Raw genomic sequence first — 57,001 nt, forward strand, 5'->3', positions numbered from 1 at the left:
ATCGCGGAACAGATGCAAATGCTGGGCGGTCGCTCCGGCATGGGCGGCGACGCCGGCGGTGGTGATGACAGCTACGGCGGTGGCGGCGGCTACGAAGCCCCGGCCTGAGGGTCGGCCGGGATTGTGGTTTTTTTCGCGAAAAGCTAACTAAGCTATTGATTACATGGAAAGAAATAGTAAATCGACACAATTCTCTATCCCCCGTGGATACAATAGCCTCCCATTGATGTTTTTTTATAAACGGATAGACTTCTATGTCGTGGGTCCTGTGGTCTATCCAATCTACATGTGCGCCGACAGCATTTTGAGCACTCCCGCTGTGCTACTTAATCAACTCCTGCCCTTGCGCCAAGCCGGCTGTCACTCCAATGATTGCTCTTGCAGGCGTAGACGCTGATAGATGGCTATCTTGTGCCCGGACAGAGGAGCACGCTCTACGTCCTCATGCCAGTCAATCATGGATACTTCTTCCGATGTCACATCGTTTGTCCAAAGAAGATCAGCCAGTTCAGTGGCATCAGAGTGCGATAAACGAAGGCCGCTTTCGCAGTCCGCAACTAATGCATCATCGACAAGATAGATTCTCGCTCTCACAAAAGTCCTTTTAAGAAAACGCCAAGTGATCCGCACCCAACTTTTGTTTCGAAGGTCCTTATCATATGATGGCATTATGGTAGTACAGCTCGGCCTCAACGGCTTTTCGTGTCTGGGCTATAAGGGTTTGCATTTCAGTCGTCGATCAGCGCCTGAATGATTGGGCACCATTCGTCCCGTTCCTCGTTGTCGCACCGAGCAACCATGCCTGTGAGAGCGATTTTCATCGCCTGCAGATCGGCCAATTTGGACTCCACCATGGCAAGCTTCCTGGCAGCCAGATCGCGCGTGCCGATGCAGGCCAGCGAACCTTCCAGTTTGAGCAAGCTCGTAATTTCATCGAGCGTGAAGCCAAGTAGCTGCGCGCGCTTGATGAACCGAATCCGACGGATGTCTTCTTCTCCATAGGTCCGGTAGCCTCCGTGCGGCCGCGCCGGTTCGTCGATTAGCCCGCTACGCTGGTAAAACCGGATTGTTTCCACGTTCACGCCGGCGGCGCTGGCCAAACGGCCGATGGTCATTTTCTCGATCATGCACTTGACTCCGTATCTATGTACGGAGTTTATCCTATTCTCGTGTAAAACCAATTGGAATCACTATGACGATCGGAACGAAAGGCACTCTGGCCGCTGGGGTATTGGCGGCGCTTGGCGCATCCGCATGCTGCGCCGGCCCGCTCGTCCTGCTGATGCTTGGCGTCGGCGGTGGTTGGGCGTCGCGCCTTATCGCATTTGAGCTGTACAGTCCTTATTTCACCGGCCTGACGCTGCTGCTTCTCGGCCTGGCCTTCTACAATCTCTATGTGCGTCGACGCGCTTGCGCGCCGGGTGACGCGTGCGCTGCAGATCGAGTCATCAGGAACCAACGCATCCTGTACTGGCTCGTTACGTTGCCAGTGATACTGCTGCTGGCATTTCCCTTGTATGCCCCGCTGTTCTATTGAAAGGATATTCTATGCGCATCCCCACCTTCATTTTCTCGCTGCTACTGGCTGGATCGGTTTTCGCCAGTTCGCCGAAAACCGTCACCCTCCATGTCCAGAATATGACTTGTCCGGCATGCCCGATCACCGTCAAAAAAGCGCTGGAGCAGGTTCCAGGTGTGAATGATGTGAAGATCGATTTCGAGCACAAGACCGCAACGGTGCATCTGGATGCGGACAAGGCCAATATCGCGCTGCTGACCAAGTCAACCACCGATGCGGGCTTCCCGTCCACGGTCGGGAAGTAACGCCATGGCCGAGGCAATTCTCACATCGACCCTGTCCTGCCCGCACTGCGGACTAAGCAAGCAGGAAGTCATGCCTACCGATGCGTGCCAGTTCTATTATGAATGTACGGGCTGCGCCATCGTGTTGAGGCCGAAGGCCGGCGACTGTTGCGTCTTCTGTTCATACGGCACAGTGAAATGTCCGCCAATCCAACTGCAGCGTGGGTGCTGCGGCTAACCAGCCGCTGAATGGACTGCTACTGATCGACATAAACACGCAAAAACAATTAATTTGACTCAAAAACGATTACAAAACGGTCATTTTCTCAAAAAACGATTATATAATTGTCATTCTGGCATTTCTCATAGGCGGATGCTCAGTGGGTCTGTCTTTGAGGTTGCTGGGGTGGCTGCGATCTTGTCGAGGTAGGCCCGCAAGTGCTCGTCGATTTGCTCCTGGGCCTGAACCTTGGCGTTGGCCTGCGCGAGCATGAACTCCAGCTCGCTGATCTGCGCCTTCAGCGGCGCCATACCGTTGTTGGCGTCCCTCAGCTGTTCAGCCAGCAATTCCGACTCGGCAATTTTTCTGGCAAGTCGGCGCTCGGTATCGAGGGTCGGCCGGGATTCCTGTAAAAATTCCCAAAATTTGATCTAAGTTTCTGTTTTTAAAGAATATTAATTCTGATTTTTGTTGCAATATCTCTTCATTTAGACTGGCGGCCGGCTGTCCAGACCAATCTCTACCTCTACTCTGAGGCGGGTGGTCGGTCCAGTGAATGCAGATAACCCCGCAATTCCTCACTGATGCCTTGGCTCGCTTCGGCTCTAGCGTTAGCTTGGACCAAGGACAATTCGAGTTCACGGAATCGGGTTTTCAGTCCCCCCATCTCCATGCCCAATTCTGCCACCTGTCCCAGCAATACCTCATTCTCAGTCACTTTGGCGGCAAGTTGTCGTTCCAGGTCTTTGGCGTGCTGCTGCCCCGCATGAAGCTGCTCGATCTTTTGATCTTGCCGGCGGCCGAGCGCTTGTTGCTCGTAAAGCGCCTGTTTGTAGTGTGACAGCTCGGCAACCAACTTAGCGCCTTCCTGGTTCAATCGAGTCGCTTCTTCCTGTTTGAGCACCACGGCTTGTTGCTGTTGCCGTAGCTCTGCTTGCAGTTGCTGTATCTGCTGTTCATGGCGCCGCTGGTCCTGATCGCGCTGTTCCTTGACTGACTGACGATAGTGCTCCAGGGAGTCGCGCGCATGGGCATGCTTTTCCTCCAGCGACCGCCGGTGCGCCTCATTTTCGACCAGGCGCTCTTGCAAATCGGCCACCTGCTGCTGCGTTGTGTGGCGCAAGATGGTCTCATTTTGCAGACTGGAACGAGTTTGGGTATGCGTCCGTATTTCCTCGATGCCGTCATCCCTGGCCTGGCGCAATTGCTGTTGTAGCGCCGCCAGTTCTTTCTCATAGTTGTTCACGGCCGCGGCATGGTCGCGCTCCTGCTCGGCGTTCCGAGACTCGATAGCCGAGGTCCGTTCGTCGGCTTCTTCATGCAGTCGCGCGGCCAGTCGAACCACAATATCATGCAAGGCATCGCTGATCGGCGCCTTGCGCCCGTCGCCAGAGCCTTCTTCCGTCTCCAGTTCTTTCAGATATTTGTGGATGGTGGTCTTGGACCCCGTGTTGCCTAAGGCAACGCGGACAGCGTCGACCGAGGGGTAGCGCCCTTGGGCCAGCAACGCATCGCGCGCTTTTTTGATATCAGATTGATACAGTCCGGCGTGGGCCATGGCGTCTCCACGAAATAAGATGATGGATTACATACCATGTAATTACATACCATTTTTCGAGAAATTCAAGCTCAAATTTTCCTTGAAATTGAAGCAGGATAATATATGGTTATCCTGTGTCAGATCTCTTTTCGTGCTATTTTGGCCGCGTTTGCTGTACATTTTCCGGTATAGCCGGACATAATTGGTGACAACGCTCGCAACGATTTACCCAGTCGACCTTACCCGCCCGCCTTTCTGCCTTGTCATGCCATGTCTGATATCGACCTCTTTCTGCAGGCTGCTACGCGCGAGAACACGCGAAAAAGCTATCAAAGCGCGCTCCGCGACTTTGAAGTGGAATGGGGTGGTTTTTTGCCGGCGACGCCGGATAGCGTGGCACGCTACCTGGCCGACCGTGCCGGCAAGCACGCTGTCAACACCCTGCGTCAGCGATTGGCCGCATTAGCCCAGTGGCATCTCGACCAGGGCTTTCCAGACCCAACCAAGGCACCGGTAGTACGCCAAGTCTTGCGCGGTATCCAGACGCTGCACCCCGCCCAGGAAAAGCGTGCAAAACCTTTCCAGATCGATCAACTCATGTTGGTCGATCACTGGTTGACTACCAACGCCGACGCCGCGCAATCCCAGGGAGAACTGGCCGCCGAGCTGCGGTACCGCCGCAACAAGGCATTGTTCCTGCTGGGTTTCTGGCGCGGGTTTCGCGGCGATGAGCTGACGCGCCTGCAGATCGAGCATGTCCACGTCACGCCAAGTGAAGGGATGACTTGCTTTTTGCCACGCACCAAAGGTGATCGCCAGCTCAAAGGCGGCAACTTCAAGGTGCCGTTGCTATCGCGCCTATGCCCTGTCACCGCTTATGAGGAATGGATTGTTGCAGCGAGATTGACGGCTGGACCGGTGTTTCGTGCCATTGATCGCTGGGCCAACATCAGCGCTAACGGCCTAAACATCGATAGCCTGGTGCCGCTCCTGCGTAACATCCTGCAGGAAGCTGGCGTGCATGCGCCTGAGTTGTACAGTGCCCACTCGCTGCGCCGCGGCTTTGCCAGTTGGGCAACTGCGAATGGGTGGGATCTGAGAACGCTGATGGAGCATGTGGGCTGGAAAAATGCCCAGTCCGCCATGCGCTACATCGATCGGGAAGATCCTTTTAACCAGCGCCGCATCGAACAAAACCTGTATCCTCTTTATAGCAAGTAATTAAACAGCTGCAGGTGGACCTTTAATTCTGACAAGATTGTAATCCTGGCGTTAGACGATTGTCATCTTTCCAAGGTAGACTGAAGACAGAGACCGATGGCGATCTTCACCATCCGCATAACGTGGACACAGCAGTTGAACTAGTGGAAAAGTGACATGCGATTATTAGTGGTTGAGGACGAGCAAAAGGCGGGCGAATATATTCAGAAAGGTCTGAGTGAGTCTGGTTTTGTTGTTGACTTGGCGAGAACTGGGCCCGACGGACTTCACGCTGCCACTACTGCCCATTACGACCTGATCGTGCTTGACGTCATGCTTCCGGGCTTAGACGGTTGGCAAATCATCGCTGAGTTGCGCAAAACGGTTGATACGCCGGTGCTATTTCTTACCGCACGGGATGGGCTCGATGACCGCATCAAAGGTCTGGAGCTTGGTGCGGATGATTACTTAGTTAAGCCATTCGCTTTCGTTGAGTTGCTTGTTCGTATTCGAACGTTGTTGCGCCGAGGGCCGATCAGAGAAGCTGATATTTTTCAGATTGCCGATCTGGAACTAGACATTCCCAAGCGAAGAGTCATACGGGCTGGGGTTCGGATTGATTTGACTGCGAAAGAATTTGCACTTTTGCATCTGCTATCCAAGCGGGTCGGACAAGTTTTGTCCCGGCCGTTAATTGCATCGCAAGTCTGGGACATGAATTTTGATAGCGACACGAACGTGGTGGATGTCGCGGTACGCCGTCTACGGGCAAAAATTGACGACCCCTTCGAAGTCAAACTGATCCATACGATTCGGAGTATGGGCTATGTATTAGAAGATAGACAATGAAGGCCAAGAACTGGTCTCTCACCACGCAGCTGGGGGCGCTCTTCGCCTGCATCTCGGTAATTGTATTTTCGGCCTTAGGCATCTATCTCTATCAAGCTCTCGCGGTGCAGCTCCAAGCACGGGATGATGCAGACCTTGTCGACCGTATTGTGTTCATCAGACATATGCTTGAGGAGACACCGAGTGTAGAGTCGATTCGTGTGGATCCGCACCGTTTTTTAGATGCTGTCGATTTGCATGGCGGCTTTTTGCTCGTTATGCAGGCACAAGACGGTGAAGAATTAACCCGCAATACCCGTGACCGTTCATTCATGCATGCCAGCGGGGCTGTGCCGGTAGAGACGATGCCAGAGCCATCTCACGTACGTGCTGCACTAGGGCATAGCGAACCCAACCTAAGAGTTATTGCTGCGCTGGGTACCGTTGGTTCGACAGGTTCCGTGGTGAAAATCACGCTCGCCAGAAGCGAAGAGAGCCGCGCAGCTGTTCTATCTGCATACAAGTTAAAAGTGCTTGCATCGGGCTTCTTTGGTGCGGTGCTAACAGCCCTACTGGGGTTTCTACTAGTACGTCGCGCGTTGCACAAAGTAAAGCTCATCGCGCAGCAAGCTCAGCAAGTCAGTGCGCACAATTTGGAAGTGCGCTTGCATGCAAAATCAGCACCGAAGGAAATCCAGATACTGGCTGATTCGTTCAATGAGGTGCTTGACCGCCTGCAAAATAGCTTTAATAACCTTTCCCAGTTTGCAGATGACTTGGCACACGATTTGCGTACGCCTCTCAACAATCTGATGGTTCAAACAGAAGTTGCCCTGTCTCAGCCCAGATCATCCGATGAATATCAAAACCTGCTTTCATCTAACTACGAGGAGTTTGGCCGTCTAGCTAGAATGGTGGAAAGCATATTATTTTTGGCGCGGGCTGACCATGACCAAGTTTCGCTAGCAACTGAGCAGCTTGATATGGATGTTGAGCTGACGCGAATCGCCGAGTATTTTGAAGGGCCGGCATCCGACGCAGGGATATCATTCATCGTCATCGCCTCAGGTAAAGTGCTTGCTGATGGGCACCTGCTTCGCCGCGCGGTGAGTAACCTTGTATCGAACGCTCTTCGGTACACGCCGAAGGGCGAAATTATCTTGCTCAAGGCGATAGAGGACGACGACGGGGCCGTAGTTTCTGTTTCCAATCCTGGCCCAGGCATCGCGCAGGAACACCTGTCGCGGTTGTTTGACCGGTTCTACCGTTCCGATAAATCGAGGGCCAGTACGTCAGCCTCCGCTGGATTGGGTCTTTCAATCGTCAAATCCATCATGGCGCTTCACCATGGCCGAGCCAGTGTCACGAGTGAGCTTGATGGAGTTACCCAATTCACGCTATTTTTTCCTGGCACGACAGCATCGAACGAAACAGTTAAGCGCTGAAAATGGATTTTTGAGGACAGAAATCTTGTGCTCAGCGGTTAACTAAGCAAGCTGCAGCTCCCAGTATCCGACATCAATCCACTGATCAAATTTACAGCCAACCCGCTTGAACATGGCCACCTTCTCAAATCCTAGGCGCTCGTGCAAAGCAACGCTAGATTCATTGGGCTGCGCAATGCCACCAATGACCACTTGCAGTTGGCGGTGCCGGAGCTCCTCGATCAGGGTACTGTAAAGCTGTCGGCCGATGCCCTGACCGACTCCATCGTGCGCCACGTACACCGTTGACTCGACCGAAAAACGATAGGCGCTCCGGGCACGCCAGGGCGTTGCGTAGGCGTAACCTAGTATTTGACCATCGCGTTCAAAGACGTACCACGGCAACTGCGCACCCACAGAAGCGATGCGCTGGGCCATCTCATCGATGGCGACCATCTGCTCTTCAAACGTGATGGTGGAGCTGCTGACGTAATGGTTGTATATCGTGGCGATCGCAGCAGCATCGGCGGTAGTGGCAAGTCGAATCATCAGCGGGATCCAAATAGACGTGAAATGGCAGGAAGGAGCACGGCCGCAAACTACGCACGGCACCCTAAAGTATCATTCTAGCAATAATCCATCCTATGTGGCTTCACGGCGCATTGCGTTGAGTAGGATCGCGCAGAAAAGCTGGTGAAGGCCCTGTGCCTCCCGAGCGGGCCCGCTCCCGTCCTGCGGCCTCTGCCCACCAGATCAACTGGGAAAAGGTGCGTTCGATATAGGAAACCCAACGCGTACTGTCGACTTCAGGTGCAAAGCTGCCATCGGCAGCAAAAACAGTATGTGCTGTCGGAATATGGATCATGGCCGACACCGGCAAACAGCCCAGCTCGGACAGAAAAGCGCGCATACCCACCGCCGCCCGCACACCACCCCACTGGCCCGCCGAATAAGTGACGATGGCGCTGGGCTTGAAGGCAAACAAAGAACTGCCAAAGTGGTTCAGTAAATGCATCAGTGCCGGACTCATTGAATGATTGTATTCAGAACTGACCATCACATACCCATCGGCGCTGGCAATCTCACTGGCCAGTTGCTCCAACGGCAAGGGCGCGCGCCCCTGCGCATAGGAAAAGTGTGGCTTGAACACGTCACCTAGCTCGTAATCGAGCGGATCGATGAGCACCACATTGTGGCCATCATGGCGGCACTGCGCCACGATGGCCTTGGCGACCCGTTCGCCCACGCGCGCAGGCAGGGGCGGTGTGCTGGTGCGAATAGAACCGAGAAACACCAGAATTTTCATCTTCATCTTACCCTTTCCAGCCAAAACCTCGGCTAGGTCATCGTGCAGTGAAAACCCGGCGAACGGGCCAACATGAAAACAGCCTATTTGCTTGGCGTCTCGTGATTCATGGCCGCTTCGGCGAGGGCGCGTACTTCGGCCGGCATGGATTCCTTGCGCTCGCTATAGCGGCTGGTCAGGTAATCCGAGCGATCGCGCACCACCAGGGTGAATTTATACAATTCCTCCATGACGTCGACCAGGCGGTCGTAATATGGCGACGGCTTCATGCGGTCGTTTTCGTCGAACTCCTGGTATGCCTTGGCAACGGACGACTGGTTCGGAATGGTCACCATGCGCATCCAGCGGCCCAGCACGCGCAAGCCGTTGACGGCGTTGAACGATTGCGAGCCGCCCGACACTTGCATCACCGCAAGGGTCCGCCCCTGCGTCGGACGCACGCTGCCCATTTCCAGCGGCAGCCAGTCAATTTGTGACTTGAACACACCTGTCACAGCGCCATGGCGTTCCGGACTGCACCAAACCTGGCCTTCCGACCAGAGCGACAGCTCGCGCAGCTCCTGCACCTTGGGATGGTCAGGGCTGACGCTGTCGACCATGGGCAAGCCATGCGGGTCGAAAACCCGCGTCTCGGCGCCAAAATTCTGCAGCAGCCGCTCCGCCTCCAGAGTCAGCAAGCGGCTGAACGAGCGTTCACGTAGCGAGCCGTACAGCAAGAGCATGCGCGGCGGATGCGTTGCCACCGTCGCTGGCATAAGTTTATCAACCGTCGGCGTATCGAGGTGCGCAGCACTGATATTGGGCAAGTCCTTGACTGGCTTATACATGGGGCACCACCCGCTTTCCTTGCGCATCGATGACCGCCTCGCCGTCTTCTTTGGCAAACGTGCCCAGTTGCGGCAAGGGCAGAACGTCAAGCACCAACTCCGATGGGCGGCATAGGCGCACGCCAAGCGGCGTGACCACGAACGGACGATTGATAAGGATGGGATGGGCCAGCATGGCGTCCAACAGTGCCTCGTCGCTGATTTGGGCCTGGTCGAGACCCAGTTCCAGGTACGGCGTACCTTTCTGGCGAATGGCCTCGCGCACGCTCAAGCCAGCACGGGCAATCAAATCGACCAGGGTCTCGCGCATTGGCGGTTGCTGCAGGTATTCGATGACCTGCGGCTCAGTGCCAGTATTGCGGATTAACGCCAGGGTGTTGCGCGAAGTGCCACAGGCCGGGTTGTGATAAATAGTGATATCCATAATAAATCCTTTCCTTAATAACTGAGGCGCAGTGCCAGCGCCGCCAGGGTCACCAGCAACACAGGCAAGGTGAGGACGATGCCGACGCGGAAGTAATAACCCCAGGAGATGTGAATCTTCTTACTGTCGAGGACATGCAGCCACAACAGGGTCGCCAGGCTGCCGATAGGGGTAATTTTCGGCCCCAGGTCACTGCCAATGACATTGGCATAAATCATCGCCTCGCGCACGGCGCCCTGCGCTGAGGTAGGATCGATCGACAAGGCCCCGATTAGCACCGTCGGCATATTGTTCATGATCGAGGACAGGACGGCCGTCAGCACGCCTGTGCCCATGGCCGCGCCCCATACGCCATATTGGGCAAAGTAATTGAGTACGCCAGTCAGGTAGCCGGTCAGGCCCGCGTTGCGCAGGCCATATACGACCAGATACATGCCCAGAGAAAAAACAACGATCTGCCATGGTGCATTGCGAATGACTTCGCGCGTGGGTATCACATGGCCTTTAGCGGCGACAGCCAGCAACAGAGCGGCGCCAACGGCGGCCACGGCACTGATCGGCACGCCCAGGCTCTCAAGCCAGAAAAAGCCGATCAGCAGCAGCGCCAGGACCAGCCAGCCGGCCTTGAAGGTCGCCATGTCGCGGATCGCGGCGCCGGGGCGTTTGAGCTGGGAGACGTCATAGTCTTGCGGGATGTCCTTGCGGAAAAACCACATCAGTGCAAGCAGGGTCGCTATCACTGCCACCGCGTTGACCGGCACCATCACGGCCGCATACTCGGCAAAGCCGATCTTGAAATAGTCGGCCGAAACGATATTGACCAGGTTCGACACCACCAGCGGCAGGCTGGCCGTGTCGGCGATAAAGCCGGCCGCCATCACGAAGGCCAACGTAGCTTTGGCTGAAAACTTCAGTTCGAGCAACATGGCGATCACGATAGGCGTCAGTATCAGCGCCGCACCATCGTTGGCAAACAACGCAGCGACAGCGGCGCCCAGCAGGACCAGCAAGACAAACAACTTGCGGCCGCTACCACCTCCCCAGCGTGCCACGTGCAGCGCGGCCCACTCGAAGAAACCGGCCTTGTCGAGCAGCAGGCTGATGATGATGACGGCGATAAACGTGCCGGTTGCATTCCAGACGATGTGCCAGACGACGGGCATGTCCGACAACTGGATGACACCAGCCAGCAGCGCGACGCCAGCGCCGATGGCCGCGCTCCAGCCAATACCCAAGCCACGCGGCTGCCAGATAACCAGTACCAGAGTCGCCAAGAAAATCAGGAAAGCAGTCAACATACGAGCGCCTCCTTGGGGGCAGCCGGGGCAAAGACACTAGAAATGTTGTCGAGTTCAGCTTTCAGGCGTACAGGGTCATGCTGCAGCTGCTCTAGCGGCAAGGCGAAGAAAGCCTCGATGCGTGCGCGCAGAATGCCATACGTCACCCGGAAAGCAGCGTCCTTTGCTGCGTCCGTCCCCGTGACATGGCCGGGATCGTCTACACCCCAGTGGCTACGAAGCACTGGGCCCAGGTAGGCCGGGCACGTCTCGCCAGCGGCGCTGGCACACACGGTGATGACGATATCGGGCACGGAAGGCAGAGCGTCCCAGGACTTGCTGTAATACCCCAGGGTCGATATCTGCTCGTTGGCCAGCAACGCCAGTGCTCCTGGGTGCAGCGCCCCGGCCGGATGACTGCCTGCGCTCAGCGCATGCCAGCCTGCCGGCGCCAGATGATTGAAAGTCGCTTCTGCCAGGATGGATCGGCAAGAGTTGCCGGTACACAAAAAAAGAACGTTCATGAAATTATCGCAAAATAGTGAAAAGTAAGGCATGCCCGTTATCAACAGGCATGCCGGGGCGCTCGCCTACTAGACGGCGCTTTGTCCAATTGCCTTGATCTCGTGCTGGATCGCGTTTTTTTCGAGCATGTGCAGCGGCAAACTGACGAAAACGTTCATCCGGGTCATGATCTGCCGGAACACCTTATGGAATACCTCGCGCTTTTCTGCGTCGGTGCCAGTAGCTGCAGCCGGATCTTCGAATCCCCAGTGCGCCGAAAGCGGATGACCTGGCCAGTATGGGCAGACTTCGCCGGCGGCGTTGTCGCACACAGTAATGATGAAGTCCATGTGTGGTGCGTCTGGAGTACCGAATTCATCCCAGCTCTTGCTGCGCAGTTTATCGAGCGGATAGCCGGTCGCTTCAATTTGCTCGATGGCGAATGGGTTGACGCTGCCGCCCGGGTGGCTGCCAGCCGAAAAGCCACGGAAGCGGCCCTTGCCCATGGTGGAGACCAGCGCCTCGGCCATCACGCTACGGGCTGAGTTGCCGGTACAGAGAAACAACACGTTGTACACTTTGTCGGTCATGACGAATCCTTTAATCACTGCGTTGGTTGGGGGGCGATTCAATTTGTACGTTTGGATTCATGCGGCATCACAGGCTGCGCCTTGCGCAGTAGTGCAAGGCGCGCCGCCGCAGCAGTTTTCGGTCAAAAAGCCGATCAGGGCATTCATGCTGTCGATATGCGCGGCGTAGATGACAAAGCGTCCATCTTGGCGCGGCACGATCAGGTCCGCGTGCACCAGTTCCTTCAAGTGAAATGACAGGGAAGATGGCGGGATGCCCAGCTGTTCGGCAATCTTCGTTGCCGCCATCCCTTGCGGTCCGGTCTGGACAAGCAAGCGAAAGATGGCCAGGCGTGACTCCTGTGCCAGTGCCGCCAACGCAGCGATGACATTTTTAGTTTCCATGTGCACTCCTTTTAATTTCATATTTCTATAATAATCGAATTATGAAATTAATGTAAACCTATTTTTATGCGCGGCTATCGATTCACCTTGGTACGGAACTCTTGACGTCCTGGTCTTCTCCAGACGTATCGACATACCAATTAGCTGAATCTTCGTACTCAGTGGCAGAGGTGTGCGTCTCTCAGCACGTTGGAAACTCTGGTATCGCATGTATCTGGCGACAAACGACTTATCGAGAGGTAATAAGCTGCTCAATCAAATGGCGGTACTGCTAGCGCTTAAAGCGAATGCTTGGCGGCCGCAACGACGGCATGCCTATCTTCACACTCGACCTACTCTTGATAAACCATTGCTGCGCCTAGCATGTTGCCGCAAGAAAGTCGCGGTTCCACTTCGAACCTGCTACCTTAATCAAATTATCAAGGTTTCTGTAATGAAAATGTAATGTTTCAGTCATTCGGGTGTGCGGGTCCCCTACGTAGAATAGCTTCATCGGATCCGCAACTTCATTCACCCGCACCTGAAAAATAAGGACATTCCAATGAAATCCATCAAAGCCAACATCGTCGCCGTTTTTGCTGTCATCGCTCTCAGCCCGCTTGCCGCGATGGCACACCAAGGCGAAATGCACTCGAATCCAGCGTTTGGCAGTGCTGCTCCGGCGCCGGCCGCCACGCGCACTATCACGATTTCATCGACTACGAAGTATGTGAATGTCGCCCAGGGCGACGTCGTCAAGTTTGATGTGGATGGTAAGACGTTCACTTGGCAGTTCGATACGCTACGAGCCAATTCGAGCTTTGACTTTTCGGCAATTGCGCCGTCTGGCGTGAATACCCACGGCGTACGTGTGTACGTGGCACCTAACCCGACCTACGCCAACTAATTACATGTACGCCCGCCAGTGTACTGCTGGCTCATGAAGTTATTGAGATTTGCGGGACGACCAGTGCAGATGAAAGATGACCCATTGATCGCCCTGTTTTTCGAGCAAAGCTGTTTCCGTGCCGAATAAGTGCACATTTTTGCCCTGGAATTGTCCTGTGGTCTCTGTTTCCTGCATCACGACGGCCAGGTTTCCATCAATACGTTCGTTTTGTTTTAGGACTTTGCTTTTAGTGGCCTTAGCAAAGGCGGTATCGGCTGGCAGGTGATGGCCAGCATATTCATCACGTGAACGTTCAACATGTCCAGATTCGTAAATTTTAATTTCAGGGCTAAGCAAAGTACTCGCCTGCTCGGATTTTCCGCTGGCAAGCGCTTCGTGAAATGCAGCAACAGTTTCAGTTGGTGTGGCGGCGTATAGGGGAAGACTGAATACGGAAATAGCGATTAGGGAAGTAAGTTGGCGCACGAGGTCTCCAGTGTTTTTTGTTTATATGATGAATTGCAGCGATGCAATTAAATCAGCGGGCGGTGATTGTGACAAGGTGGAAGTGAAAATACTCTGGAAAACTGAAATTCGCTTGACCTTCCGTCCGTTGGAAGGTGTAGCCTAAAAAGGCGATTTCATCTCAGGTGGTTCAGGCAATTTGCAAGGAACTTAGTTGTCCGTCATAGGGAAGATACTGCAGATGAATTTCATGCTGACGCGCATTGTAAGCAACCGGGCCGAAATAGGTGCAGAACAGCGTACGCCTTGCTCTACCTTTGGAGGCAACAAGAGCCGCCACTCGTTCCTCGCGTCCCTTGAGCTCCCTTCTCACCACTTTCCCCGCCGTCTCCTGAAATCATGTACTGGCGTTCGCCTCACCTCGTGCTGTATCCACCCAGTAACCAGTCATTTTGAAAGAGAATCATGCAACGCTTCCACTTATTGCTTCTGGCAACGGTTAGCTTCTCGCCGGTTGTCTATGCACAATCCACTCAACCCGCGCGCACCACGGCGACAGTGACGGATGCTAAGGCGATGGTGCCGCCGTTGAAATATGTTTCCGCTTTTGCGGATGTTAAGCCGATTGGGGAGCCCCCGACATCTCCGGATAAGGCCTGGATTCAGGCAAATCAAGATGTAACAGGGGGCTCTCAGCATGGCGCTCAGGGGGACATGTCGATGGAAATGGTACCCGGGGCAAAAAGCCAGGAAAAACCCAAGCCGTCTTCGGCGAACGATCCGCACAAAGGCCATCAAATGAACATGAAAGGCAAATGACATGAAGCGACTATCGTTGCCAACACCCAATCGGGTAGCTACTGTATTCGGTGTCATATTTCTTGCAGGTTGCGCCAGCTTTTCACCGGATGGTGGCTTAAATGATGTCTCTCGGCTAACACAAGAGCGGATTGGGCAAGTCAAGCCCTTCACGAAAGAGACGCTGAAAGACAGCCAGCAGTCCAATACACAGGTGCAGTCCTTGCTGTCCGCACCACTTACGCCTGAATCTGCTGTCCAGATTGCGCTGCTCAATAATGCAGCGCTGAAGGTCTCCTTCGCTGAATTGGGGGTCTCGGAGGCTGAGTTTGTACAAGCTGGACGGATGCGCAATCCAAGTTTTAGTTTTGGCCGCGTCAGCGGCGGTGGCGACGCTGAAATCGATCGCAGTGTGATGTTTGATATTGCGGGCCTGCTGACGCTGCCCACGCGTCGACGCATTGAGCAAGGACGCTTTGAACAAACAAAGTTGCTAACAGCTGCTCAGGCTGTGCAGTTGGCGGCAGAGACACGTCGGGCATATTTTATGGCCGTTGCGGCGGCCCAATCGGCCGCATTCGCGGAGCAAGTGCGCGGCGCCGCCGAGGCATCATCGCAACTCGCCGACAGCATGACCAAGGTTGGCAACTGGAGCACACTTGACCAGGCCCGTGAGCGTGCGTTTTACCAAGATGCGTTGACACAATTGGCGAGGACCAAGCATGAAGCAACAGCCACGCGCGAACAGCTCATTCGCCTCCTGGGCCTGTGGGGAGAGCAGCAAAATTTCGTCCTGCCGGACAGATTGCCTCCACTGCCGGACAAGCCGCGGGAAACGAACAATGCGGAAGCACAGGCCATGTCACAACGCCTCGATATGCTGTCGGCCCGCCGCGATACCGAGGCAACGGCCGCGGCACTTGGCTTGACAAAGGCAACTGGCTTCATCAACGTTTTTGATGCCGGCTACACCAATAAGAGTACGACAGGTTTGCCACGCGAGAGCGGCTACCAGATTTCCCTTGAATTACCAATTTTCGATTGGGGTGGCGCCAAGGTCGCGCGGGCCGAGGCGCTCTACATGCAGTCCGTTCATCGCACCACCGACACTGCCGTGCGGGCGCGCTCGGAAGTTCGGGAGGCGTACTCCGCATACCGCACTAGCTATGACATCGCCCGTCATTATCGTGACGATGTTGTGCCGCTGCGGAAAAAAATATCCGACGAGGTTCTGCTTCGCTACAACGGGATGCTTGCCAGCGTATTCGAATTACTGGCAGATTCGCGCGAGCAACTGGTGAGCGTAAATGCCGCCATCGAAACCCAGCGCGACTTTTGGATTGCAGAAACCAAACTTCAATCCGCCATCAACAGCGGAAGTACGAACGATACAAGGGCCATGCCATGATTTCACGTAGAGATTTTTTCAGAGGTGCAGGTGCTGTAGCGGTAAGCGCCGCTGCCGTTAGCAAGGCCGGTGCCGCGTCATTGCCTGAGGCCATGTTGATGGACAATGCCAAGACGCACATCCCTCCGGTGCCACCCACTGGCCGGCCCTACAATCCGGTCGTGACCCTGAATGGCTGGTCATTGCCATGGCGGATGAATAACGGCGTAAAAGAATTCCATCTCGTTGCCGAACCCGTGGTGCGTGAACTTGCACCAGGGATGAAAGCCAACCTTTGGGGCTATAACGGGCAATCCCCAGGCCCGACAATTGAAGTGGTCGAAGGTGACCGGGTGCGTATTTTCGTGACCAACAAGCTACCTGAGCACACCAGTGTTCATTGGCATGGCCAGCGCTTGCCGAACGGTATGGATGGCGTAACGGGCCTCAATCAACCGGGTATCGCTCCGGGAAAGACTTTCGTCTACGAATTCGAGGCCAAACGGCCAGGTACATTTATGTATCATCCCCACGCCGACGAGATGGCCCAGATGGCGATGGGGATGATGGGCTTCTGGGTGACCCATCCAAAGGATCCATCGCTCCATGCTGTGGACCGTGATTTCGTTTTCCTGCTCAACGCGTATGACGTGGAGCCGGGAAGCTATACGCCGAAGATCAACACCATGCTGGACTTCAACCTGTGGACATTCAATAGCCGCGTCTTCCCCGGCATTGATTCATTGCCTGTGCGCCAAGGTGACAAGGTACGCATCCGTGTCGGTAACCTGACGATGACGAATCACCCTATTCATATACATGGCCATGAGTTTTTCGTCACTGGTACGGATGGCGGCTGGACACCACCGGCGTCGCGCTGGCCTGAAGTCACCACCGATGTCGCAGTTGGGCAAATGCGCGCCATCGAGTTCGTCGCTACTGATCTGGGTGACTGGGCACTTCACTGCCATAAATCCCACCATACCATGAATGCAATGGGCCATTCGGTACCGACAATGATTGGCGTCAACCATCGCGGGGTTGCTGAAAAAATTAACAAAATCGTCCCTGAATATATGGTGATGGGCGACAAGGGCGGCTCCATGGGAGGCATGGAAATGCCGCTACCAGATAATACTTTACCGATGATGACGGGTGAAGGACCGTTCGGTGGGGTTGAGATGGGGGGAATGTTTACCGTCTTGAAGGTGCGCAAGGACCAGAAGCGCGGCGACTACTCCGATCCTGGCTGGTACAAGCATCCGGCCGGAACCGTGGCATACGAGTGGACGGGTAACCTTCCTGAGCCAGAACGTGCAACTAACGCTGGGGGGCAGTCGATGCCGACGATGAACAAACCCAATATTGAAGTTACTGTTCGTAAACCGACCGGACATAGCGGTCACTAATTTTTTTTAACTGAAAGGAAACATCATGAAAAACCTGCACAAAGTTGTATTGGCAACCTTGATTGGCCTGTCATCCGTGGCAACGACCTCCGTGGCGCTCGCACAGCAGCAGAGCGCCTCCGCGACGCAAGACGCGATGAGCGAAGGGGAAATCAAGAAAGTGGATAAGGACGCCGGCAAGCTGACCATCAAACATGGCGAGCTGAAGAACTTGGGCATGCCTGGGATGACTATGATGTTCAAGGTCAAAGAGCCGTCGATGCTTGACAAGGTCAAACAAGGCGACAAAGTACGTTTCGTGGTGGAAAAAGTTGGCGGTGCATTGACGGTCACTTCCATCGAAGCAGTAAAGTAAATTTAACAAAGAGAGTTGAACATGAAGACACTGCGGAAAATGATTCTTGCCACATCCATTGTGGCGGCAACGCTGGCTACCCCATTTGCCTTGGCACATGCGAGCTTGAAGAGCTCCAATCCCGAGGCAGGTGCCTCCCTGGCAGTTGCACCAAAGGAGATTGCGCTGACCTTCAACGAGAAGGTGGAAGAAGCCTTTAGCTCAATCACTCTGAGCGATGACGAAGGCAAAGCCGTTGCTGCAGACAAGGCAAAGGTTGATGCAGCAAATCCGGCCATCTTACGCTTGGAAGTACCGACATTGAATGCTGGCGCCTATACCGTGAGCTGGGCAGTTGCAGGGCACGATGGACACCGTCGCAAAGGCGACTTTAAGTTCACGGTGAAATAAATGGATGCAGTCTCGCTGTTGCAAGTCAGTTCAGCTTTGCTGCTGAACCTCGGCTTTGCCTGGCTCGTCGGATCATGGTTTGCACGCTACTGGATGCGTTCTAGCGGTGTCGATCATGATCATTTCGAGCCAGCGCTGCGCAAACTTGACTTGATGGCAGCGGCAATCAGCATAGTTGGTAGTGCATCGGCACTATTGAGCGCGACGGCAGTTATGGGAGGTGTAGGCCTGCGCGAAGCGTGCCCGATGTTCTGGATGATGGTGTCTACAACCGACTACGGACATGCAGGCTGCGCCATTATTGTGGCGATGCTTGTTCTCTTTTTTGTGCGATTAGCAGGCGGAGTCGGCCGCATCAGCGATATTGCAGTCGTTCTACTTTTGGCTGTTTTTTCTGTAACACGGGCGTCCATGGGGCATGCGGGAGAGGAAGGCTTCTGGACTATTCCGCTAGCGGTTGAAGCGATTCATTTTTTTGCCATCGGCCTATGGACTGGTGCGGTGATGGTTACCGGCTGGTTTGTTCTGCATGAGGCGCGGGTACGGAAATTTGATACGGGTAGCACCGATCAGTACCTCGAATTGATGTCTCAGGCAGCAATGCTTGCAGTAGTTGCCATTGCCGCCACTGGTATTTACAGCGCCTGGCACCGTGTGGGGAGCTCAGAGCATCTTGTTCATACCACCTATGGCATAACCTTGTTGGTCAAAGTTGCATTGGTCCTCCTGGCTATCGCCTTGGGCGGCTACAACAAATTTCTTGGACTGCCTGCCGCCTCCCGCTCCTTGCGCGGCGTCACTCTGGTGAGAGTCGTTTTACAAGTGGAAACCTTGCTACTGCTCGGTGCACTGTTTGCGGCGGCAATTCTTACCACTCAACAACCACCTACCGCGATGTAATGCCGCGACGGTTTTCTACAAGGGAGTACGATATGAAAAAGATGACCTTAAATGCAATTGCAGTAATGTTACTGGCCAGCTTGAGCACTTTCAGCAATGCTGCGGTACCGGATAGCAGCCCAGTAGCACATAGTGGCCACCAGCATGGCGCAAATGAGCAGAGCGCATCTCTTGTGGGCAAGGCGGGAGACCCGAAAAAAGTGACGCGTACCGTCACTGTCGATATGAACGACAGCATGCGCTTTAGCCCAGCGTCTATTGCCGTGAAACGGGGCGAGATCATTCGCTTTGTCGTCAACAATTCCGGCAAGATCAAGCATGAAATGGTCATTGGTTCTGAGAGCGAGTTAAAAGAACATGCCCAACAAATGGCAAAGTTTCCGGAGATGGAGCATGCGGAACCCAATCAAGTGACCGTGACGCCTGGAAAATCGGGAACCATCGTTTGGCAGTTCGACAAAGCCGGCAAAGTGGAGTTTGCTTGCTTACAACCCGGTCACTTTGAGGCCGGCATGAAGGGGCTGGTAGTAGTCTCCGCCAAGTAGATGACTTCGTTCGGCGGGAATGTTCAATTCCCGCCATTGTCACCATAGCTGGTTCCACCGTAGGCAAAGAAACAGGCGAATCTGCCCAAGGAGTGATTCATGATTAGAACTGACGCCGAGCATCATGCGCACGAGCATCATCACGATACCCATAGCAAGACCGGGCCTGGCAATACGATGAAGACAGGGGAAGAAAAACCATTCATCGATCCTGTGTGCGGCATGCGCGTTGGCGCAAATCCCGAGCAAGAAATCACCTACAAAAGTATGGTCTACCACTTCTGTAGCGGGAAATGCATGGCAAAGTTCAACGCAGCGCCAGATTCCTTCATCGATAGAGCGAATGCGGCGCCCAGCCCCGAGCACTCGCCACAGCAGGGAGCGGTCTACACCTGCCCCATGCACCCCGAGATACGCCAGCCTGCACCGGGAACTTGCCCCATTTGCGGCATGTCGCTCGAACCTGAAATGCCGACGCTAGATGAGGCGGAAAACCCGGAGCTAGTCGATTTTCGCCATCGTTTCTGGTGGACGCTGCCTCTGACTCTGGTGGTGTTCCTGTTGGCGATGTTTGGGCATGTGTTCCTTGAAATGGGGCTGCCAGGCCAGAACTGGATTGAATTCGCATTAAGTACCCCTGTCGTACTGTGGGCCGGCTGGCCATTTTTCACGCGCTGGGCGCAATCGCTGGCACGCATGCGCCCGAATATGTGGACCTTGATTGGTTTTGGCGTAATGGCTGCCTATGGCTATAGTGTCGTCGCCACCATCGCACCGGGCTTCTTCCCACCTACCTTTGCTGCACATGGCCGCATAGGCGTCTATTTTGAAGCCGCAGCAGTCATTGTTTCGCTCACGCTTCTTGGACAGATACTTGAGCTGCGCGCACGCTCCCAAACTTCCGCCGCAATCAAATCCTTACTTGGCCTCGCTCCGAAAACGGCTCGGCGCATTCAGGACGATGGGGCCGAAGACGACATTCCTCTCACGCACGTCCACGTCGGCGACAAACTCCGTGTCAGACCCGGTGAGAAGGTGCCGGTTGATGGCGTAGTGCTTGATGGCGAGAGTTCGCTTGATGAATCAATGCTGACTGGCGAGCCCTTACCTGTGACAAAACGTCCCGGAGACACGTTGATTGGCGCAACGATCAATACCAGCGGGAGCCTGATTATGCGTGCCGAGAAAATCGGCAGCGACACGATGTTGTCTCAAATCGTACAAATGGTCGCGCAGGCACAGCGCTCCCGCGCGCCTATGCAACGACTCGCCGATAGTGTTGCAGGCTATTTCGTGGTCGTTGTCGTGGCAATAGCGCTACTGACGTTCGTGTTATGGGGAATGTATGGCCCTGAACCGAGCTGGGTCTTTGGTTTTGTTAACGCCGTTGCAGTACTGATCATTGCTTGCCCATGTGCATTGGGGTTAGCCACGCCGATGTCCATTATGGCCGCCACAGGCCGCGCGGCCACCCAAGGTGTGCTCTTTCGGGATGCCGCAGCGATAGAAGACCTCAAGAAGGTCGACACACTGATTGTCGACAAGACGGGGACCCTCACTGAAGGTAAGCCTTCCTTTAACAGCGTGGTCGCAGCGCCCGGTTTCAAGGACGAAGACGTCCTGCAAATGGCGGCGAGCATAGACCAGGGCAGCGAACATCCGTTAGCGCACGCGATCGTCTACGAAGCGAACAGGCGAGCACTGGTGCTAACCAAACCTGACAGTTTTGAGTCTGCCAGCGGTATTGGCGTGCGCGGCACGCTTGGCGGGGTGCACATCGCACTGGGCAACACCGCGCTGATGGATGCTGACAAAGTCGATTGGAGGCCGCTTGCTGAGGTCGCTGAACGCCTGCGGACAGAAGGTGCTAGCGTCATGTATCTATCCTCTGACGGCGTTTTGGCTGGACTGATTGCGGTGTCGGATCCCATCAAGGCAACGACGCATGAGGCCATAGAAGGCTTGCGCGCTGAAGGGCTGACCGTAATCATGGCCACTGGCGATGGCGTCACCACTGCGAAGTCCGTAGCCGAAAGGCTGGGCATCACGGAGTTCTACGGCGAGGTGAAACCACAGGACAAGTTGGCCTTGGTAGAAAAACTGCAAAAGCAAGGCAAGGTGGTCGCAATGGCCGGCGATGGAATCAATGATGCCCCCGCACTGGCGAAGGCCAATGTTGGTATTGCCATGGGTACAGGAACAGACGTGGCTATCAATAGCGCTCACGTCGCTTTAGTAAAAGGAGATCTGCGTGGGATTGCCCTTGCCCGTCGAATCTCGGTCGATACTGTTCGAAATATGTGGCAGAACCTGGGCTTCGCGTTTGTCTACAATGCCTTGGGCATTCCCCTGGCTGCCGGTGTGCTGTATCCATTTACTGGCCAACTGCTATCGCCGATGATCGCCGCGTTAGCGATGAGCCTGAGTTCCGTGTCTGTCATTACCAATGCACTCCGGTTGCGCGGTACCGGTCGGCCTTAACCGCTGACTGTGGCACCGAGCGACATTCTTGTGGAAGCAAACATGAATATACCTGCGATAGTGAAAGCTGCATCGAATAATGGCTGCTTGCTTAGCAACGAAGAATTGAATTTTCTTCCGGCTGCACGCCTCAATAGAGACTGTTTCTGCACCAGTTTGGATAGCTCCGCATTGAAAATAGCGCTTTCTAGCGAACCGGGCATGGACGGATTGCACGAGTTGATCGAGGAGCGGTGTCCCTATCTATTTTCTGCGCGGCCTATTTTTGTCTCGTATCGCCAAAGCAAACGTATTGCGGACGTTATTGCAGCGATTGAATCCGTAATATCGCTGCCATCGTATCGTGCGCGCGTTCTGACTGATGCTCCTGACATTGCCAAGCATAATCCTGATGATGCAAAAGGAGTATTTTTTGGCTATGACTTCCACATCCACGACGATACCTTGGCGCTCATCGAAATCAACACAAATGCCGGTGGAGCGATGCTCAACGCCGCGATGGCAAAAGCCCATAGATCGTGCTGTCTCAGCGATAGTGAATTGACACGAGCCATTGATAGCGGTGCGACCCTTGAAGATACCATCTTCAACATGTTTGAGTCGGAATGGGCGCTCTCTCAACGTTCACAGCCACTTCGGACAGTCGCGATAGTTGACGATCATCCAGAGCAGCAGTATCTCTATCCCGAGTTTGTTCTTTTTCGACGCTTGTTCGAACGCCACGGCATAGAGGCCGTTATTGCCTCACCATCGGACCTTACCTATCGTGATGGCGTTTTACGTCATGGGGATCTTGCTATCGACTTGGTCTATAACCGGCTGACCGATTTCATGCTTGAGTCGCCCCAGTGTCTCCCATTGCGTTCGGCGTATCTAGAAAGCGCAATCGTGCTAACGCCGCACCCCCAAGCGCATACCCTCTATGCAAATAAGGCAAATCTGGTTCTGCTATCGGATAAGAAAGAGCTCGTAGCGCTTGGCGTAGCCCCCGCCGTGCAAGATATTCTGCTCAAGAGCATACCGCGAACGCAGATTGTGACGGCCTCCGATGCGGACCGCTTGTGGACGGAGCGCCGAAAGTTGTTTTTTAAACCTGTTGCAGGTTACGGGGGGCGAGCCACGTACCGTGGTGAAAAGATCACCAAACGGGTATGGCAGGACATTCTGGCTGGTGACTACGTCGCTCAGGCCCTCGTCATACCCGGTGAGCGCTCGATCGGTTCCACCGATAATCCTAGCTCGCTGAAATTCGACCTTCGAGTCTATGTTTATGACGGAAAGGTGCAGTGGACCGCGGCCAGGATGTATCAGGGGCAAACCACCAACTTTCGCACCCCTGGAGGTGGTTTTGCACCTGTTTATAGTTTGGACGACGAGCGCACTGCGAATGAAATCAGCTCTATCGCGACTAGAGCTAGTTCCCATCACGATTGAGACGTGTTTGATCCTTAAAGCGAACAGGTTAGTTAGTTACTCTATCCGACCAGCTCTCTGAAACGTCAGAAATCGAATGTCAATGAGGGAGGAATCCATGAATAAAATTGAATCGATCCAGGCATCTATCGGGCTCACAGTTAAGGGTAGCACCAGCGCGGAAGGCAAGACGGCAGGGCAAATGTTTTCTGCCACATTAGCTAATGCACTAGGATCGACGCCAATAGTGGCAATGGCCTTGCCTCCAGTGGCAACTATTCAACACACACAGTTTGACCTTCCATTGAATTTGACCGCTGCTAAGATTTGGCAGCAGGTGAGTATCAATGAACGTGCGCTCGGACTGCGGGCGTACCGTCAAGAACTTCTCGCATCCAATATCGCGAATGCCGATACGCCTGGATATGTGGCGGTAGATATTGACATTGAGAAGGCCTTAAAAACAGGAAAGTCAAAAGATGACGTTTCCCTGCAATTTCGTATTCCAGCCCAAGGTAGCATTGATGGAAACACCGTTGATATGGATGTTGAACGGGCCCAATTTGCTCACAATTCCCTCATGTATGAATACAGCGTTGATCGTGTCAAGGGACGCTTCAAGGAACTAGATGACCTTTTGAAAAATACACCATATTAGTAATCTCTTCTTGGAAATACTGACAGTAGCGACTTAATGCAACTACCGCAGGCAACGGAAAGATTAAGTCATGGCGTGATCGGGTAAGCACCTGAATGGATACGATCGCTGCTGGCCGCATATGCCACCAGCAGCGATCGCATCCAGCACTCAAAACCGCGTTACTTTTTCTTCATCATTTCCTGACAGTCCTTCATCATTTGATCCATTTTTTCATACATTTTCGGATCCATTTGATGATCCTTTTTTGGCTCCATCTGATGTTCCATTCCAGCTTGCGGGGCTTTATTGGCCGCTCGCATCATTTGCGCCTGCTTGGCCTTGCGCCCTTGCTCAATCAGTTGCCAGTCCGGGCCAGCGAAGGCGGGAAATGCAGTGCTAAGAGTGCTGATACAGAGCAGCGTAAGTAGTAATTTTTTCATGATAGACTCCTCGATAAACTAATTTGATGTATGCATCGTCATCCCCATGGTCAAGTGGCTAATTCAACCATCGACAATACAAAAGCCGCAGCGCAACTGCGGGAACGTCTGACATATCAGAAAAAAAATCACTTCTATCCGTTTGCGAAACAAAACGCATCGTAGCAGTGGTAGCACCGAGATCCGGATAGTCGCCGCCTGCGTTATGGTCGGCAAAAGGTGGTCCCATATAGCAGAAGGCGCATGTCTGGCAGCTTGGCATGGCCATCGGCTGCGCAATCGCCGCAGATGCAGGCATGTCGTTTTGCAGTGGAAACGCCGGTATATGGCTGCACCAGATAAAACCGAACAACACCACCGCACACCTCACGAAATACACGAGGTGCTTAGCCGAGCGGTAGGTGCCGAACGGTCTCATGACGGCTAATTCTCCTCTGCTGCTGCCGAGCCGGCGGCACGGATCTGACGCCGACGAAGCAGCAGATAAACCGCAGGGACCACAAACATGGACAACAACGGCGCGGTAATCATGCCGCCAACCATCGGCGCGGCGATGCGCTGCATGACCTCCGACCCGGTGCCGGTGCCCAGCATAATCGGCACCAGGCCGGCGATAATGACCGCCACCGTCATTGCCTTGGGCCTCACGCGCAAGACCGCCCCTTCACGAATTGCATCGAGCAGATCGGTTTCACTAGCGTTACCATTCGCCAGACGTTCATCCCAGGCATGCTTTAAATAAAGCAGCATGATTACGCCGAATTCGGCCGAGACGCCAGCCAACGCGATGAAGCCGACGCCGCCGGCGACTGACAGGTGATAGTCGAGCAACCACAGTAGCCAAATGCCGCCGGCCAGCGCAAACGGCAGCGTTGCCATGATCAAGGCCGCTTCATCGAAGCGCTTGAAGGTCAAATAAAGCAGCACGAAGATAATAAGCAAGGTCGCTGGCACGACGATTTTGAGTTTTTCAGTGGCACGCTCTAGATATTCGAACTGCCCCGACCATGCAATGGAGTAACCCGCCGGCAATTTGACTTCCCTGGCGACGACTTGCTTCATGTCATACACAGTCGAACTCAAGTCGCGATCGCGAATATCGACATACACCCAGCCTGACAGCCGGGCATTTTCACTCTTGAGCATCGGTGGGCCGTCGTCGATGCGGATCGCGGCGACATCACCCAGCCGGATTTGCGCCCCCCGCTCTGTCAGCACCGGTAGCTGGCGCAGTTTCTCAATTGAGTCGCGCACCTCGCGTGGATAGCGCACATTAATCGGGAAACGCTGCAATCCTTCAACAGTTTCACCGATATTGTCGCCGCCGATCGCCGCCGACACCACGCTTTGCACGTCTGCTATATTCAAGCCATAGCGGGCGGCCGCGTCGCGATCGATGTTGACGTCGATGTACCGTCCGCCGTTCAGGCGCTCGGCCAGCGCTGAGGAGACACCCGGCACCTTCTTGACTGCGCGTTCTATCTCACCAGTGATGCGGTCAATTTCCTGCAAGCTAACGCCTGCGACCTTGACGCCGACCGGGCTTTTTATGCCGGTGGCCAGCATGTCAATCCGGTTGCGGATCGGCGGCACCCAGATGTTGGACAGCCCAGGCACCTTGACGGTGCGGTCCAGTTCCTGTATCAATTTTTCCGGCGTCATGCCAGGGCGCCACTGATCGCGCGGCTTGAACTGGATCATGGTTTCGAACATTTCCAGCGGCGCCGGATCAGTGGCGCTCTCGGCTCGACCGGCCTTGCCGAAGACGCTTTGTACCTCTGGTACCGTTTTAATCAGCCGGTCAGTCTGCTGCAACAACTGCGCGACCTTGCCGGCCGACAGACCGGGCAACGCCGACGGCATGTACAGCACATCGCCTTCATCCAATGGCGGCATGAATTCGCCGCCGAGCCGGGTCATGGGCCAGATCGTGATGGCTGCTACCAGTGCTGCCGCCAGCAAAGTCAGCTTTGGAAAACGCAGTACGACATCGAGCAAGGGGCGGTATAGCGCGACCAGGAAACGATTGAGGGGATTCTTTTGCTCATCGGGAATCCGGCCGCGGATCAGATAGCCCATTAAAATGGGAATCAGCGTCACCGCCAGTCCAGCCGCCGCCGCCATCGCATACGTCTTGGTAAAGGCCAGCGGCGAAAACAGACGGCCCTCTTGCGCTTCCAGAGTGAACACGGGAATAAACGAGAGAACGATGATCAAAAGCGAAAAGAACAGTGCTGGTCCAACCTCAACAGCAGCGTCGCCAATGACGCGCCAATGCTCATGACCCTTTAGCTGTTTACCTGGATGGGCATGATTCCAGGCTTCAATATGCTTATGGGCATTCTCGATCATCACCACGGCGGCATCGACCATCGCGCCTACAGCAATGGCGATACCGCCCAGCGACATGATATTGGCGTTGACTCCCTGGTAGTACATGACGATAAAGGCGATCAGGATGCCGATCGGCAGCGTGATGATGGCCACCAGCGCCGAGCGCAAGTGAAACAGGAACAGCGCACAGACCACAGCGACGACAATGAATTCCTCGATCAGCTTTTCTTTCAGGTTGGTCACAGCGCGCTTGATCAGGTTCGATCGGTCGTAGGTGGGGATGATCTCGACGCCGGGCGGAAGGCTCGCTTTTAGCTTTTCCAGCTTGACCTTGACGGCATCGATGGTTTCCAGCGCATTTTTCCCGGAACGCATGATGATCACGCCGCCAGCAACTTCGCCCTCACCATTCAAATCGGCAATCCCGCGCCGCATCTCTGGCCCGATCTGGATGCGCGCGACATCGCCCAGCCGGACCGATACGCCAGCGTCAGTCGTCATCAACGGAATCTTGCGGAAGTCGTCAAGCGACTTCAGATAACCAGAGGCCCGTACCATGTATTCGGCCTCGCCCAATTCCAGCACGGAACCGCCCGTTTCCTGGTTGGCTTTCTGCACGGCATCGATAATTTTGCCATGTGGGATGTTAAAGGCGCGCATCTTGTCTGGATCGAGCACGATCTGGTACTGACGCACCATGCCGCCAATGCTGGCCACTTCCGAGACGTTGGGCACCGCTTTCAACTCATACTTGAGAAACCAGTCCTGCAAGGCGCGCAATTGCGACAAATCGGTCTTGCCGCTACGGTCGACCAGCGCATATTCATAGACCCAGCCGACGCCGGTCGCATCTGGTCCGAGCGCGGTTTTTGCCTGCGGTGGCAGGCGTGACTGCACCTGGTTCAGATATTCCAACACCCGTGAACGCGCCCAGTACGGATCGGTACCGTCTTCAAACAGAATGTAGACGAAGGAGTCACCGAAAAACGAGTATCCGCGCACCGTCTTGGCACCCGGCACCGACAGCATGGTGGTGGTCAGTGGATACGTGACCTGGTTCTCGACGATTTGCGGCGCTTGCCCCGGATAGCTGGTGCGGATAATAACCTGCACGTCCGACAGGTCGGGAATGGCATCGAGCGGCGTGCGCGCCAGCGACCAAATGCCCCAGACCGTAATGAATACAGTCGCCAACAAGACCAGAAAACGGTTGCTGATAGACCAGCGGATCAGTTTTGTGATCATTTCGCCACTCCCGCGGGTGCTTTCATGCCACCCATGGGTTTATTTTCGGGTTTCGGCGCACCGGAGGTCGGCGCAATGGCCACGATCTCAAAGCTGCCATCCTCGCCTTGCTGGATGTCGAAGGCGACTCGGTCACCTATGCCAATATTGCGCTGCAAGCCCGTGGAAGACACTTTGAAACCCATCGTCATCGCCCCCCACTGCAGCGACGTGATAGGGCCATGCGAAATGGTGATTTCATCCTTGCCGATCTGTTCGACCTTGCCTACCCCATGGTGGCGCGGAAGTGCCTTGTCTGCGTCAGGGGACTGCGTATCGCTCATGCGTGTCGTCGTTCCCTTCAGGCTGGCCTCGGAATCGATCAAGAACTGCGCCGAGACGACCACTTTCTGACCAGCGGATAGGCCCTTGCGAATTTCGGTGAGACCACTGCCTTCGCTGCCGACCTCCACATCGACGGGCATAAACTTGCCGCCCTCCTGGGCAAGCATGACAACGCTGCGCGTACCCGTCTGGATGACTGCCTCCGACGGCACCTGCAAAACATCGGTGCCACTGTTTGACGCGAAGGTCAGAGTAGCAAACATACCGGGCAACAACTGAGCGCCGGGGTTAGCCAGCTCCACACGGGCTTTCAGGGTTCGCGTCGCGGCATTAACTTCCGGCAAAATGGCACCCACCTTGCCCTTGAAAATAGTTCCGGGTAGCGCCTGTACCTGCGCTTCGACGGCGTCACCAGGGCGAACCTTGGCCGCCACGCTTTCGGGAACCTCCGCGTTGACCCATACTGTCGCAAGTCCATTGATGCGAAACAGCGGCGCACCAGCGGAGACGGTCATTCCTTCGCGGGCGCCAAGCTCTGCGATCACACCGCTGATGGGTGCTGAAACCGTCAAGCGAGGATGGACCTTTCCACTTGACTCGACTAGCCGGATTTGCCCCTCACTCATACCAACTAGCCGCATGCGCTGGCGGGCAGCGTCGACCAGGGATGCTGTTTCATTGCCTTGCATACGACGGCTTGCCAGATAGTCTTCTTGTGCCGCGATCCAGTCAGGGACATACAAGTCAGCCAAGGGTTGCCCCTTTTCCACCGGATCGAGCAGGGCACGCGCATACAAGCGCTCTACAAATCCACCGCTACGCGCCTGCACCAGTGCCACGTCGCGCTCGTTATAGGCAACGTTACCGACGGCAACCAAGCCGGCGGACATCCTTCCTGATGTGACGAGCGCTGTGCGCACTCCCAGGTTTTGCTGGACCCGCGGGCTAATCGTAACATTACTGTCCTCACCATCCCCCGCAGCATAGACGGGCACCAGCGGCATATCCATGAACGGTGACTTACCGGGTTTGTCAAACTTCTGGCCCGGCACCATGGGGTCATGCCAATATAATGGTTTCTTGTTGGCAGCACTCGCGGCGCCTGCTGCGTTGCCGGATACCGCCTTGACGTCACCTGTAGATACTGTCTGATGTGCTTGTCGTAAACCAAACTGGTAACCGGCATAAGCGACCGCTGCAAGGGCACCCGCAAGTACTAGGACGCGTAATTTCTTATTGTTCATTTGAATTCCTGCTGGCGATGTACTGCGGAAATCTGCGTGATTGCGATGTCGGGAAAGAGGAAGCGAAGCTGTGCCCAGAACTGGGCTGTATTCATCTGCAACTGCAGCAACTGAACGTGCATGTCCGCACTGTTACGCCTGGCAGCGAGCACCTCAGCCAAAGAGGCTTTTCCGCCACGATAAGAGGCCAGGACCGCTTGGCTTCGCTTGTCGGCAAGGGGCAATAGCTGGAGCGCGTAGCGCTCGCTACGTTCTTGGCCACTCCTCCATTCGATGAGCAAGGCACGGATGTTGGCGGCATCTTCTCGCAGCAGTTCGTCGCGTTCGCTCCTCGCTTGTTCGACCAAGGCGAGTTTGGAGCCTAGTTCGCGGTCCTGCCGGTTTTTGCGATCCCACTGTAATGGCAGGGATAGGCCAACGGAGACCATGTTCGAGTAGGCCGCGCCGCGCTGCTGGAATGCGAACTCGATACTCCAGTCCGGATGCCGATTCGCTTGCGCCAGATTGACGTCGGCCTGGGCGACTTCTTCCTGCCGATTCAACACCATGATCTGCGGGCGGTGCGCCAGTTCAGTGTCGAGCAACACCGGGTCCAGAGGGATGGTGCCCAAGTCGGGCATGCTGGAATCGGCAAGTTCGCCGCTGCTGCCAGTCCAACGCACCAGCATGTTTTTTGCCGTATTGAGGTCGCGTTCGACCTGACTGGCTCGGTCCTCAAGGGTTAACAAGGCAGAACGCGCAGCCAGCACGTCGGCCTGGCTGCCACGCCCGCCCCGATAGGCGGCCGTAGCGGCGTCAATTTCCTGGCGGGAAAAGACCACTTGTTCTGTCAGAACTACTGACATTTTCCGAATGTAGTAGACGTTGAGCCAGGAGATCGCCGTGTCGCGCTGAATCGCGGCGAGTGCGACATCTTTTTGCGCCTGCGCCTTGTCGGCTTCGCGCTCAAGACGTGCGGAACGCCAGCGCAATTTATCGGCGCGTGTCAGTTCCTGCGAAATGCCGATGCGCCGCATCGTCATGAAATCCCCGCTCAAACTAAAGCGATCGGTGCCACTTAAGGGCACATTATCGATGCCGACCTTGAGAGTGGGATCGGGGCGCTGCGCCACTGCTACCGCCATTTCGTGTGCGGCGACAGTTGCCTGGTCCTGCGCATGAAGTTGGCGCGAGCGGGCGACAGCCTGCTGCAGCGCCTCGGTGAAGGTGACTGGCTGGGGGGCCGCGCGCGCATCATGAACGAAGGCAAGCAGCGGAACAGTAAGGGCGAGAGTTAACGCCGTCTTCATGAATGGGTGAAGGCGGACGACGCGTGCATTTGTATGCACGGTGTACGGGATTGACATGGCAGCTCCAGAATGCGATGGGAGGCATCGCCTTGTCGAACCCGACAAGGCGATGGCGATCTAGGCAGTCTGGAGTGTTAAATACGGAAACAGCAATGGCGGATAGCGATAGGCGGTGCCGTTGGCCTCGCCAAGGTAATGAGCAAAGGAGGTTTGGCTGTATACACTACGGGAGTGTCATAAATAGCTAACGTCAGAAGCAGGACAACAGGTACGAAAGATGGGTGGTCGGCGACAGGCGTCTTGTCCAGCGACTGCCTGGACGCATCCCCCACAGCATAAATTTGACACAACGTCGACTGGTCAGTGTCCATGCCGGCGCAGTCTGTCATCGCGGGCATCGCAGACACCCCAACACCTGCGGATGTAACGGAACTACCGACTCCCATCGGTACGCCGGGGCATAGGTATGAAGCGACCGCATGCTGCATGAACAGCATGCTAAGTATCGCGACAAGAGCCGTGAACAATCGCACTGTGCGGGAGGTCTTCATAAACTATCTAAACGGATGATATTCGTAGCCTAGGTTGTATCAAACCAACTGTCAAGCTATTGCTATGCTGTCACTTGACCGTGAGCAAGTACGGATCGAATGACAGATATCATCACTATACGCATTACCATAATGGGAAGGTCAATCAAAGACATATGTCGCCGGATTGGAATGCTTTACGTTTAATTGCTTGACAAAAAACTTGCAATCGATGCACCATTTCCAGCAATTCCTTCGCTGGACCGGTGTCGATTGATTTCAATGACGAATATCCATGAAACGGCTTATCCACGCCTGAAACAAGAGTTCACTGAGCAGGAGCTCGGGGCGATCTACACGCCTTCGCGCGCACAAATTGACCATATCTTCACGCTGTATCGCCAAGCATCGCATCGTACTTTTTTGCTGATCCAACTTATGCTGTTGCAAAGGCTCGGTTATTTCGTCCCTTTGTCGAGCATCCCGTCTATCGTGGTGCGGCATATCTGCGAACATAGCGGTCTGCGCGTTCCGGCAAAACGAGCGCTGGCGCAATACGATCAATCCGGTAGCAAGACAACACACCAGCGCCGTCTGCGCGGGTACGTGGGGATCCGGGTGATGGACTCGTCCGATGAATACTGGCTGGAAGATCAGGCCCTGCAGGCTGCCCATACCAAGCAGGAGCTACCCGACATTATCAATGTCCTGATTGAAGAGTTGGTCCAGCGTCGCCTGGAACTGCCTGGATTCACCTACTTGTTCAGGCTGGCTCGCCATTCCCGTACCAGCGTCAATGACGGCATCTATAAGGCGGTGGCTGGCGGATTGCCAACTTGCGTGGTCGAGCGTTTTGAACACATGCTCACTGCGGGTAAGAACCTGCGCATATGGGATAGCCTCAAACGCGAGCCGAAGCAGCCCAATGTGCGTGCGGTGACGGATTTCCTGGCCCACATTGAGACCATGATCGCGCTGGCGCAGGATCTGCCCAATACCGAGGCCATCGCCGCAACCAAGCGTGAACAACTCGTTTTGGAGGCGCGTGCCCTGGATGTGGCGGAAATGCGGCGGCTCAAGCCACTCAAGCGCCACACCCTCATCGTGCTGCTGATTCAAAGCCAGTTGCAGAAGGCAATGGACGATATCGCCGAAATCTTCATCAAGACCATCCGCAGCTTGCATAACGGTGCCGAGGAACGGTTGCGGCAATATCACCTGCAGCACGCCGAACAGATTGAGCGTTTGATCGGACAGTTCCGCGAAGTGCTGACCGTCCTGAGCGACGAGGGCAGCGACGAGGAGCGCGTCGCTAGGGTCGAGCAATCCCTCGACGGGGATCTTGGGGCATGGATCACTGAATGCGACGAGCACATGGCGTATGCTGGCAATAACTATTATCCGTTCATGCTGGTCGGGTATGTTGGCAAGCGCAGCCTGCTCTTCAAGTGCCTCGAAGCGCTCAGTCTGAAATCGAGCTCCCAGGATCAGAGCCTGCTGGCGGCGATCGCCATCATCCAAAAGCATCGCTCCAGCCACAAGGAACAACTGCCAGCGGCAGAAGGTGCGCTACCTGAATTGGCACTGGACTGGATGTCCGATAAGTGGCGCAAGCTGGTTTTTGGCCGAGTCGCAGCCGATGCCCCAGCGAACGTGCATCGCAAGTATTTCGAACTTGCCGTGATGACGCAAGTCATGGATGAACTCAAGTCGGGCGATCTGTACGTCGAGCATAGCGGCGACTACGATGATTATCGCAACCACCTGGTGGACTGGGAGCAATACGAGCGTGAAGTGAAAGCCTATGGTGAACTGGTAGGGCTGTCGGTGGAAGCTCCGGCGTTTGTCGCGCAGTTGCGCGACAAACTCGGCAGTCTAGCGCGCGACGTTGACAGCCGATTCCCGCAAAATAGCCTTGCCGATATAGACGAGAGCGGCATTGTGATCCGTCGCATGGAGCGCCCGAAGCCGCCACCCGAACTTGACGCCATCGAGCAGATGGTCACCAATGAAATGGATCCGGTGAGCATCCTTGATGTATTGACCGAGACTGAAAAATGGTTGGACTTGCATAAACTCTTCGGTCCGTTGTCCGGCTTCGAGGCCAAAGTAGACGATCCGCGCAAGCGCTTCATCACTACGTTGTTTTGCTATGGTTGTAACCTGGGCGCCACGCAAACCGCACGCTCGATCAAGGGACTGAGCCGCAAGCAGGTGGCCTGGCTCAATCTCAAGCATGTCACCGAGCAGCGTCTGGACAAGGCGATCGTCAAGGTGATCAATGCATACAACCGCTTCGCATTGCCACGTTATTGGGGGTCGGGAAAGAGCGCGTCGGCCGACGGTACCAAATGGAACATTTACGAGGCTAACCTGCTTTCCGAATACCATATCCGCTACGGTGGATACGGCGGCATTGGCTACTACCATGTGTCCGACAAGTACATCGCGTTGTTCAGTCACTTTATTCCATGCGGCGTCTATGAGGCGGTTTACATCCTCGATGGGCTAATCAACAACCAGTCGGACATCCAGCCAGATACGCTGCACGGCGATACCCAGGCCCAAAGCACGCCTGTCTTTGGCCTGGCTTCGCTGCTGGGTATCGACCTGATGCCGCGCATCCGCAATATCAAAGATCTGGTGTTCTTCAAGGCGGACAAGGCCGACCAGTATGACAATATTGGCAGCCTGTTCCGTGGATCGATCGACTGGGAACTGATCGCGCGCCATATGAAGGACATGCTGCGCGTCGTTATTTCCATCAAAGCGGGCAAGATTGCGCCATCGACGATCCTGCGCCGCCTAGGGACCGCTAGCCGCAAGAACAAGCTCTACTACGCGTTCCGCGAGCTCGGTAGGGTACATCGGACAATGTTCCTGCTCAAGTACATCAACGACGCAGAATTGCGTCGTACCATCCATGCAGCAACCAACAAGAGCGAGGAATTCAACGGCTTCATCAAATGGTTGTTTTTTGGGGGCGAAGGCATCATTGCCGAAAACGTTCGGCACGAACAGCGCAAGGTTATCAAGTACAACCAGCTCGTTGCGAACATGGTCATCCTGCACAATGTCCATGAGATGACGCGGCTCCTCAAGACAATACAGGCAAAGGGATATGTGCTAACGGAGGAGGTGCTTCGCGGCTTAGCGCCATATCGGAAAGGGCACATCAACCGATTCGGCGAATATATGCTGGACCTTGAACGCGAGGTAGCCCCGATGAATTATAAAGTCGAATTTACCAAATAAATCAATTGGTTAGGTCGGTTTTTGCGAAAAAAACTGCAATCCCGGCCGGCCCTCTATCACATCCCGAGTAATATCCAGTTATAATCAGTCATGCTCAAACGCTTCCTCTATATTCTTGCTGTCGCTTTCGCTCTCCAGATGAGTTGGGGAATTGCGAGCGCATATTGCTTGCATGAGAGCGGTAAAGCAAGTTTGCATTTTGGGCATCACCAGCACGAACACAAAACATCCAAAGATACTTGCTGTGGTTCTTCCTCTTCCAGTTCAAAGAAATCGGCTGTTCATCTTGACTGCCCATCGTGCTCGCATGGCTTGGTAGGCATGATCACTTGGGCTTCCAATTTCGAGGAGCCGTTGACGGCAATTCATTCCCCGCCGTTATTAGTTCGAGCATTACCCCCTCCCTATCCTGAATTACCTGAGCGCCCTCAGTGGCATGTTGCCGCCTAGTCCGGCGACATCGACTCATACACATCTTCGTATTTGTAGATCACCACTACAGGTGAGCGTGTCGTCGCCGGATTCTTCCCATTTCATTTTTTGGAGAATTCTATGCGACCATCATTTTTGCCGCTTGTGCTTGCTATCGTACTCGCATTTCCGCTGCAAGCGGCTGCACAGACGGAAGCACCGTCAGTTGCAACGGCAGCCCCAGCGGCTGCTCATAAAGGCGCTTCTGCATTGACATTGGCAGAAGCAATCAAACTCGCCTTTGAGGGCAACCCTGGGCTCCGGACAGCCATGCGTGATATTGATATCGCCGCTGGCGAATTGATCCAGGCGGGTACCCGACCTAACCCTGAGCTTTCCTTTGTTTCGGAGGGTCTAAAAAAAGAACAGAGGACACGAACTATACAATTCAGTCAACCGTTGGAGCTGGGTGGCAAACGTGCTGCCCGCATGGCGGCAGCGAGCCTCGGAGGGGATATTGCCTCTGCCGATCTGGCCGGGTACCGTACCTCGTTGCGCGCTGACGTCGTGACTGCTTTTTTCGACGTCGTAGCGGCTCAAGAGGGCTATCAACTTGCGCTTGTATCACAGCAACTTGCGCAGCGCGTCAGCGATGCAGCGGCGCGGCGTGTGATGGCAGGCAAGGTGTCACCGGTAGAGCAAACCCGGGCTCGTGTGGCGGAAGCAAGCAGCAAGATCGAACTCAATCAGGCTGCCAATGATCTGACGCTGTCCAAACGGCGTCTCGCTGCAACTTGGGGAAGCCAGACACCCCAGTTTGATTCCGTTGTCGCACTTGAAATGCCAGCACAGGCTATCCCTACCTCTAATGAATTGAATAATCGCCTTCCGACAGCCCCACAGACTCTCCGGGCACGTCTGGAAGTTGATCGCCAAGAGGCGTTGACTAAGGTAGAACGCAGCCGCAGGATTCCTGATGTAAATCTGATCGTTGGAACCCAGCGTGACGAACAACTTGGTCAAGTCGGGCCGCGTCGCACCATCTTGGGGCTATCGATTCCGTTGCCACTTTTCGATCGTAATCAAGGCAATGTCCTCGCAGCCTTGCGCCGAGCAGACAAAGCCAGAGATGAACTGAAGGCAGTAGAGAACAGATTGTCAGCGGAAGTTGCTGAGGCAACTGCACGCCTCAGTGTTGCGCAGTCCGAATTGACAATTTTGCGGACCGACATTCTGCCAGGAGCGCTGAGTGCATATGAGGCAGCTTCAAAAGGGTTTGAACTCGGAAAATTTAGCTTCCTTGATGTCCTTGATGCACAGCGCACACTTTTCCAGGCAAAAACTCAATATGTACGCGCGCTCGCTGAATCACATCGCTCCGCCGCCGACATCGATCGCATTATCGGACGCGTTGAATCGAATGGCACTTTGATTGCACCTGCGATCTCATATCAGGAAACAAAATGAAAACACCGAACATTGAAAAGAAATCGCTGCGCGCGATGATGGCGATCGTAGCAATCGGCGCTGTGCTGTTGGCCGCCATTTTATTTACTGGTAAATCCGGCGGCGCCCCGGAAGGGACGGACACTGAAACTTCCGCCAAGGCAGATGAAAAAGAGAAAGGCGTTGGAGGAGGCGCCGGCAAAGGCAGCCATGGCGGAAAATTGTTTGTCCAAGGGGCGACTACCGTTGAAGTCATCCTTGCAGAAGAGAAGGGAGAAGCTCGCCATCGCTTATGGCTCTACGAAAATGGCAAACCCGTTGCGCCGACTACCGCCACTGCGACCGAGCAAATCAAACGCGCTGACGGCCAGGTGATGAACTTTGAATTCGCAGTCGACAAAGATAGTTTGCTGGCCAAAGAGAGCATTGCCGAACCGCATATTTTTGATGCTCTCATTACTGTCCGTAAGGGCGGCGTCACGATCCCGATCAAGTTGCAAAGCGAGGAAGGCAAAATTGAGTTGACTGATGCTCAAATCAAGACTGCTGGGGTGATGGTAGCAAAATCCGGTACGGCGAGTATTAATAGTGCCTTTCAACTAGCTGGCGAAGTGCGCTTCAACGAAGACCGTACTGCACACATCGTGCCCCGTTTGCAAGGTGTAGTTGAAAGTGTGGCCGTCGACCTTGGTCAGCAGGTAAAGAAAGGACAAGTTCTAGCAATCATCGCCAGCACCGTTTTGTCTGAAATGCGCAGCGAATCGCTTGGTGCGCAAAAGCGCTTGGCGATGGCGAAATTGACCTACGACCGCGAGAAAAAATTGTGGGAAGGCAAAATTTCCGCAGAGCAGGATTATTTGCAAGCCCAGCAGGGGCTGCGCGAAGCGGAAATAGCTGCTCAGAACGCTTCTCAAAAAATCGCCGCCATTGGTGCCTCTGGTGCTAGTTCCGGTGCATTGAACCGCTTTGAACTGCGTGCGCCATTCGATGGTGCAATCATCGAAAAGCACATTACTTTAGGCGAATCTGTGGCCGCCGATGTGAACGTATTCACGATTGCGGATCTGTCAACGGTATGGGCAGAAATCATCGTTCCCGCCAAGGATCTCGGCACTGTGCGCGTTGGTACGAAAGCACTCGTCAAGGCAACCACGATGGATTCCGAGGCATCTGGTGTAGTTTCCTATGTGGGTTCGCTGCTTGGAGAACAGACACGCACGGCCAAAGCGCGAGTCACCCTGGCAAACCCGAAACTGGCCTGGCGCCCGGGCCTGTTCGTCAATGTCGACCTGACCTCCGATGAGCGCGAAGTACCTGTTGCGGTGGCCAGCGATGCAATCCAGACGGTTGAAGGTAGTCCAGCCGTGTATATCCGCATCGATGGCGGCTTTTTCGCTCAGCCAGTGGAGACCGGCCGCAGCGATGGGAAATACACCGAGATCGTAAAGGGTCTTGCTGCTGGTACTACGTATGCGGCAAAAGGTAGCTTCGTCCTCAAGGCGGAGCAGGGCAAAGACAGCGCCGAACATGCACATTAAGCCGGAGAAATCAAATGTTTGAACGCATAATCCGCTTTTCCATCGAGCATCGATGGTTGGTGATACTCGGTGTTATTGCCATGGTGGGTATTGGTATCTTCAGCTACCAAAAGCTGCCAATTGATGCCGTACCCGATATTACCAATGTCCAGGTTCAGATTAATACCTCAGCACCAGGGTATTCGCCGCTGGAAGTTGAACAACGTGTGACTTTTCCGATCGAAACAGTGATGGCCGGCTTGCCAAGTCTGGAGCAGACGCGCTCATTGTCGCGTTATGGCTTGTCGCAGATTACCGTCATCTTTAAAGATGGAACGGATATTTACTTCGCCAGGCAACTGGTCAACCAACGATTGCAGGAAGCGAAAGAACGCTTGCCTGAAGGCGTATCTCCGGTACTCGGTCCAATTTCAACGGGTTTGGGCGAAATTTATCTCTGGACAGTTGAGAGTGAGCCGAACGCAAAGAAGGCCGATGGCCAGCCTTACACGCCGACGGATTTGCGTGAAATCCAGGACTGGATCATCAAGCCGCAATTGCGCAACGTGACTGGGGTTACGGAAATCAACTCCATAGGTGGCTTTGCAAAGGAATATCACGTTACACCGAACCCGACAAAGCTGTCATCGTATGGCCTGACGTTTCAGGCCATCGTCACTGCGCTGGACGCGAACAACAACAATGTCGGTGCCGGTTATATTGAAAAACGTGGTGAACAGTTTCTGATCCGCGCTCCTGGCCAGGTAAAGTCGCTGGAGGATATGAGAAATATTATTCTCAATACCGTTCAAGGGGTACCGATTCGCATTCGTGATGTGGCCGAAGTCGAACTCGGGCGTGAACTGCGTACCGGTGCGGCGACCGATAACGGCCGCGAGGTTGTGTTGGGTACTGTCTTCATGCTGATTGGACAAAACAGTCGGATCGTCTCGCAAGCGGTAGACAAAAAAATGGCGGAGATTAACCGCACTTTGCCCGCTGGTGTCAAAGCCGTCACTGTTTATGACAGGACCGTGCTGGTTGACAAGGCAATCAATACCGTTAAGAAAAATCTGATGGAAGGCGCGGTACTGGTCATCGTCGTACTGTTCCTATTCCTTGGTAACATACGAGCTGCTCTGATCACCGCGATGGTCATTCCGCTGGCCATGCTGTTTACGTTCACGGGGATGGTAACTTATAAGGTCAGCGCGAACCTGATGAGTCTCGGCGCCCTTGACTTCGGCATCATCGTCGACGGAGCCGTTGTCATTGTAGAAAACTGCGTACGCCGTCTGGCTCATGCGCAAGCGCATCATCAACGCACATTGACTCGCGCGGAACGTTTTCATGAGGTATTTGCTGCGGCAAAAGAGGCACGTCGCCCATTGTTGTTCGGTCAGCTCATCATCATGATCGTCTATATTCCTATCTTCGCCCTGACCGGTGTGGAAGGAAAAATGTTCCATCCAATGGCATTTACCGTTGTCGCGGCACTTGTCGGCGCGATGATTCTGTCGCTCACTTTCATCCCGGCCGCTATCGCACTGTTTATCGGCAAGAATGTTGCTGAAAAAGAAAATCGCGTAATGGAGTTCGCCAAGCGCTTATACACGCCTTTGCTGGCCAAGGCGTTACTCAATAAAGCTGTCGTGGTAACCTCTGCAGTCGTGCTTATCGTACTGTCGGGTGCTGTCGCAAGTCGGATGGGGAGCGAGTTCATTCCCAATCTGAACGAAGGCGATTTTGCGATTCAGTCGTTGCGCATCCCGGGGACTAGCCTGACCCAGTCGATCGAAATGCAGAAACAGCTCGAAGCTGGTCTGAAGGCCAAGTTTCCGGAAATTGAGCGGGTCTTCGCGCGTACAGGTACTGCGGAAATTGCTTCTGACCCGATGCCGCCGAATATTTCAGACGGCTATGTGATGCTTAAGCCTGAAAAAGACTGGCCGAGTCCGAAAAAAACCCGCGCGCAAGTACTAGCGGCCGTACAAGCGGAGGCAGCCACTTACGCTGGCAACAGTTATGAGTTCTCACAGCCCATTCAGTTGCGCTTCAATGAACTCATTTCTGGGGTGCGTAGCGATGTCGCCGTCAAGATATTTGGCGACGATATGGACGTCCTGAATGCGACAGCGGCGCAAATCGCTGGTGTACTTTCTCGCATCCCCGGCGCGGCGGAGGTCAAGACCGAACAGACTTCCGGCCTGCCGATGCTCACTGTCAATATCGATAGGGAGAAGACTGCTCGCTATGGCCTCAATGTCGGCGCGGTTCAAGAAGCGTTGGCGATTGCTACAGGCGGAAGAAATGCCGGCACCGTGTTTGAGGGTGACCGCCGTTTCGACATCATCGTGCGGCTTCCGGAAGATCTGAGAACTGACTTGGAGGCACTCAAGCGCCTGCCTATTCCTTTGGCACGTTCTTCGGGAACGAACGGTGCGGCCGGGGAAGTTAGTTTCATCCCTCTCTCCGAAGTAGCCACCCTCGATTTTGCACCAGGTCCTAATCAGATCAGCCGGGAGGATGGCAAGCGACGCATCGTGGTGAGCGCGAATGTGCGTGGGCGCGATATTGGTACCTTCGTTCCCGAAGCGGAAAAACTGATTCAGAAGGAAGTCAAAATACCACCTGGTTACTGGATGATCTGGGGCGGGACTTTTGAACAACTGCAGTCAGCAACCCAGCGACTGCAACTGGTCGTGCCACTCGCATTATTCCTCGTGTTTACCTTGCTATTCGTGATGTTCAATAACGCCAAGGACGGCTTGATTGTGTTCACAGGCATTCCGTTTGCGCTGACAGGCGGCATTCTGGCGCTTTGGCTGCGCGATATTCCGCTCTCGATTTCCGCTGCAGTCGGTTTTATCGCCTTGTCTGGTGTGGCCGTGCTGAACGGTTTAGTGATGATCTCCTTTATCCGGACACTTCGCGATGAGGGCATGTCCTTAGACCAGGCAATCACGACGGGTGCGCTGACTCGTTTGCGACCAGTCTTGATGACTGCATTAGTGGCATCGCTGGGATTTATTCCGATGGCGATTGCGACCGGCACAGGTGCGGAAGTACAACAGCCACTTGCGACAGTCGTTATTGGGGGAATTATTTCATCGACGCTGCTAACGCTACTGGTCCTTCCGCTGCTTTATCGCTTAGCACATGGCAAGGATGAGGATGCTGAATCCGGTACTGTCCAGGAAAAAGATCAACTTCCTGCTTGATCCTCATATTGATTAACGACAATTGATAACAAACCGCCCAAGCATGGCATCGCTTGGGCGGAAAAAGAGCGACATAGACGTGGTCAGAAATCACAATACCGCTATGGGCACAGTAGAAAAGTATGATTTCGATAATACTGCATGTAATTATTATTTATTTTATTAAAAATGAAAATTATTAATTAATATTTTTAGAATTTCTTCTTGGTTAGCGCGATCAGAAGGTTGGCAGTAATTGAATTTTTTCAAAAAATATTGCGATTTAATTGTGCATTGATATGATGTATAGGGAAAGAGTTGGTGTATCAATGAAAAATGAAAGAGAATTTATAAAATATATCGGCGAAAAATTGTTGATATTGGCACTCGTTTTATTGTTGATTTTTGTTGTTTTTGATTCTGTGTCCTATTGGTTGCCGGATTTAAATTGGTTAATCACAAAAATTTTATAGAAATAAAATATTTGACAATCAAATAAAAATAATTTTTTGGTAAAGATGGGGGGGGAGTCATGCGTATATTATTGCTGGGAAGTGATATCTCATTTGCCGATAAGGTATTTGATAGCGCCTTGAAAAATGGCTGGAGGATCAATCATGTGAAAGACCTTATCGCAGCAAGATTGGCCTTGCTTGAGACGAGTTACTCTATTGTCCTAATCGATAATGATCTATCTTCGAAATTCGGGTTGAACCTGCTTCGAAATATGCGTGCTCAATATGACGTGACACCAGTACTCATAACAGCCGAATCCTGTAAGGTGAGTGAGCGTATAACTTGGATTGATTCTGGTGCAGACGATTATTTGCTGAAACCATTTGAATTTGATGAGCTGTGGGCGCGCGTACGCGCAGTAACCCGAAGAAGTGAGGGCCGTATGGTGCCTTTAATAACTTGGGGCGATATTGAAATTGACGTCGTAAAGCGTAGTGTAACGCGTGCTGGTAAGCCAGTCCGGCTTAGCGATCACGAATACCGGATCCTGCTAACCCTTATGCAGGGGAAGGGACATGTTGTTGGACATGAGCATCTAGAAGCAATGATGTATGACGGAGCTGCTACGATTGAAAGCAATACGCTAGCCGTGCATATTTGTCAGGTCCGACGCAAACTGGGTGCGGGCATTATTACTACCGCCTATGGCCAAGGATATTTAATGGCTAATCCATGCTAAAAATTCCTTTGGAGTTGAATGCGTTCTAAATACAAAATATAAAAATTAAAAAGCTATATAAATTTTAACATACATCTCACATATTAATTGAGATCTGAAATGAATGATGCGATTAAAAATTCTCCGATAGTAGAAAATAAACCAATTGAAAGCGTGGGGGCGCGCAATCTTACAGAGATGCCTGATTTTCATCTGGAGGTCACTTGGACAGTTTTGGGTACATCCGTTCTGACATTCTTGCTGCTCATGGGATTCGTGTTATGGATGCGGCTGTCGAGTCGTAGAAAAAAGTTGGTAAAGAAAGAAATTCTTCTACCGACTCGACATCCACGAAAGCGAAAACGGCGACGCCATTAAAACCATTGTGCAGTCCAAAATTTTAATAAATTAAAAGAAGGTTATATTTTGATGCTTCGCTTTCAATCAATGAGCTGGATTGAAGTCGCTTCTCACATTATTGATATGTTGATCGCCTATGCTTTGGCATTGCCAATTGGGTGGGACAGAGAGTCGGCAACAAATGGTGGCGCAGGTTTGCGGACATTTCCTATAGTTGCAATGGCCAGCTGCGGTTTTATTTTAATTGGAATCGGTGCGCTCGGTGAAAATTCACCACAGTTAGCGCAGGTCCTATACGGTTTGATTGTGGGGATTGGATTTATTGGTACCGGTACTATCTTCAAGAGTAGTAGCGAGATGCGCGGAAATACCACGGCATCGACAGTGTGGGTGACTGGCGCAATTGGCGCTGCAGTGGGATTTGCTTTGTACGATATCGCCGTGGTATTGAGTTTTGTAACTTTTTTGACACTACGTCTCAGAAAATTAAATACATGAATGATCATGAATGCCCATCATTACGAATATTTCTTGTGAAGTTTTATGTATAGTTATTTGTTAAAATTAATGAAGTTAAAATTATTATCAATAGTAAGATATTTTAAAATATATTTCGGAGTAAACTATGTTGGAACACATCAAAGCAAGTTTGACCGATGCTAAACAGGCCCTCGATACATTTCTAACCGACGAATCTGGGCTGCAGCGGGTAGAGCGTGCAGCAAATGTCTTGCTGGCTGCCTTTAATGGTGAAGGAAGGATATTCACATGTGGTAACGGAGGGTCCATGTGCGACGCGATGCATTTTGCAGAAGAGTTTACTGGGCGTTTCCGTAATGATCGATCTGGTCTGCCAGCAACAGCGATCAGTGACCCAAGCCATATGTCGTGTGTTGCAAACGATTTCGGATATGACCAGGTATTTTCTCGCTATCTGGAGGCGCATGGGCGTGAAGGAGATGTGCTGTTAGCCATCAGTACGAGCGGAAAAAGTCCGTCGATCATTATGGCTGTTACCAGCGCCCGCAATCTCCGAATGAAGGTAATTGGATTGACGGGCAAGGCGGGTTCGGAATTTGAGCCACTATGCGATGTTTGTATTTGTGCACCAGCTGGCCAATATGCAGACCGCGTGCAAGAGATGCATATTAAGATTATTCACATACTGATCGAATTGGTAGAGCGTTCGCGCTTTCCTGAAAACTACTAGTACATTTATGTGAAAATCCGGCCTCACTGGAATGCAGAGAATTTTTACCTGATGAGATAAAACTTGTCCTTGGTTTATACTGTTTTTTTACTTCCCCATCGTTAGGGATGGTTCTTAAAGACACTGTTTCAATAGCTGCGCGAAAGATGCGGTATCGGAAAATGTTAAGTACGACCGATGTTCCACAGCGCAAGCTCCATAATTCCTTTGACATGAAAGAATTAATCCATGAATGCAACTAAACATCCCGTTGAAGGCGGACCAGAAGATAACCAGCCTGACAAGGCTGCGCAAGCCTACGACCATCCTGGGCAGGTGGCAGCCGATCACCGCCCCAAGGATGAACATGCTGGCCACGACCATGCGCATGGTGGTGCTTTGGGTGAAAATGCGGAACTCATTTTTGCCGGTGTATCGGGCATCTTGCTGCTGGCAGGATGGGGGATCGAAAAATTCTCGTTCGGCCCAAGCTGGTTGCCTACTGCATCATTTGTTGCAGCGTATTTTTTCGGCGGATTTTTTACCGCCAAGGAAGCGATCGAGAATATCCGTGCGCGTCGTTTCGAAATTGACACTCTGATGCTGGTCGCTGCCGTGGGTGCTGCGGCATTGGGAAAATGGGCGGAAGGGGCTCTATTACTGTTTTTGTTTAGCCTTGGGCATTCGCTGGAGCATTATGCAATGGGGCGTGCACGTCGTGCGATCGAGGCATTGGCCAAGCTTGCTCCCGAAACGGCCAACGTACGCAGGAATGGGACGATGATTGAGCTTCCAGTGTCACAACTGCAGCTTGGCGATATCGTGATTGTCCGACCGAACGAACGCCTTCCTGCTGACGGTGTGGTGACCCGGGGTACCAGCAGTGTGAACCAGGCGCCAGTAACCGGCGAAAGCGTTCCCGTCGACAAGCAACCCGCTTCTGATCCTGCAGAGGCGGTGAAGGCTTTTGACAAGGTCGCAGCTGTAAACCGCGTGTTCGCAGGCACCATCAATGGTAGTGGCGTCATCGAGGTCATGGTGGCTCGGCGTGCGGATCAGTCGACGATGGCGCGCGTAGTCAAGATGGTTGCCGATGCAGAAACGCAGCGCTCACCGACACAGAATTTTACCGAAAAGTTTGAGCGTATCTTCGTGCCGGCAGTTCTTGTTCTGGTAACCATTCTGCTGTTTGCCGGAGTTGTGGTGGATGAACCTTTCTCGGACAGCTTTTACCGCGCCATGGCTGTCCTGGTTGCCGCAAGCCCATGTGCGTTGGCCATCTCCGTACCAAGTGCTGTATTGAGCGGTGTTGCAAGGGCAGCGCGGGGTGGTGTTCTGGTAAAAGGAGGAGCGCCGCTGGAAAATCTAGGCACGCTTACTTCAATTGCTTTTGATAAAACCGGCACTCTCACTGAAGGCAAGCCTAAGCTGACTGATGCTGTTGCAGCTGACGGGGCGACCGAACAGGAACTGTTATCAGTAGCTATGGCAATTGAGGAGCATAGTGACCATCCGCTGGCGTCCGCCGTGGTGGTCGGTGCAAAGGAACGACTAGGGAACTCCGTGATACCAGTGCAGGCGTCCGATATCAAGAGCATTACGGGGCGCGGGGTACAGGCGATGGTCGGTGAAGAACTCGTGTACATTGCCAAGCCGGTCTTTTTTTCGGAAACAGATGGAAATGTCCTGCCGGTGGACGTGCTCAACGCTGATCTGAAACTAGTGGAAGCAGGGCGTACGACCATGATTGTTCTTAAAGGGAAACGCTTTCTGGGAGTACTGGGCGTCATGGATACGCCTCGTCCAGTGGCAGGAGAGGTCATGGCGGCGCTGCGTGGTTTGGGTATCGATCGCCTGATCATGATTTCAGGCGATAATCAGCAAGTTGCCAATGCGGTTGCCAAAAGCGTAGGCTTAACTGAGGCGCGTGGCGACCTGATGCCAGAGCAAAAGGTCGAAGCGATCAAGGAACTTCGTGATAAGCACGGCAAAGTCGCCATGGTTGGCGATGGCGTCAACGATGCACCAGCTATGGCAAATGCAACAGTTGGAATCGCCATGGGCGCTGCGGGTTCGGACGTAGCGCTAGAAACGGCAGATGTTGCACTGATGGCAGACGACCTTGCACAATTACCCTTCGCCGTAGGACTGTCCAGGAGCACCAGTCGTATCATCAAGCAAAACTTGTGGGTCAGTTTGGGCGTCGTCGCAGTATTGATACCAGCCACCATAATGGGTTTGAACATTGGGACCGCGGTCATATTCCATGAAGGATCGACGTTGCTGGTTGTCATCAATGCATTACGTTTGCTGGTTTATGGTGATATTAAATCTGCAAAAACCATCGCGTAAAAAGAAAGGGCGCGCACCAGAGCTGAACGGTAGCGCGCCGAAATTTATTTTCTTAAATCCTCCCTCTTTGGCGCTATGCAGAGCCAATAAAGAACAAGGATTAACGCCGCAGCGAACCAGATCGACCATAACGTATGGCTCAGAAAATGGGCCCCGCGTAATTGCTGTGATATACCCATGGTCAACCCCACCGCAAAACCTGCTACGCCCGCAGGAATAGCCTTTTTTGGCTCGGCCGGTAGCCAAAAAACACATAACGAAATCAGCCACCGCCTGAAGCGTGTCCGGCAGGAAAACTATTTCCGGCTATAACGAAATCCGGCATAAATTCCAGAAGACGGTAATAAGGCACGGTGCCGCCAAATTGATCAATATCCCAAGGGCAGTGCGACCGGCTACTCCTCTTCAATAGACTGATAGTCGCAGGAACCAGTATCGACGATAAAATGACTAGTCGGATGCGGCGGTCGAATTTGGGTTTCCAAAACTTTCCCGGATACTTCCAGCCGATCATGGTTAGAATAGCAAAGAAAATAGCCAGTAAATTCAGTGAATTTTTAAGATATTTGTGTAACAGGCGTTCGGTCACCCATGAATTTCGCAACGGAAAAACCTGCTGTTGGGCGTCAAAGCTCAGTCCTGCTAGCCACATGTCGATATTAGCGGCCTGCCCCATCCATAATAGCAAGCCGGCGCTAACAGCTAAGAGGAGCAATGCCTTGGAGTATGCCTTACTCTGCATTGGTGCATCCGTTTAAGATATCAAGCTCTGGCTTGTAAACTGAGGTGCTTACGCCGAGCAATCCCAGTATCGAATGGAATACATTATCATGCGAGTAAGGCAAGGCGCGTCGCGCGTCCAGACAAGAACGTTTGAGTCGCAGTCTGTCTTGAAAGCCATCTGACATCCATATAAGCATCGGTACGTGGCGCTGTTCTATGGGGGATATAACAAAAGGCGTTCCAAAAAAACAACTTAAATGATATGTAAGAGAATGAATCAGTGGATAATAGTTAATTCGATGGCGGATGCCTGTATTCGATCAACCTTTTCCCAGCATCGCATAGAAAAATATCCGCGAAGTATACATCGTATATTCTTATCTCGAATATTAGATAGGAGGGGCACGAATTTCTGGATATTGCAGAAAAAATGAATTGGCTGTGCAAAGCTATTGCTTCTGGAACTAGCAAGTAATGTATAAGTCTGGCACGTAGATGTATGCTGCAAGCTACGGTTCGCGTAGCGGTTTGGCAGGCTGTTTGGCAGGCTTTAGCTACGCGAGTAACAAGCTACACTGTCGGGCTACATGCCACGTGCAAGGAAATAACATGTGCCGGTTAAACAGTTATCAGCTAGTTAGCATAAAGAGGATTTGATCCCACATATACGCGAACACCATGCGTTTTCATTTCGGCTGGTGCAATGGAGGATAGATCAAAATCATCTGTAGGGCGAAGAGTATCGAATAGCCAGGTAAACTGTTTTCCATCAGAGGTGAATGTAACGACATCTCCCTGCCTGACATTTACATATTTTGTAGATGGCAAAATTGTGACGCTACGTGTTACTGCTTGGGTTTGGACCGTGCTGCCAAGGTTGGTTTTAGCCATGACTTTACTCTGAGACTGAGCAGTGGCAATTAGCGGGCTGAGGGATGCAATCACAAACGCGGTGATGATTTTGGTTTTGATTAAGTTCATTTGATCTCCTGCCTCATGGTTGTGGTGAAAGAATCTTCGAATTCGGTGAGTTCATTTTATAGAAGTGATCGCACACCGGAATGGCCGAATCATTACATTTGCATTACAACAGTAAGCGTCAGCTACCCAATCTTTACCGCCATCAACGAGTGCGTGCAAAACCTGGGGAGATGACCTGATGCAACATTCGGCGGCATTCTTTTCGGTTCGGCATGATTGCGGTAATCTGACGGGTATCGCAACGGCGAGGGAGATGGTCATGCGTTTGATTATAGAGGCACGCATCGTTGACGGAGACGACGATACCAGCCGAGCAGACAATGCGGTTCTGGCGGTGATCGAGCGTCCCGACCATAGTCTTTCACAGCTGGGTCTCACGCTTTCCGAGGGGAGATCTCTTTTGGCCGAGGTGCAGCGCGCATTGGTGATGCAGCAAGTGGATTCATGGCTTGCCGGACAAATGCATTGCAGGTTTTGCGCCGCAGCCTTGCAGCACAAGGAAAGCCGGGCGCGTGTCGTGCGCACCGTATATGGCAAGGTGACCGTGCCGAGCCCGAGACTGTGGTCATGCAATTGCCATGGCGCGCCAAAACGTACGTTCAGTCCCTTGAGCGAGGCGCTGCCCGAACACACGACACCCGAGTTGAACTACCTCCAGGTCAAATGGGCTGCCCATCTGCCGTTCAGAGCGGCGACCGATTTGCTCAAAGAACTTTTGCCGCTGGATCAGGGCATCTCTTTCAGTGGCACCAGGAATCGGATCCACGTTGTTGGCAAGCTGCTCGATGCCGAAATCGAACGTGATATCGCCAGGCAGGTCGTCACAGAGCCCAGTGACAGTGAATCCGAGCATGTCGGCGCAGTCAGCGTGGATTCGGCCTGGCTTCGTCACACCGACTCCATTCGGGGTCTGGGTCGGCATGTGAATCTCGTCGTCGGCCGCGCGACTTTTGTCGACGGCGAGCCGCGTGTCTACGCCTACGTCCACAAGGAAGTCGCATCGGCGGCTGCACGGCTGGATCAGTTTCTCAGTCGTTGCGGCGTGGCGCCCAATCAGCGCGTGACGGTGATTAGCGACGATGCCGGCGAATTCAGCAAAGCCGTCAAAGGAAGCCAGCTCGCGCGCGGCCGTATCCTGGACTGGTTTCATATCGCGATGAAGTTTCAGGCGGCACTGAACTCGATTTCCGGCGAAAAGACCATCGACTCGCTTGGACACGAGTCGATGGAGCGTGATATTCGCGGCGCCAAATGGTTGGTCTGGCATGGCAAGGGCAGTAAGGCGGTGGCCAGAATCAAGGCACTTGATGACAGGCTGCTGTGCAGGGATGGTTACGAATTCTCAAGGCTGTGGTGGAATCTGCGTACCGTCAGCTGCTACATCCGCAACAACACCGATTCCCTGGTCAACTATGGTGCACGATATAGAAAAGGCCTGCCAATCAGCAGCAGCATCGCCGAATCGGCCGTGAATCTGGTCGTCAGCCAGCGCATGGCCAAGAAGCGCCAAATGCGCTGGACCGACGAAGGCGCGCACTGCCTTGCACAGGTCAGAGTCGCCGTTCTCAATGGCGAACTCTCGCCAGGCAGACTGCAAACTTTGATCGCGACCAGGCCGACTTCCGTCGCCTCTCGACAGTCTTGCGCCAATGGCAGCACATTTGAGCAGCAAGGATGATCTGTCAGCCTCCCCAGGTTTTGCACGCACTCTAAGGTATTTAACCTGGCGCACCAAGATTGGCACGTCACGGCCGGCGTTGATCAAATCGAAGGCCGCGTTGTTGGCGCCGCTCTTGTCCATCGCGACTTTGTCTGGATCGCCGTTAGCTCAGATGGCCTTGTCGAAGAAGCGCTTCGCTGCCGCCATGTCACGCTTGGCCGTGAGCAGTAAGTCGACGCTCTTGCCCTGCTTGTCGACAGCGCGGTACAGGTATTTCCAGACGCCCTTGACCTTGATGTACGTCTCATCCATTCGCCAGCTGCCACCGACCGGGCGCTTGTGTTTGCGGACCATCTTCTCGATCTGCGGAAGAAATCGGACCGCCCATTTGCTAATCGATGAATGGTCTACCGACAAGCCGCGCTCCTCCATCATTTCTTCCACGTGCCGGTAGCTCAGCGGGTAGGCCACGTACCAACGAATGCAGACAAGGAGCAGATCGATCGGAAAGCGCATCCTCTTGAAGTGGAGCACATCGAGTCGTTCAAGATTAAGCACCGTAGTTTTCCTGATCGGCCATCGACGGTTTGCTAATGCGACAGGACCAATTCAAGTCCGTCGTTCACAATGAGAAACATAGATTTTCTTGAGCTATGCCAACGCAAGCGGCTTGATTGCTTCGGCGATGGCTTTGCCAGCGGATATTTCGGCCATACGCAGATCATACGCACTTTGGAGATTCAACCATCCTTGTGCCTCACTGCCAAAATAGCGCTCCAAGCGAAGTGCCGTATCAGCGGAGACGCCGCGCTCACCTTTGGTGATCTCGCTGAGGCGAGAGTACGGAACGTGCAGGGCCAGAGACACAGCGCGCACGCTGACGCCCATGGGCTTAATGTAGTCCTCGACCAAAATTTCGCCTGGGTGGATAGGACGCATACCATTTTTGAACATAATGCCCTCCGTGGCTGTTCAGGTTTTTCTATGCGGGGCTAGGCCCCGCTCAGTGTGGGTCTTCGATCAGCACTTCATAAGGGCCGCTATCACCCCACTTGAAGGTCAGACGCCATTGGTCGTTAATCCGCACATGCCAAGCGCCGTCGTACTCTTTCAGGTCGTTACCCGGCGGCGCCTTCATGAAATTCACCGAGGGAGCCGCGTCGAGCTGGGCCAGCTTGCGCTCGGCTACGTTCTTAATGTTGACGAATCGGCGACTCCTGCCTGTGGTGAACAGGGCTTGCGTGTCGGGACAAGCGAAGGATTGAATTGGCATGTTTTCATATTATCCGTTATCCGGTTAACAGTCAACAAAACGCAAGAATTTTCCTCGTTACATTTAGTTGGACGGCTGAAGCATTTGGGGGGAAGCCTACCAAAAAATTTAACTCCTGTTCACTTGATTCCATCGGCCTGGCCCGCACGGGCCACGCGGCCTGGCGTTTCTCGCTCCCAACTCTCGATCAGATCGATCGCGTCCTGTTCCGTGTAGCCCATGGTCGTGTCGACGCTGGCATGGCCCAGCGACGTGGCCACGCTTCGCAGATCCTGACCCGACAAGAGCGACGTCATCGCGAACGTATGCCGCAGCCAGTGTGCCGATACTCGATCCAGGTGCGCGGCGCTTGCGCCATCGCCGGCCTGCTCCAGCAGAAGGACTGCATCCCGTATCCGGCCTTTGATGATGCCATGCAGTCCTTGCCGGCTCCCCACGTCGCGCCATTCACCAAACAGCCGTCGGTCCGACGCGCTCTTGATCCGGCTCCCGCTCTCCCTTTTTTTGGTGCGCACGGACAGCACAAGCCCATACTGCTGGGGGTTCGGTCCAGGCATCGGATCCAGTCCGAACGCGCGCCGGTAGGCAATAAAAGCTTCCAGGAACGCCACGCTCACCGGTACCGTGCGCTGTTTGCCGCCCTTGGCCGTCTCTGCCTTGACCGTCATGGCCCAATAGGTGTTGCCGCTGTTGGGGTTGTACAGCAACCCGACGGCATCCATTTTAGCCCCGATGAGTTCCGACGCCCTCAGTCCCGACTCGCGCAGGCAAATGAAGATGAAGCAGTCGCGCACGTAAATCTGATGGTCTTTCTGGGTTGGCTGCGGCGCCTCCGCCATCACCTGCAGCACCAGGTCAAACAAATCATCCCCCACGGCGCGTTTTTTGTCCAAGCGGCGCTGCTTCGGCGCTTGGACGAGCGCCATCGGATCGAGGCGCAGATAGCCGGTGCGATGCAGGGCACTGAACATGGCCTTGGTAAAGCGCATGATGTCGGACTGGGTGCTGACGCCGGGCTGCTTCTGGAACGGTGAGTAGTCTGGCGCACCAGGTGCGATATTGATAGTACGCAAGGACGAAGCAGGCAGCTGCGCGAGGTAGTTGCGGAAGGCTTTCACATCTTGCAGGGTCCAGGTCGACGGCGGGCGTCCCAGTTCGCGCTCGCAGTACCAGCGCAGCTTGGCCAGGTGGTAGCGGTAGGTTTTGAGCGTTTCATTGGAACCGCTTCTGCTGTTGTCGGCCACCGCGGCCAGCCACACATTGATCGCTTCCCAGTCGTTGGCGACGGGCCCCAGGCTGTGCACCGGCTGGGGGGCGGCGACCGCGAGCTGGCCGGCGCCGTGGGCGTAGGGCGTCAGTCCAGTCATCGTGCAGGCGCTCCTTTGCTGAACGCCATTTGCCGGTACATGTCCACTTGCTGCTCCTTGTCCTTGAGTTGTTGCTCCAGCTGCGCGCAGCGTTCTTTGGCCCCGCGCGTTTCTCCGCGCACGCCATCGATGGCCTGCATGGCAAACTGCCGGCTGCCATGCAGTTCTTCCGCCATCGCGCCCAGCGCCGCCGCCTGGTCCTTGACGTTCTGGTACAGCGCCGCCAGCTCGCGCGCACGCTCCTCTGCCTGGGTGGCGGCAGCTTGCACCTCGAGCGCCATCCGGGCGGCCTGCGCCCGCGTTTCATTTAAATCCTCTTCGGTGACGGCGAGACGCTCGCGCAGATAGTCGTTGTGGGCTTGCAAGCCGGCCGAACGATCCTGGCCTGCGAACGCCCGATCCTGTTGATCCAGTCGCGCTGACAGGTGGTGCAGCAAGCTGATGATCTGCTGGAGCTCGAGTCCGGTTTCCCGCGCCGGCGCCGGTGCTGGCACCGATGGCGCTGCCTCAGCTGCCGGCAGTGGCGTTGCCGCAGCGATGCCGACGGCCACCGCGCGGCTTTTCAGCTCATGCTCAAGCAAGTTTTTTTCGGTCTCGAGCGTGGTCGTTGACGGCGTGCGCTCGGGCGCGTACGCCTGCAGCAGCTTGCGATAGGTCCCTGCGCTGTAGATGCGCCCGGTCGCGTGGTGCACCGCCCGTAGAAAATCGTGCACGAACGGACGATGCTGGCGGGGGTTGTTGGCGTGACGGGTACGCATATCGCCCAGTTGCATCACCAGGCTGCGCGCCTCATCGTCGGTGAGCGCAAAACGCGGCCGGCCGGCGTTGCGCGGCAGCGATGCCGGTGCTGGCGGCGGTGGGAACAGCGGGTCTGATGGTGGTTGCATGGTGCGCGCAATTGATCGGGTGGGCCAGCGCGGACATCACGGCGGCGTGGGTGAAAAAGAGCATAGCACGACCAGCCAGACAGCGGTATTTAAACCGGTATTTTTCATGCATAAACGTACCTGTAATTTACCCTATAATACTTAGCCTATATTAAGTATTGTAGATAGGAAGGATCGCTTCTGGGGAAATTATGGCGTACACCGACATCATTCGGAGGTGTTTTGCGACATCATCTGTCGCCAAACAATACGGTCTCACATCAGACCATACGCTTCGACATGATCTAAAATAGTTGGACGTCGGCTTCTATAATCAACATCGATCTATTGGCGAAAAATAATAAAGATTGATAAAAAGTAAAAATTGGCACAAAGCGTCACGCTTGATCGCTGACTGTTTCAGCGTCCTGGTACATTGGACGTTCATTTTGGCTCCATGTAGCCCTGCTCAGGCTTACCCGCGTATTGACCATTTTGTCGGTGTCATGTTGGGCAGCGCGCAGCGCGAGTTGGATCAATGCATCATAAACAACACATTGCTTTCACCGACCAACCCACTTGTAGAACAACCGACACGTTACAACGTTAGAACAATGTCCTGGCCACCGGCCTCCTCCACAGCAGGGGCGACAAGATTAGCTGTACAGCTAATCTGCAAATTTCAGCTAAATTAGGTATTTGCTTTATATTAGCTGTGCAGCTAATATAGGACATATGGATAACAAATATATTTCTCTATTGCACGATTTCACTCGCACTCTGCGGAGTACTACTGGCTTCCATGCAGGCCATGAAACACTCGAGGTGCCATTTGGCGATCGCCGTCAAAACGCACAGCTGGATGCATTGCTGGAAACAACTACGCCGGACGGGCGCACCTGCGTATTGGCCATCGAGATGAAACGCATAGCCTATCCACGCGATGTCCGTATGGCCATCAGCCACCTGATGGCGTATCGCACTACAGCCCCTCATGACACGCAAGTTGAACTGTGCTTGGTCGCAGAAACGATCAGCCCAGGTTCACGCGACGCTCTGCGCAAAGCGGGCATCAACTATTACGATCAAAGCGGAACGCTGTATTTCAGACATCAGACGTGGTTAGTGGATATTGAACGCGCACCGCTACGACCAGCGCGTAAAAAGGAGATCGCGCTGTTTAGCGGGGCACGTGAACAGGTCATCCATGCCCTACTCCACCACTGGTATAGCAAACATGATGAGGGGTACCTATCTGGATCGGAGCTCGCTTTGCTCGCACAGACATCGACCTATACCGTGTCGAGCACGATGCAGGCCTTAGAGCAGCTTGACTTCGTCGAATCCAAAGGTGCTGGCCCTAGTCAGCGCCGCCGCCTGCGTGATCCTGCTGCACTCCTCGATGCATGGGCCGAGGAATGGTCCCGGCGGCGGGAAGTGAAGACACGATGGTACACGTATGCGCACAAGGGGAACATCACCGATCAGGTCATTGAAGGATTCGTCGAACACGCCCAGCAGGAATGGGCGCTCACCGGGGCCGCTGCCGCCAACACCATCGTACCGCGGTTGACCAACGTTGATCGGGTGGAAGTCATCGTTCAGCCAGGCGAGGCGGAGCAGCTGGCGTCTGCAATGGGGCTGTCTCAAGCGGAAAAAGGCGCCAACGTAGTGATGATCGAACGAACCGGCGCGTCATTCCTGTTCCTGGACGAGCATCCTGAACGCCCACACTCCCGCTTTGCCAGCCGATTCATACAGTATCTGGATCTTCTCAACGGCTACGGCCGCAACAAAGAGCTCGCGGAAGAGTTCCGCACACAAGCGCTTAAAATAGGAAGCAGCAAATGAACACGAAACATAAGACCGCGGCACAGTACAGCACCGTTCACACCACGGCGTGTGAGATCGCATTTGTCGCACTGCTGCGCGCATTTGGTGCATTGAAGAAAGATTTGCGGCTGGTGGGGGGCTTGGTTCCGCGCTATTTGATTCCGTCACAGCCGCCGGAAATTCCGGAGCACGCCGGCACGACGGACGTAGACGTCGTTCTCAACATTACGGTACTCGCCGCGAAAGGCACTTACGATAAGCTGAAGCGGCAACTGAAAGACGGAGGATTCGTCCGATATCAACCTGACCCAAAAGGTCCGGTGAGTTCCTGGCAATGGGTATACGACACCGGCGGCATACCTATTGTCGTTGAATTCCTACAACACACGGACGACCCGGGCCAGAGTTCCTTTCTCATGGAAATTGATGGCGAGGATGTATCCGCGTGCCAGATCCTGTATGCCGGTATCGCACATGACTGGTTTGAAGAAAAGGAAATCGTTGTCGAACTTCCCAACAACGGCGGGATGGTCAAGGAGACTATCCGCTACGCAGATGCGGTTGCCTTCATCATCTTGAAGGCGCTCGCTTTCAGTTCCCGTCATGAACGCAAAGATGCCGCGGACCTTATCCATGTCATGCGCTACTCGGGCAGCATCGAATCCCTCGCTAGCAAATTCGTCGAACGCCTAGCCAGTGGGCTCCATGCTGACGCCATTGAGCACGCACTAGTGGTACTGATGGAAAACTTCTGCGACGAGCCAGATATTCCTGGTTATCGCAAAGATGGTCCATCGGCCGTGGCCAACTTCCACGGACTGCAGGACGTCGATGACGAGACACGTATCCGTGAGCAGCGCAACGTCAGCGGTATGATGGACCATTTCCTAAAGCAAGTGTCAAAACAGCGTGAAAATGGCGCCGCTGAATGATGAAGGCATCGCTTTATTGGCATGATCGTTATACGATCTAGCTTACGGGGCCGCGGCCCCTTGTTTGTAGGTTTCCTCGACTTAGCTTTCGAAGATAGCTACTTTCAGATCATCACACTTAAGCCAGATGTGCAACGGTAGAGGTAAGTACTACCTCCCCGGCAACACTGGCTGGATGCTGTGCCACGTACTGGATAGCGGATTGATTCAAGCCCTCGCTGAGTCTTCTAAGATAGCAATCGCCCTTCGTTAAAACATAATTTGGACCGGCGACTGTACTCAGGAGCGTTACCAACTCTTCTCTCATCCAATCCTTGTCCGACCAGCTACGGACCATAGCCCGGTCGACCATATGGACGCCCCCTCCGACTTTGACTGCATGGTTGCCGAGTTTGTAGCAGCGCTCCTGCACTAATGACCTGTACAAAGCCATGTCCCCGCCTTCGAGTGACATGTAAGGTTTTGAAAGTATTTCGCTGATGTGATGAGGATGCGTCCCAGTCATCCAGCATACAAGTGCGTCAAACGAACCTGGCTGCAAATGTAGCTCAAGGTCAGAAGATAGAACATCTATTACAACGATCTTCACTTTCAGTCCTTGCCATGCGGAGAGATTTGACAGTTGATCGACCGAGATCAGTTCGACCGATATACCTTTGGCATTTAGGCGCTCACAGGTGCGATCAGCGCACGATTGGTTAGATTCAATCACCAGCACTTGGCGACCTGTACTGAGCAGAGCTTCTGTGCTGGCACCTGCGCCACAACCAACCTCAATGATTTTGTCGGCTTTCCCCAATCGTTCGTTCATCCACGTGTAATGCCCTGCTGCAGAGAAGGCAGCGGCGCTGCGCTCCCATTCTGAAGAATATTGGGCTGCGGTCATTGCCTGACCGAATCTCGGATGGATTTCATTCATATCATTTTTCCCGCTACTTGGCGGCCTTTCCAAATAGCCGGCTACCGGCCGGCGTCGGGGCGGCATCGCCACCAATTCGTTTTCCTACATCGGCCGTGCCTGGATATGCGTGCATCCAGCGTATCAATGCAGCTTCACGCAGCCTTGTCAGCCGACTTT

Annotated in this window: 53 protein-coding genes and 1 pseudogene; 28 read left to right on the forward strand and 26 right to left on the reverse strand. The window is 53.9% G+C overall.

Annotated features, from left to right (window positions below; all coding sequences use genetic code 11):
- Window positions 1–728 precede the first annotated feature (728 nt).
- Entirely contained in the window at window positions 729–1,127 is a 399-nt protein-coding gene (gene merR / locus K0F85_RS23990; protein ID WP_071080209.1) for an Hg(II)-responsive transcriptional regulator, read from the reverse strand.
- 65 nt (window positions 1,128–1,192) lie between these two features.
- On the opposite strand from merR, the gene K0F85_RS23995 reads away from it, so the two are divergent.
- The 3 genes from K0F85_RS23995 to K0F85_RS29005 are packed head-to-tail and all read left to right on the forward strand — an operon-like array spanning window position 1,193 to window position 2,041.
- Window positions 1,193–1,537, forward strand: a complete 345-nt coding sequence (locus K0F85_RS23995) for a mercuric transporter MerT family protein (protein ID WP_101481276.1) — start codon at window positions 1,193–1,195, stop codon at window positions 1,535–1,537.
- Window positions 1,538–1,548: 11 nt separating this feature from the next.
- Entirely contained in the window at window positions 1,549–1,824 is a 276-nt protein-coding gene (merP, locus tag K0F85_RS24000) for a mercury resistance system periplasmic binding protein MerP (RefSeq protein ID WP_071080211.1), read from the forward strand.
- 4 nt (window positions 1,825–1,828) lie between these two features.
- Window positions 1,829–2,041 carry a GDCCVxC domain-containing (seleno)protein gene (locus tag K0F85_RS29005; protein ID WP_081344990.1) on the forward strand — a complete coding sequence of 71 codons (213 nt, stop codon included), beginning with the start codon at window positions 1,829–1,831 and terminating at the stop codon, window positions 2,039–2,041.
- Between the two features lie 125 nt (window positions 2,042–2,166).
- Here K0F85_RS29005 and K0F85_RS24005 read toward each other — a convergent pair whose 3' ends face one another.
- A complete protein-coding gene (locus K0F85_RS24005) occupies window positions 2,167–2,370 on the reverse strand; it encodes a hypothetical protein (protein ID WP_071080212.1) in 204 nt (67 codons plus the stop codon).
- Between the two features lie 179 nt (window positions 2,371–2,549).
- Window positions 2,550–3,581: a DNA-binding protein gene (locus K0F85_RS24010; RefSeq protein WP_219118425.1), complete on the reverse strand. Its 1,032-nt coding sequence runs from the start codon at window positions 3,579–3,581 to the stop codon at window positions 2,550–2,552.
- A gap of 252 nt (window positions 3,582–3,833) precedes the next feature.
- On the opposite strand from K0F85_RS24010, the gene K0F85_RS24015 reads away from it, so the two are divergent.
- From K0F85_RS24015 to K0F85_RS24025, 3 genes are all read left to right on the forward strand, one after another.
- On the forward strand, window positions 3,834–4,784 hold the full coding sequence (locus K0F85_RS24015) for a site-specific integrase (protein ID WP_219118426.1): 951 nt from the start codon (window positions 3,834–3,836) through the stop codon (window positions 4,782–4,784).
- A gap of 156 nt (window positions 4,785–4,940) precedes the next feature.
- Window positions 4,941–5,612, forward strand: coding sequence for a heavy metal response regulator transcription factor (locus K0F85_RS24020; RefSeq protein ID WP_071080232.1), 672 nt, complete (start codon window positions 4,941–4,943; stop codon window positions 5,610–5,612).
- Window positions 5,609–7,036 (forward strand): heavy metal sensor histidine kinase, encoded by a 1,428-nt coding sequence (locus K0F85_RS24025; protein ID WP_100429697.1) that lies wholly within the window; start codon window positions 5,609–5,611, stop codon window positions 7,034–7,036. Before K0F85_RS24020 ends, K0F85_RS24025 begins: the two co-directional genes overlap by 4 nt.
- Window positions 7,037–7,078: 42 nt before the next feature.
- On the opposite strand, the gene K0F85_RS24030 is transcribed toward K0F85_RS24025, so the two are convergent.
- From K0F85_RS24030 to K0F85_RS24065, 8 genes are all read right to left on the reverse strand, one after another.
- Entirely contained in the window at window positions 7,079–7,564 is a 486-nt protein-coding gene (locus K0F85_RS24030; RefSeq protein ID WP_070289033.1) for an arsinothricin resistance N-acetyltransferase ArsN1 family B, read from the reverse strand.
- A gap of 103 nt (window positions 7,565–7,667) precedes the next feature.
- A complete protein-coding gene (locus tag K0F85_RS24035; RefSeq protein WP_198511367.1) occupies window positions 7,668–8,327 on the reverse strand; it encodes an NADPH-dependent FMN reductase in 660 nt (219 codons plus the stop codon).
- A gap of 77 nt (window positions 8,328–8,404) precedes the next feature.
- The gene (gene arsH, locus K0F85_RS24040) at window positions 8,405–9,148 is read right to left on the reverse strand and encodes an arsenical resistance protein ArsH (protein WP_070289034.1); all 744 of its coding nucleotides are present in this window, start codon (window positions 9,146–9,148) and stop codon (window positions 8,405–8,407) included.
- On the reverse strand, window positions 9,141–9,572 hold the full coding sequence (arsC, locus tag K0F85_RS24045) for an arsenate reductase (glutaredoxin) (RefSeq protein WP_070289036.1): 432 nt from the start codon (window positions 9,570–9,572) through the stop codon (window positions 9,141–9,143). Before arsC ends, arsH begins: the two co-directional genes overlap by 8 nt.
- Before the next feature lie 14 nt (window positions 9,573–9,586).
- Complete coding sequence (locus K0F85_RS24050) at window positions 9,587–10,870, reverse strand: arsenic transporter (protein ID WP_100429698.1); 1,284 nt, start codon at window positions 10,868–10,870, stop codon at window positions 9,587–9,589.
- Complete coding sequence (locus K0F85_RS24055) at window positions 10,864–11,373, reverse strand: arsenate reductase ArsC (protein WP_070289038.1); 510 nt, start codon at window positions 11,371–11,373, stop codon at window positions 10,864–10,866. The genes K0F85_RS24050 and K0F85_RS24055 overlap by 7 nt, the downstream gene beginning before the upstream one ends.
- A gap of 69 nt (window positions 11,374–11,442) precedes the next feature.
- Window positions 11,443–11,943 carry an arsenate reductase ArsC gene (locus tag K0F85_RS24060; RefSeq protein ID WP_070289039.1) on the reverse strand — a complete coding sequence of 167 codons (501 nt, stop codon included), beginning with the start codon at window positions 11,941–11,943 and terminating at the stop codon, window positions 11,443–11,445.
- Window positions 11,944–12,000: 57 nt separating this feature from the next.
- Window positions 12,001–12,327: a helix-turn-helix transcriptional regulator gene (locus tag K0F85_RS24065; protein WP_070289040.1), complete on the reverse strand. Its 327-nt coding sequence runs from the start codon at window positions 12,325–12,327 to the stop codon at window positions 12,001–12,003.
- Window positions 12,328–12,868: 541 nt separating this feature from the next.
- Between K0F85_RS24065 and K0F85_RS24070 the strand changes: the two genes are divergently transcribed.
- Window positions 12,869–13,213 (forward strand): CzcE family metal-binding protein, encoded by a 345-nt coding sequence (locus tag K0F85_RS24070; protein ID WP_083287603.1) that lies wholly within the window; start codon window positions 12,869–12,871, stop codon window positions 13,211–13,213.
- A gap of 39 nt (window positions 13,214–13,252) precedes the next feature.
- Here the strand turns inward: K0F85_RS24070 and K0F85_RS24075 are convergent, their stop codons facing one another.
- A complete protein-coding gene (locus K0F85_RS24075) occupies window positions 13,253–13,681 on the reverse strand; it encodes a DUF4440 domain-containing protein (protein WP_099764691.1) in 429 nt (142 codons plus the stop codon).
- Between the two features lie 444 nt (window positions 13,682–14,125).
- Between K0F85_RS24075 and K0F85_RS24080 the strand changes: the two genes are divergently transcribed.
- The 10 genes from K0F85_RS24080 to K0F85_RS29155 all read left to right on the forward strand — a co-directional run bounded on the left by K0F85_RS24080 (window position 14,126) and on the right by K0F85_RS29155 (window position 23,996).
- On the forward strand, window positions 14,126–14,479 hold the full coding sequence (locus K0F85_RS24080; protein WP_099764690.1) for a hypothetical protein: 354 nt from the start codon (window positions 14,126–14,128) through the stop codon (window positions 14,477–14,479).
- A 1-nt stretch (window position 14,480) separates the two neighbouring features.
- Window positions 14,481–15,866 (forward strand): TolC family protein, encoded by a 1,386-nt coding sequence (locus K0F85_RS24085; RefSeq protein ID WP_219118427.1) that lies wholly within the window; start codon window positions 14,481–14,483, stop codon window positions 15,864–15,866.
- The gene (locus K0F85_RS24090; protein WP_070289043.1) at window positions 15,863–17,254 is read left to right on the forward strand and encodes a multicopper oxidase family protein; all 1,392 of its coding nucleotides are present in this window, start codon (window positions 15,863–15,865) and stop codon (window positions 17,252–17,254) included. The genes K0F85_RS24085 and K0F85_RS24090 overlap by 4 nt, the downstream gene beginning before the upstream one ends.
- A 25-nt stretch (window positions 17,255–17,279) precedes the next feature.
- Window positions 17,280–17,609 carry a copper-binding protein gene (locus K0F85_RS24095; RefSeq protein ID WP_100429701.1) on the forward strand — a complete coding sequence of 110 codons (330 nt, stop codon included), beginning with the start codon at window positions 17,280–17,282 and terminating at the stop codon, window positions 17,607–17,609.
- Between the two features lie 21 nt (window positions 17,610–17,630).
- A complete protein-coding gene (gene copC, locus K0F85_RS24100) occupies window positions 17,631–17,999 on the forward strand; it encodes a copper homeostasis periplasmic binding protein CopC (protein WP_070289046.1) in 369 nt (122 codons plus the stop codon).
- Window positions 18,000–18,899: a copper resistance D family protein gene (locus K0F85_RS24105; protein ID WP_099764685.1), complete on the forward strand. Its 900-nt coding sequence runs from the start codon at window positions 18,000–18,002 to the stop codon at window positions 18,897–18,899.
- Between the two features lie 32 nt (window positions 18,900–18,931).
- On the forward strand, window positions 18,932–19,444 hold the full coding sequence (locus K0F85_RS24110) for a plastocyanin/azurin family copper-binding protein (RefSeq protein ID WP_076568727.1): 513 nt from the start codon (window positions 18,932–18,934) through the stop codon (window positions 19,442–19,444).
- Window positions 19,445–19,543: 99 nt separating this feature from the next.
- Window positions 19,544–21,925 carry a heavy metal translocating P-type ATPase gene (locus K0F85_RS24115; protein WP_219118428.1) on the forward strand — a complete coding sequence of 794 codons (2,382 nt, stop codon included), beginning with the start codon at window positions 19,544–19,546 and terminating at the stop codon, window positions 21,923–21,925.
- A gap of 42 nt (window positions 21,926–21,967) precedes the next feature.
- Window positions 21,968–23,359, forward strand: a complete 1,392-nt coding sequence (locus tag K0F85_RS24120; protein WP_232731428.1) for a hypothetical protein — start codon at window positions 21,968–21,970, stop codon at window positions 23,357–23,359.
- A 97-nt stretch (window positions 23,360–23,456) separates the two neighbouring features.
- Window positions 23,457–23,996 (forward strand): flagellar basal body protein, encoded by a 540-nt coding sequence (locus K0F85_RS29155; RefSeq protein WP_306821361.1) that lies wholly within the window; start codon window positions 23,457–23,459, stop codon window positions 23,994–23,996.
- 161 nt (window positions 23,997–24,157) lie between these two features.
- On the opposite strand, the gene K0F85_RS24130 is transcribed toward K0F85_RS29155, so the two are convergent.
- From K0F85_RS24130 to K0F85_RS24150, 5 genes are read right to left on the reverse strand one after another with little or no spacing between them, the layout of a single operon-like run.
- Window positions 24,158–24,418, reverse strand: a complete 261-nt coding sequence (locus K0F85_RS24130; protein ID WP_070289049.1) for a hypothetical protein — start codon at window positions 24,416–24,418, stop codon at window positions 24,158–24,160.
- Window positions 24,419–24,476: 58 nt separating this feature from the next.
- Window positions 24,477–24,836 carry a hypothetical protein gene (locus tag K0F85_RS24135; RefSeq protein ID WP_131687601.1) on the reverse strand — a complete coding sequence of 120 codons (360 nt, stop codon included), beginning with the start codon at window positions 24,834–24,836 and terminating at the stop codon, window positions 24,477–24,479.
- A gap of 5 nt (window positions 24,837–24,841) precedes the next feature.
- Window positions 24,842–27,997 (reverse strand): efflux RND transporter permease subunit, encoded by a 3,156-nt coding sequence (locus K0F85_RS24140; protein WP_071080257.1) that lies wholly within the window; start codon window positions 27,995–27,997, stop codon window positions 24,842–24,844.
- On the reverse strand, window positions 27,994–29,565 hold the full coding sequence (locus tag K0F85_RS24145; protein WP_070289051.1) for an efflux RND transporter periplasmic adaptor subunit: 1,572 nt from the start codon (window positions 29,563–29,565) through the stop codon (window positions 27,994–27,996). The genes K0F85_RS24140 and K0F85_RS24145 overlap by 4 nt, the downstream gene beginning before the upstream one ends.
- Window positions 29,562–30,911 carry a TolC family protein gene (locus K0F85_RS24150; protein ID WP_232731429.1) on the reverse strand — a complete coding sequence of 450 codons (1,350 nt, stop codon included), beginning with the start codon at window positions 30,909–30,911 and terminating at the stop codon, window positions 29,562–29,564. The genes K0F85_RS24145 and K0F85_RS24150 overlap by 4 nt, the downstream gene beginning before the upstream one ends.
- A gap of 755 nt (window positions 30,912–31,666) precedes the next feature.
- Here K0F85_RS24150 and K0F85_RS24155 point away from each other — a divergent pair.
- From K0F85_RS24155 to K0F85_RS24190, 8 genes are all read left to right on the forward strand, one after another.
- Window positions 31,667–34,639 (forward strand): Tn3 family transposase, encoded by a 2,973-nt coding sequence (locus K0F85_RS24155; protein WP_070289053.1) that lies wholly within the window; start codon window positions 31,667–31,669, stop codon window positions 34,637–34,639.
- A gap of 552 nt (window positions 34,640–35,191) precedes the next feature.
- Complete coding sequence (locus tag K0F85_RS24160) at window positions 35,192–36,517, forward strand: TolC family protein (protein WP_071654388.1); 1,326 nt, start codon at window positions 35,192–35,194, stop codon at window positions 36,515–36,517.
- On the forward strand, window positions 36,514–38,034 hold the full coding sequence (locus K0F85_RS24165; protein ID WP_070289055.1) for an efflux RND transporter periplasmic adaptor subunit: 1,521 nt from the start codon (window positions 36,514–36,516) through the stop codon (window positions 38,032–38,034). The genes K0F85_RS24160 and K0F85_RS24165 overlap by 4 nt, the downstream gene beginning before the upstream one ends.
- 14 nt (window positions 38,035–38,048) lie before the next feature.
- Window positions 38,049–41,234: a CusA/CzcA family heavy metal efflux RND transporter gene (locus tag K0F85_RS24170; RefSeq protein ID WP_070289056.1), complete on the forward strand. Its 3,186-nt coding sequence runs from the start codon at window positions 38,049–38,051 to the stop codon at window positions 41,232–41,234.
- Between the two features lie 511 nt (window positions 41,235–41,745).
- A complete protein-coding gene (locus K0F85_RS24175; protein ID WP_071650237.1) occupies window positions 41,746–42,408 on the forward strand; it encodes a response regulator transcription factor in 663 nt (220 codons plus the stop codon).
- A gap of 426 nt (window positions 42,409–42,834) precedes the next feature.
- Window positions 42,835–43,245, forward strand: coding sequence for an MgtC/SapB family protein (locus tag K0F85_RS24180; RefSeq protein WP_217494206.1), 411 nt, complete (start codon window positions 42,835–42,837; stop codon window positions 43,243–43,245).
- 127 nt (window positions 43,246–43,372) lie between these two features.
- Entirely contained in the window at window positions 43,373–43,957 is a 585-nt protein-coding gene (locus K0F85_RS24185) for an SIS domain-containing protein (RefSeq protein WP_071650239.1), read from the forward strand.
- Between the two features lie 228 nt (window positions 43,958–44,185).
- Window positions 44,186–46,288, forward strand: a complete 2,103-nt coding sequence (locus K0F85_RS24190; RefSeq protein WP_083287605.1) for a heavy metal translocating P-type ATPase — start codon at window positions 44,186–44,188, stop codon at window positions 46,286–46,288.
- A 262-nt stretch (window positions 46,289–46,550) separates the two neighbouring features.
- Here K0F85_RS24190 and K0F85_RS24195 read toward each other — a convergent pair whose 3' ends face one another.
- The 3 genes from K0F85_RS24195 to K0F85_RS24200 all read right to left on the reverse strand — a co-directional run bounded on the left by K0F85_RS24195 (window position 46,551) and on the right by K0F85_RS24200 (window position 47,992).
- Window positions 46,551–47,030: a hypothetical protein gene (locus K0F85_RS24195; RefSeq protein ID WP_083287606.1), complete on the reverse strand. Its 480-nt coding sequence runs from the start codon at window positions 47,028–47,030 to the stop codon at window positions 46,551–46,553.
- Complete coding sequence (locus tag K0F85_RS29240; RefSeq protein ID WP_374198813.1) at window positions 47,020–47,319, reverse strand: sulfatase-like hydrolase/transferase; 300 nt, start codon at window positions 47,317–47,319, stop codon at window positions 47,020–47,022. The genes K0F85_RS24195 and K0F85_RS29240 overlap by 11 nt, the downstream gene beginning before the upstream one ends.
- A 325-nt stretch (window positions 47,320–47,644) precedes the next feature.
- Window positions 47,645–47,992 (reverse strand): CzcE family metal-binding protein, encoded by a 348-nt coding sequence (locus K0F85_RS24200; protein WP_071650240.1) that lies wholly within the window; start codon window positions 47,990–47,992, stop codon window positions 47,645–47,647.
- 259 nt (window positions 47,993–48,251) lie between these two features.
- Here K0F85_RS24200 and K0F85_RS24205 point away from each other — a divergent pair, with 259 nt between their 5' ends.
- Window positions 48,252–49,670: an ISKra4 family transposase gene (locus K0F85_RS24205; protein WP_175445163.1), complete on the forward strand. Its 1,419-nt coding sequence runs from the start codon at window positions 48,252–48,254 to the stop codon at window positions 49,668–49,670.
- Window positions 49,671–49,703: 33 nt separating this feature from the next.
- On the opposite strand, the pseudogene K0F85_RS24210 reads toward K0F85_RS24205, so the two are convergent.
- From K0F85_RS24210 to K0F85_RS24230, 5 genes and pseudogenes are all read right to left on the reverse strand, one after another.
- Window positions 49,704–50,168 (reverse strand): annotated as a pseudogene (locus tag K0F85_RS24210) (IS6 family transposase); the annotation flags it as partial.
- A gap of 135 nt (window positions 50,169–50,303) precedes the next feature.
- Entirely contained in the window at window positions 50,304–50,606 is a 303-nt protein-coding gene (locus tag K0F85_RS24215; protein WP_070289058.1) for a HigA family addiction module antitoxin, read from the reverse strand.
- A gap of 49 nt (window positions 50,607–50,655) precedes the next feature.
- Window positions 50,656–50,925, reverse strand: a complete 270-nt coding sequence (locus tag K0F85_RS24220; RefSeq protein ID WP_070223560.1) for a type II toxin-antitoxin system RelE/ParE family toxin — start codon at window positions 50,923–50,925, stop codon at window positions 50,656–50,658.
- A 119-nt stretch (window positions 50,926–51,044) separates the two neighbouring features.
- Window positions 51,045–52,292, reverse strand: coding sequence for a tyrosine-type recombinase/integrase (locus K0F85_RS24225; RefSeq protein WP_070289059.1), 1,248 nt, complete (start codon window positions 52,290–52,292; stop codon window positions 51,045–51,047).
- Window positions 52,289–53,179 carry a hypothetical protein gene (locus K0F85_RS24230; RefSeq protein ID WP_070289060.1) on the reverse strand — a complete coding sequence of 297 codons (891 nt, stop codon included), beginning with the start codon at window positions 53,177–53,179 and terminating at the stop codon, window positions 52,289–52,291. The genes K0F85_RS24225 and K0F85_RS24230 overlap by 4 nt, the downstream gene beginning before the upstream one ends.
- 714 nt (window positions 53,180–53,893) lie before the next feature.
- Here K0F85_RS24230 and K0F85_RS24235 point away from each other — a divergent pair.
- Both K0F85_RS24235 and K0F85_RS24240 read left to right on the forward strand, forming a co-directional pair.
- Window positions 53,894–55,009: a type IV toxin-antitoxin system AbiEi family antitoxin gene (locus tag K0F85_RS24235; RefSeq protein ID WP_219118429.1), complete on the forward strand. Its 1,116-nt coding sequence runs from the start codon at window positions 53,894–53,896 to the stop codon at window positions 55,007–55,009.
- Window positions 55,006–55,923, forward strand: a complete 918-nt coding sequence (locus K0F85_RS24240) for a hypothetical protein (RefSeq protein WP_219118430.1) — start codon at window positions 55,006–55,008, stop codon at window positions 55,921–55,923. The genes K0F85_RS24235 and K0F85_RS24240 overlap by 4 nt, the downstream gene beginning before the upstream one ends.
- Window positions 55,924–56,041: 118 nt before the next feature.
- On the opposite strand, the gene K0F85_RS24245 is transcribed toward K0F85_RS24240, so the two are convergent.
- Window positions 56,042–56,842, reverse strand: a complete 801-nt coding sequence (locus tag K0F85_RS24245) for an SAM-dependent methyltransferase (protein WP_219118431.1) — start codon at window positions 56,840–56,842, stop codon at window positions 56,042–56,044.
- Window positions 56,843–57,001 lie beyond the last annotated feature (159 nt).

The sequence above is a fragment of the Janthinobacterium sp. UMAB-56 genome, assembly GCF_900095265.1.
Taxonomy (GTDB): Bacteria; Pseudomonadota; Gammaproteobacteria; order Burkholderiales; family Burkholderiaceae_D; genus Janthinobacterium.

What these genes read in the sequence shown, in the direction of transcription:
- merR (WP_071080209.1), bottom strand. Translation starts at nt 1,127, where the DNA reads ATGATCGAGAAAATGACCATCGGCCGTTTGGCCAGCGCCGCCGGCGTG.
- K0F85_RS23995 (WP_101481276.1), top strand. Translation starts at nt 1,193, where the DNA reads ATGACGATCGGAACGAAAGGCACTCTGGCCGCTGGGGTATTGGCGGCG.
- merP (WP_071080211.1), top strand. Translation starts at nt 1,549, where the DNA reads ATGCGCATCCCCACCTTCATTTTCTCGCTGCTACTGGCTGGATCGGTT.
- K0F85_RS29005 (WP_081344990.1), top strand. Translation starts at nt 1,829, where the DNA reads ATGGCCGAGGCAATTCTCACATCGACCCTGTCCTGCCCGCACTGCGGA.
- K0F85_RS24010 (WP_219118425.1), bottom strand. Translation starts at nt 3,581, where the DNA reads ATGGCCCACGCCGGACTGTATCAATCTGATATCAAAAAAGCGCGCGAT.
- K0F85_RS24015 (WP_219118426.1), top strand. Translation starts at nt 3,834, where the DNA reads ATGTCTGATATCGACCTCTTTCTGCAGGCTGCTACGCGCGAGAACACG.
- K0F85_RS24020 (WP_071080232.1), top strand. Translation starts at nt 4,941, where the DNA reads ATGCGATTATTAGTGGTTGAGGACGAGCAAAAGGCGGGCGAATATATT.
- K0F85_RS24025 (WP_100429697.1), top strand. Translation starts at nt 5,609, where the DNA reads ATGAAGGCCAAGAACTGGTCTCTCACCACGCAGCTGGGGGCGCTCTTC.
- K0F85_RS24030 (WP_070289033.1), bottom strand. Translation starts at nt 7,564, where the DNA reads ATGATTCGACTTGCCACTACCGCCGATGCTGCTGCGATCGCCACGATA.
- K0F85_RS24035 (WP_198511367.1), bottom strand. Translation starts at nt 8,327, where the DNA reads ATGAAGATGAAAATTCTGGTGTTTCTCGGTTCTATTCGCACCAGCACA.
- arsH (WP_070289034.1), bottom strand. Translation starts at nt 9,148, where the DNA reads ATGTATAAGCCAGTCAAGGACTTGCCCAATATCAGTGCTGCGCACCTC.
- arsC (WP_070289036.1), bottom strand. Translation starts at nt 9,572, where the DNA reads ATGGATATCACTATTTATCACAACCCGGCCTGTGGCACTTCGCGCAAC.
- K0F85_RS24050 (WP_100429698.1), bottom strand. Translation starts at nt 10,870, where the DNA reads ATGTTGACTGCTTTCCTGATTTTCTTGGCGACTCTGGTACTGGTTATC.
- K0F85_RS24055 (WP_070289038.1), bottom strand. Translation starts at nt 11,373, where the DNA reads ATGAACGTTCTTTTTTTGTGTACCGGCAACTCTTGCCGATCCATCCTG.
- K0F85_RS24060 (WP_070289039.1), bottom strand. Translation starts at nt 11,943, where the DNA reads ATGACCGACAAAGTGTACAACGTGTTGTTTCTCTGTACCGGCAACTCA.
- K0F85_RS24065 (WP_070289040.1), bottom strand. Translation starts at nt 12,327, where the DNA reads ATGGAAACTAAAAATGTCATCGCTGCGTTGGCGGCACTGGCACAGGAG.
- K0F85_RS24070 (WP_083287603.1), top strand. Translation starts at nt 12,869, where the DNA reads ATGAAATCCATCAAAGCCAACATCGTCGCCGTTTTTGCTGTCATCGCT.
- K0F85_RS24080 (WP_099764690.1), top strand. Translation starts at nt 14,126, where the DNA reads ATGCAACGCTTCCACTTATTGCTTCTGGCAACGGTTAGCTTCTCGCCG.
- K0F85_RS24085 (WP_219118427.1), top strand. Translation starts at nt 14,481, where the DNA reads ATGAAGCGACTATCGTTGCCAACACCCAATCGGGTAGCTACTGTATTC.
- K0F85_RS24090 (WP_070289043.1), top strand. Translation starts at nt 15,863, where the DNA reads ATGATTTCACGTAGAGATTTTTTCAGAGGTGCAGGTGCTGTAGCGGTA.
- K0F85_RS24095 (WP_100429701.1), top strand. Translation starts at nt 17,280, where the DNA reads ATGAAAAACCTGCACAAAGTTGTATTGGCAACCTTGATTGGCCTGTCA.
- copC (WP_070289046.1), top strand. Translation starts at nt 17,631, where the DNA reads ATGAAGACACTGCGGAAAATGATTCTTGCCACATCCATTGTGGCGGCA.
- K0F85_RS24105 (WP_099764685.1), top strand. Translation starts at nt 18,000, where the DNA reads ATGGATGCAGTCTCGCTGTTGCAAGTCAGTTCAGCTTTGCTGCTGAAC.
- K0F85_RS24110 (WP_076568727.1), top strand. Translation starts at nt 18,932, where the DNA reads ATGAAAAAGATGACCTTAAATGCAATTGCAGTAATGTTACTGGCCAGC.
- K0F85_RS24115 (WP_219118428.1), top strand. Translation starts at nt 19,544, where the DNA reads ATGATTAGAACTGACGCCGAGCATCATGCGCACGAGCATCATCACGAT.
- K0F85_RS24120 (WP_232731428.1), top strand. Translation starts at nt 21,968, where the DNA reads ATGAATATACCTGCGATAGTGAAAGCTGCATCGAATAATGGCTGCTTG.
- K0F85_RS29155 (WP_306821361.1), top strand. Translation starts at nt 23,457, where the DNA reads ATGAATAAAATTGAATCGATCCAGGCATCTATCGGGCTCACAGTTAAG.
- K0F85_RS24130 (WP_070289049.1), bottom strand. Translation starts at nt 24,418, where the DNA reads ATGAAAAAATTACTACTTACGCTGCTCTGTATCAGCACTCTTAGCACT.
- K0F85_RS24135 (WP_131687601.1), bottom strand. Translation starts at nt 24,836, where the DNA reads ATGAGACCGTTCGGCACCTACCGCTCGGCTAAGCACCTCGTGTATTTC.
- K0F85_RS24140 (WP_071080257.1), bottom strand. Translation starts at nt 27,997, where the DNA reads ATGATCACAAAACTGATCCGCTGGTCTATCAGCAACCGTTTTCTGGTC.
- K0F85_RS24145 (WP_070289051.1), bottom strand. Translation starts at nt 29,565, where the DNA reads ATGAACAATAAGAAATTACGCGTCCTAGTACTTGCGGGTGCCCTTGCA.
- K0F85_RS24150 (WP_232731429.1), bottom strand. Translation starts at nt 30,911, where the DNA reads ATGTCAATCCCGTACACCGTGCATACAAATGCACGCGTCGTCCGCCTT.
- K0F85_RS24155 (WP_070289053.1), top strand. Translation starts at nt 31,667, where the DNA reads ATGACGAATATCCATGAAACGGCTTATCCACGCCTGAAACAAGAGTTC.
- K0F85_RS24160 (WP_071654388.1), top strand. Translation starts at nt 35,192, where the DNA reads ATGCGACCATCATTTTTGCCGCTTGTGCTTGCTATCGTACTCGCATTT.
- K0F85_RS24165 (WP_070289055.1), top strand. Translation starts at nt 36,514, where the DNA reads ATGAAAACACCGAACATTGAAAAGAAATCGCTGCGCGCGATGATGGCG.
- K0F85_RS24170 (WP_070289056.1), top strand. Translation starts at nt 38,049, where the DNA reads ATGTTTGAACGCATAATCCGCTTTTCCATCGAGCATCGATGGTTGGTG.
- K0F85_RS24175 (WP_071650237.1), top strand. Translation starts at nt 41,746, where the DNA reads ATGCGTATATTATTGCTGGGAAGTGATATCTCATTTGCCGATAAGGTA.
- K0F85_RS24180 (WP_217494206.1), top strand. Translation starts at nt 42,835, where the DNA reads ATGAGCTGGATTGAAGTCGCTTCTCACATTATTGATATGTTGATCGCC.
- K0F85_RS24185 (WP_071650239.1), top strand. Translation starts at nt 43,373, where the DNA reads ATGTTGGAACACATCAAAGCAAGTTTGACCGATGCTAAACAGGCCCTC.
- K0F85_RS24190 (WP_083287605.1), top strand. Translation starts at nt 44,186, where the DNA reads ATGAATGCAACTAAACATCCCGTTGAAGGCGGACCAGAAGATAACCAG.
- K0F85_RS24195 (WP_083287606.1), bottom strand. Translation starts at nt 47,030, where the DNA reads ATGCAGAGTAAGGCATACTCCAAGGCATTGCTCCTCTTAGCTGTTAGC.
- K0F85_RS24200 (WP_071650240.1), bottom strand. Translation starts at nt 47,992, where the DNA reads ATGAACTTAATCAAAACCAAAATCATCACCGCGTTTGTGATTGCATCC.
- K0F85_RS24205 (WP_175445163.1), top strand. Translation starts at nt 48,252, where the DNA reads ATGCGTTTGATTATAGAGGCACGCATCGTTGACGGAGACGACGATACC.
- K0F85_RS24215 (WP_070289058.1), bottom strand. Translation starts at nt 50,606, where the DNA reads ATGTTCAAAAATGGTATGCGTCCTATCCACCCAGGCGAAATTTTGGTC.
- K0F85_RS24220 (WP_070223560.1), bottom strand. Translation starts at nt 50,925, where the DNA reads ATGCCAATTCAATCCTTCGCTTGTCCCGACACGCAAGCCCTGTTCACC.
- K0F85_RS24225 (WP_070289059.1), bottom strand. Translation starts at nt 52,292, where the DNA reads ATGACTGGACTGACGCCCTACGCCCACGGCGCCGGCCAGCTCGCGGTC.
- K0F85_RS24230 (WP_070289060.1), bottom strand. Translation starts at nt 53,179, where the DNA reads ATGCAACCACCATCAGACCCGCTGTTCCCACCGCCGCCAGCACCGGCA.
- K0F85_RS24235 (WP_219118429.1), top strand. Translation starts at nt 53,894, where the DNA reads ATGGATAACAAATATATTTCTCTATTGCACGATTTCACTCGCACTCTG.
- K0F85_RS24240 (WP_219118430.1), top strand. Translation starts at nt 55,006, where the DNA reads ATGAACACGAAACATAAGACCGCGGCACAGTACAGCACCGTTCACACC.
- K0F85_RS24245 (WP_219118431.1), bottom strand. Translation starts at nt 56,842, where the DNA reads ATGAATGAAATCCATCCGAGATTCGGTCAGGCAATGACCGCAGCCCAA.